Below are 57,671 nucleotides of genomic sequence, written 5' to 3' on the forward strand. Positions count from 1 at the left end.
GTTAGCTGTTATTTTTTTAATAGTAAAGACTTTTAATAAAAAATTAATTATGAAAAATATATATGTTAGCTTATTTTCTAGCTATAAGAATTCTACACCACTAGAAACAATAAGCCTCTATGACTTTTTTACAGATGATACTCTGAAAAAAAATGTTGAATACATTAGAACTTTGACCGATAAGGAAGACATTAAACACAACAAATCTAAATTACCTGCTATTACACCAAGTGGTATTTTTCAAACTAGAAAAATTTCTGGATTGATTGAGCATAGTGGATATATATGCATTGATATAGATGCCGGAGACAATCCTCATATTCATGACTTTAATGTAATCAGAGATGAATTGAGGAAAAGTATAAATATTTCTTATGCATCATTATCTGTTAGTGGTAAGGGCGTTTTTTGCATCATTCCAATAAAAGAAAAAGACAAACATGTAGAACATTTTGAAGCTTTAAGACTTGTTTTCGAAGCATATGGTATCACAATCGATAAAGGTTGTAAAGATATATCGAGACTAAGAGGTTATTCATACGACCCAAATGCTTACTTCAATGAAGATGCTGTAGTTTTTACTCAACAAGTCGATTTTCGAAAAAATAATTCTACTACAAAAACGGCAAAAAAAGAAACTTATGTTAGAAATATTAGTTCAAACCATATCGAAGGGCAAAGTAGAACTCGAGAAAAAGTTATAAAACTGATAACACAAATTAATTCTAAAAACATTGACATTACTGAAACTTATCATCAATGGTTTCAAATTGGTTGCGCGTTAGCAAATGAATTTGGTGAAGATGGAAGAGAAATGTTTCATTTAGTCTCACAAAATAATCCAGGTTATCATCATTCTGCTTCTGATAACTTATTTAGTAATTGCTTAGAAGGGAATTACTCTATATCTATTGGAACTTTCTTTTATTACGTAGAACAATATGGTTTTGAGTAAATAAAAATGAACTAAATTTAGAAGTCCGCATTGACACAGTTAATGCGGCTTTTTTATGCTTTCTTAGTAGTTGTGTGCAATCTGTGTGCAACAAGCATAAAAAAAGCACTTACAAATTTCTTCATAAGTGCTTGGTTTTCAACCAGTGGTCCCACCTGGGCTCGAACCAGGGACCACCTGATTATGAGTCAGGTGCTCTAACCAGCTGAGCTATAGGACCGGTTTGAGGATGCAATATTACTACTATTTTTCATTCACTCCAAATATTTTGGGAGATGATTTGCATTTAATTTCAAACAACAGCCTGTGTTTCCTAAAACACAATTGATTTTCAACTGCTTATTTCGAATCAGAAAAAGAAAAATTTTTATTTAATTTCCTGACAAAGTTCCACCAAAACACCATTTGTGTTCTTCGGATGTAAAAAAACCACTAATTTATTATCGGCACCTTTCTTCGGAACGTCGTTAATCAGTACGAAACCTTCGTTTTTCAAACGGGCAATTTCGGCATGAATGTCTTCGACATCAAAAGCAATATGATGGATTCCTTCTCCTTTTTTCTCCAGAAACTTTGCAATTGGGCTTTCGGGATTTGTTGCCACCAAAAGTTCGATCTTATTGGTTCCGGTTTGAAAGAATGAGGTTAAAACCCCTTCGCTTTCTACCGACTCCATTTTATAGGACGGAACGCCCAATAATTTTTCGAACAGCACATTGGCGTCCTCCATATTCTTCACCGCAATTCCGATATGCTCAATTTTATTTACCATAACCTCTAAATTTTAATTTCAATTATTGATTTACATACGTATTAAAGTAACCGCATTCGGCAATAACATCCTGATAATACTTCGTATCCGAATAGTCTTTATGCAGCGCTTTAAAACCACTCCAGGCAATAAAATTAATTTTATCGTCGTCAGCTTCCCACCAGTTTTTAAGATTGTTGTACTTATTATTGTAATATTCGTTTCGTTCGCATTTGGCCAGCATATAAATGCATTTCGCTTTTTGCTCTTTTGTTGTGGCTGCTTCCAATGCTTTTTGATAGTACATTCTAGGAAGATCACAATTGGTTATCATTCGCTTCATCGAATCCCTAAACGAATACGGACTTGAACCGTAACCTATAATTGTGATTTCATAAAAAGTTCTTCCGTTTCCGAAATGTGTAATATTATAAAAGGCATTACCCAGCAGCAGACTGTTCGTGTACACATCTTCTTTTTGAGCCAGTTTACCCTGCATTTCCTTTATGGTGGTCAGGAAATCCATAAAAGTATATTTTCTTTTTTGATACGCCGTGTGATCGCAGTCGTGACAGTCTTTTATATTTCCGTTAAACGGATTCCCCAGGAACTTGCTGTATTGAACCGAATCGGTTTGTTTCATGTACTCAATAGCTTCCGGTATTTTATTTTTAAAGGTTGCCTGAACCGCCTGAAAATTATTAATATCCTTCAATTTCAAACTATAAATTCCAGCTCCGATACTTTCAATTTCAGATTTATTGGATTTAGACAAGAAAGCTTTCATGTCTAATAAAACTTTTTCATTGTCATAGAATGAATTTCCATCGTTCCAATAACTGTAACGCGATTCGCCATAAATTTCAGCCATTACCGGATTCCCCTTTTCTCTGTAAAGCGTTGACAAATAACTTCTGCTCCAGGAAGAAGCATTCTGATAACGAAATTCCTGCCCTTTGTAATTCTTTGGAAGTTCAAAATACAGCCAGTTTAAATCGGCGAGGATTGTTTTTTCGTTTTTATCCGTAAGTTTATCTATTTTGCTCAAGTTATTTACAAAACGGAGCAAACGAAGCTGCATTCCTGCCAGTTCTGTTTTAGGAAGCGTTTTCCCCGCTTTATCAAAATTCTTATCTGCATTGGCATAATCTCCTTTTAAAGTCTGTAAATACCCCAGAGACAAATCCCATAAGTAAGGTCGGTCTGTATTTCCTGCTGCCGAAATTTTAGCAATTAAATCCAATGTTTTTTGATCAACCTTAACCTGATTTTCGGTTTTGTTTTCAGCCACACTAAGTTTTTTCATAGGCTGATTTTCTCCTCCATCCTTCTGAAACGAATTGTTTATCGCCTCCTCTTGTCTGTTCACTAATCGTGTTGCCAAATAATTCAGATGTTCGCTTTTAGGATCTAATTCATAAATCTTTTCAATAGACTGTTTTTCGTCTTTGTAGTAACCACGAACAGCCCAAAGCGCTGCTTTTTCCTTATTATTTTTAGCCATCGTCAACGCTTTATTCCAGTCGGTTTCATTTTTTGGACTAAAACAATAAGCCGTAACGGTTCTCAATTCCGGACATTTATCAAAAACCTGTGCGTACAAATAGTTTGAAGCTGCAAATTTATTTTGCTTGTGATTCACTCCTGCCACGTAGGAAAGTGCTCGGTAATACAGCACATTTTTAGGAACCGATTTTTCTGTTTTATTAAAAAAATCAACGGCTTTTTGTTTGTTGTTGCTGTAAAAACGAGCTTTCATGGTCAAAAACCAATATCTGTTTTTCATAAAAGGATCCGAAGTCGTATTGTACACATTCTCGATAGACTGAATCATTTTGGCATCGTTGAACGTTTTTGCCACCACCGGATCGTAACTCCAATAATCTCTGTTGATAGAAACGGTTTCTATTTTTTGCGCCAGATACAAAAACTCGACAAAGCTTTTTACTTTATCATCCTTAAGCGAAATCTTTTTCCCCCATTTCAAAGAGGTTTTATTTTCCTTTTTGCTTTTATAATACACATGAAGATCTTTGATTTCTTCCTTGTTTTTTATTGCACTTTTATTCTCCGAGTAATAATCCGGCTTTTCGTCTCCAATTAAAAAATAATTGACAGTAGTGGTATCTATTTTCCCTTTAAGATAGGTTCCCCAATCAGACTTAATATCTTTATTGAAACGGGAATTGTGCTCGGTATCAAAACCAATTCCGTAGAAAATCCCACCCGACAGGAAAAGCGGTCTATACGAATTGTCTGCAAAAGTTTCGGGAGTAAAATTAGAACTGTACGATCCAAAATAATCCCAATCGCCATCTGCACAGGCATAAATTACTCCGTATGCAAAAAGTAAAACCGCACTAGAAACAAGAAATAACTTGTTCAAAAATATTCTTTTCATAGTTTTTTAAATTGAATTCGTCTAAATCGTAAAATATAATTTCTTTTGGCTGCTGCGCGGTATTCTCACCCAGTTCTTCTGCCATTTGTTTTAAATCTTCTGCCGAAATTGTCTCCATTTTTAAGAGGTCATTTTCTTCGTAAAAAACGCCATTCTTATAATTGGATTTTTTTGCTTTAAAAAAGATCCCGCTCAGTTGTTGAAAATTCGGATCCCTTTTGAGTTCCGCTACATTCATTTTGGAACGCAAACCAATCACTTTTTGGTTTCGGATATGAATTCCCCACGAATATATAGGCAAGGCAAAATCGAGATGCATCGGATATTTTTTCAGACTTTTTAAATAGCGTTCTGCAATTTTCTGATCGTATATCGAATTTAAAGAATCAGGAGCAATTGACCCCATATTGTAGTACATCAAAACTCCGGAATCTACGTTCGGAATTTTAGTTTTCTTAAAATATTTCACCTGATGCAAGCGAATTGTTGCGGAAAGTTTTTTTCCGGAAAGCTTTTTAACGCTCTCCATAAATTTAAGATAGTTGTCTTTACTTTTAAGGGTCCAGTCGCAATCGATCTGAATTTCCTGAGATTTAATTTTGTTCTTCGTGCTGATTTCTTCAATCAAACGAACTGTTTTCTGTGCCAGATCCTCCACATCAAGAGAAGAAGACAACATCACTTTGTTTTGAATAAATACGACGGGTACAATTTCGAACTTAGTTACGGCATCCTGAAAACGAATCGGACTAAGCGGAATGGGTTCTTTGGTCTGGGGATGCTGGCCAATATCAAAATACCGAATATAAAGTTTAGTAACTTCATTGTCCTTCAAAGCAAGCTTCTCCGTTTCAGATAATTTCAAAATGGTTTTCCAGTAATAAAAAGCAACAACCGGCTTTTCATTCTTACTACAGGAAATCAGAAAAAGAATTAGGAAACCAATAAAAAATCTTTTGATCAAAACTTAGGAAAAATTACATTTTAAACCCAAAAGTAAGAAATTCTTCGCTGTTATGGTTTTGAATTTTAAAAAAAAGAGCAATTTGCAAAAGCTGTAAATCCTAATAAATGGCTAAAAAGTTTCAATTAAAGCAAATATAATTGTTATTTTGTGCAATCAAATTCAGAAACCGTTATGTTGAAAAACAACTTTAGATATATTGCATTTTTACTGGTCTTTTTTATGTTAAGCTGTGCCAAACGCGGCAGCATTACCGGCGGACTAAAAGACACACTGGCTCCGGTTTTAAAATACAGCTCGCCTAAAAATTTCAGTACTGATTTTAAAGGCAACGAAATTATTCTGGGTTTTGACGAGTATGTAAAACTTAAAAACCTCAACAAGCAGCTTATTGTTTCGCCGCCAATGAAACATGAGCCGTTGATTTTACCTACGACACCGAGTAAAGTGATCACGATTAAAATAAAAGACACTTTGCTGCCGAACACTACCTACAGTTTTAACTTTGGGCAAAGTATAGCAGACAACAACGAAGGAAACTCAATAAACCAGTTCAAATATGTTTTTTCAACAGGTTCCTCTATTGATTCACTTTCGATAAGCGGACAAATTAAAGATGCTTATGAGAAAAATGTAGATAATTTTGTTTCGGTAATGCTTTATGAGATAAACGATACCTACCAGGATTCTTTAATTTACAAGCAAAGTCCGCGCTACATTACCAATACGCTGGACAGTTTACGTACTTTCAAATTAGAAAATTTAAAGGCCGGAAAATACCTGTTGATGGCCCTGAAAGACAAAGGAAGCAACAACAGATACAACCCTAAAGATGATAAAATCGGTTTTATCAAACACTACATTACCGTTCCGAACGACACTGTTTTTGAATTGGAATTATTCAAAGAAGTTCTTCCGTTTAAAGCTGTAAAACCTGTACAAGCCTCAGGAAACAGACTATACCTTCCTTATGAAAGCAAGCAAAACTTTAAACTTTCGAAACCTAAAGTGGTCCTGAAACACGGGAACGACACCATGGAAACAATTGTTACCGCATTTCCTAAAAAGGATTCCCTGCAAATTTGGTACAAACCTCTAAAAGTTAAAGCAGATTCGTTGGCAGTAGAGATTAGTAAAGAAAAATACAACAAAAGATTTAGTGTAAAAATTAAAGACCAAAAGAAAGACACTTTAAACATAACCGCTGTTCAAAACGGGACCATCAATTTCCGTGATCGATTTACCTTAGAATCAACTACCCCGCTGGTAAAATTTGACAAATCAAAAATTCGACTGGTTAACAAAGATTCGACTGCTGTAGATTTTACTACAGAATACGATGAATTTGAGCAAAAACTCTATGTTGATTTCAAAAAAGAGCCTGTTGAAAAATACAGCATAACATTTTTCCCGGGTGCACTGACTGATTTTTACGAAAAAACCAATGACACTCTGGCTATTAAACTAAGCACAAAAGAACCTGCCGATTATGGAAACCTGGTTCTTAACCTAAAAAATGTAAAACGTTTTCCAATTATTGTTGAAGCGACTAACGCAAAAGGAGATGTTGTATACGCCAGTGATTATTCTGAAGGCAAGACTAAAATTGAATTCAATTTATTAGTCCCTGATAAATTTACGATTCGAATAATCTACGACGACAATAAGAACAAAATTTATGACTCAGGGGATTTCCTGAATAAAAAGTACGCCGAAGAAGTATTTTATTACCAAACCCCAGTAGATGTCCGCACCAATTGGGATGTCGATCAGGCTATTGATTTAAGTATCCCGTTCAATCCTGAAGTAGAGAAAAAACAAGCAGAAAAAAAGAAAAAAGACGAGGAGAAAAAAAGGAAAGCCTTTTAAATTTTAATAGCTGAGCGCAGCGCTATGGAAAACGATTTAATTGAAAAAGAAAGCTGGTTCAAAAGAAACTGGAAATGGTTTTTACCTTCCGTCTTCCTATGTCTATTTTTAATTGGAATTTTAGCTGCATCAACCTCTCAAGATAGCATTACTGATATCGCCAAAGCTTATTCAGATGAGCTGCTTTTTGAAAAAGCAATTGAAAAAGCGAACAAAAACCCAAGCATACTTGAAAATATTGGCACAATTGAACCTATCGATAAACTGGCTATTCTGGAAGGAAACGTTATGTATTCCAACAATCACAATACCGTTAATTTATCCGTGAGAGTCAACGGAGCCAAAAAAAAGGGTAAACTAAACATTTCTGCTTTCAAAAAAGGAACAGAATGGGTGTACCAAAAAATTTCTGTCCGCACCAAAAATCCTAAGAACGAAATTATCGTCTTAGAAGAACCTCAAAAATAAGCTTTCGAATTAGAATCAAAAATCAATTCTAAACACATCTTTATCGCTTAAAAAATCAAGTTTTTTTCGGGTTTCCAACATCGAATTTTTATCCAATTCCACCACAAAAGTATCTTCCGTTTCCTGTGGTTCCAGAATATAATTTCCTAAAAAATCCACCGCTTGCGAATGGCCAGTATGTTCAAAATTATTGGCGTCCAGCCCTACCCTGTTAACACCAATCACATAACTGAGGTTTTCGATCGCACGAGCTTTAAGCAAAGCATCCCAGGCGTTGGTTCTTACTTTTGGCCAGTTGGCCACATACAGCAGTAAATCGTAGTTTTCGACATTTCTGGCAAAAACAGGAAATCTCAAGTCATAACAAACCTGCAGGCAAATCTTCCAATTCAGATAATTCACAATTACTTTTTCATCTCCTCTGGTATAAAACTGATCTTCTCCTGCAAGCGAAAACAAATGGCGCTTGTTGTAATACTGAATTTCACCTGACGGAAAAACAAATACCATTCGATTGTAATACTTCTCGTTCTCCACAATAACAAGACTGCCCACAATAGCTGCATTTTTTTGTTTCGCCAAAGACTGTATCCAGGAGATAGTCTCCCCTTGCATCGTTTCGGCAACAGCTGCGGCATTCATCGTAAATCCCGTTGAAAACATTTCCGGCAACACGATCAGATTAACTTCAGCATCGATTAAATTGATTTTGGCCTCAAATTGCTTTCTATTCTCTAAAGCATTCTCCCAGTAAAGATTTGATTGTATAAGTGCGATTTTCATATGGTAAAAATACCTTTTTTTTAAAACAAAAAGCCTAAACAAGATTTGAGTTTTACAAACTCTCCTACAAAGAGCCACAAGCCTAGTAAATATCGGATTTTTCAGAATAAAAAAACATTATCTGAAAAAATTATGCAAAAATATTGCATAATTTATGCGAAAATATTGCTAACAATGAATATAATTTATATATATTTGACCGCTGATTAAAAAACACAACACCTTAAAAAACACTTAATTATGAAAAAACACCCAATTTTAAAGGGCGCACCACCAACAATGATTCTTACAAACAGTCATGAATCATTTGCAATAAAAAAGCAAAGCGCTAAAATACCACAGGTAGGCTCCTTGTTCTTTAAAGCATAATACTAAAGCTACAGTAAAGACCAAAACTGTAATAAAAGCAACAGGATTCTATTTGTAATAATTCGTCTTCAGGAAACGAATTAAGAAATTCTTTCACCTCACCAGTGAAACAAAAAAAACAATCAATAAACCTCAACTAACTAAAAACCCAAAGAATGAAACAAACTATTTTATTATTTATGTTCTTTTTTGCGATACAGGTCACCCAGGCGCAAGTAAAAACCATCAAAGGAACGGTGACCGATACTAATGGCATCTCGATACCGGGAGCATCCATAAGCATAAAAGAAGAAAAAAGAGGCACCACAACCGATTTTGATGGTAAATTCTCTATCGACGTACAGGAAGGAAAAACACTTACGATTTCTTTTTTAGGATTAGAACCACAAAATATCCTAATAGGCAATTCTAACAACCTCAACATAAAACTAAAAGAAGCTGCTGCAACAGCCCTTTCGGGAGTAGTCGTTACCGCATTAGGCATCAAAAGAGAAAGAAAAGAACTTGGTTATTCTTTTCAGGATGTAAAAGGAAAAGATCTGGCAGACAATCCTACCATAAGTGTAGCCCAATCTTTATATGGAAAAGTCGCAGGGGTTAACATTTCGCAAACTACAGGAGGCGTTGGAAGCAGTTCCCGTATTGTGATAAGAGGAAACCGATCGATTAGCGGAGACAACCAGCCATTATATGTAGTAGACGGCGTTACTTTAGGGAACACTGGACTTGCCTCAACAACCAGTCCCAAGTCAAGTAGATTTTCTGACGGCGCAGATAATGGAGACGGATTATCAAGTTTAAATACGGACGATATCGAAAATATTTCGGTTCTAAAAGGAGGAGCCGCGAGTGCTCTTTACGGAGAACGAGGCGCCAACGGGGTGATTGTTATTACCACCAAAAAAGGAAAAAGAAACTCCTTAAAAGCCGAATGGAACAGCACCACTACTTTTGATCAAATCAACAGAACCTACAACAATTTCCAAAGAGAATACGGATCTGGATCAAACGGGTTGCTTCCAAATCCTAATGACATTAAAAATGGGCAAAACGCAACCACCAATGCCTGGGGACCAAAATTCGGATCTGCTGGTAATACAACGGTAAGAATATTTGACGGGTCATACAAGCCTTATCAAAATGTAAATAACAACATTAAAGATTTTTTCAGAACCGGAATAACTGCTATTAACAGCCTTAGTTTATCCGGAGGAGGGAACAACACTTCCTTTAGATTAAACTACTCCAACCTTGACGCTACTGACATCGTTCCTAAAAGCGATTTAAAAAGAAATACTTTTACACTAGGTGTCAATTCTCAAATTGACAAACTTACACTAGACGCCAAATTTAGCTACATTGTTGAAGACACCAACAACAGACCAGCGCTGTCTGATGATGCAGGTAACCTAGGATTATCTATAGCGGCAATAGCCCCAAACATAGATCAGGCCTGGCTAAAAAACTATGAGGACGAAAACGGTGTTTATTATCCGTGGAATGCTGACCCTAATCGCTTAAATCCTTATTTTGTTTTAGACGAAAATAAAAACAGAACTCAGAAAAACAGAATATTGGGGAATTTTAGTGCCACTTATGCCATTACCAATTGGCTAAGCGCCACCGGAAGAGCCGGAATTGACCGTTTTACATTTGAAAGCTCCGACTTTGTAAATACAGGAACAACCTGGTCACAAAGACAATCAGGATATCTGGCAACCAACTCCACCACTTTTCAGGAGTACAACGCAGAAGCGATTTTAAATGCACAAAAATCATTTGGTGATTTCAATATAAACTTAGGAGCAGGTGCAAACCAACGAAATACCCAAAGAATCATAACCGGAGACGTGTTTACTAATATGATTACTAATGGAATCAACAAACAATCGAATTTTCTCTCCGGAATTCCAAGTCCGAAAACTAATGACGAAATACTCGTGCGTTCTGTATACGCTTACCTAAGAACCAACTATAAAAACTATCTGTTTTTAGATTTTACCGGACGTAACGACTGGAATTCTACTTTGGCTTCGGCTGTAAGCTCAACTACTAACAATAACTACTCCTACTTCTACCCGTCAGTATCCTCCAGTTTTATTTTTACAGACGGTCTTAACATTAAAAGCGACGTATTAACCTTCGGAAAAATAAGAGCATCCTGGGCAGGAACTGCAAAAGCACTCGAAGCACCTTACAACACAGCCCTTAATTACAACATACAGGCAAAACCTCTATTAGGAAATCCAATAGGCTCCATAGTAAACAATATTGTTCCGAACAATTCCCTAAAACCGGAATTCACTACCAGTTATGAAGCGGGGGTTGATTTAGGATTTTTCAAAAACCGTTTACAACTTGATTTATCTTACTATTACACCAAAACAAAAGACCAGTTAATTGTACTGAATACCTCGCAAACCTCAGGTTTCCTGGGAGCTAATACCAACGCAGGTACCGTTGAAAACAAAGGTTTTGAAGCCTTAGTAACAGCCGGAATTTTCAGAAATCCCGATGGATTCAATTGGGACATTACCTTAAACTTTGCAAAAAACGAAAACAAGCTACTGGAATTAACCGACAAAACCGACCTTCAGGTCATCTCGAATGCACGATGGGCCGGAGCACAAATTGTGGCCAAAGTGGGAGAAAGCTCTACTCAGATTTATGGAAAAAAATTCCAAAGAGCCCCTAACGGACAAATTCTGATAGACAATAAAGGAAATCCAATTTTAACACAAACTCTTGAAAACTTAGGAAGAACTGCACCGGACTGGATTGGAGGCATCATCAACGAATTCTCCTATAAGGGAATAAGTCTTAGAGCTAATCTTGATATGAAATTTGGAGGTAAAATGTATTCCATGTCCAATGCTCTTGCTGCCTCTACCGGACTATCCGATATAACTCTGGAAGGAAGAGATGAATACAATGCCTGGGTCGCTCAACAACTTGCAGCAGGAAAAACATTAACAGAGATAGGCAATTTAATTCCCGCAGCTGGACTTGTTGTAAAAGGAGTAACCGAAATCAAGGATGGTAGTGGCAATGTAACGGGATACCAAAATAATACCACCGCTGTAAGCCCTCAGGCCTACTGGAAAAATCTGTATGGAGATGACACCACTCCGGAGCCCTTTATTTATGATGCTTCTTATGTAAAATTGAGAGAAGCCTCTATCGGCTACGATTTCCCAAAAAAATGGCTAAAAGGAACCGGATTTGACCGATTTAAATTCTCAGTAATTGCAAGAAATCTTTGGACCATTTATTCTAAGGTTCCAAACATTGATCCGGAATCTACCTACACAAACGGAAACGGACAAGGTTTTGAATATGGCTCTCTTCCTTACCGAAGATCCTATGGCTTTAATTTACAATTATCATTCTAATTCCCTAACCTGATTCAAATGAAAAAATATACTCTACAATTGATAAAATACGTACTGGCAGTAATGCTTGTACTCATCACAACTAATTGTGCCAACGACGAGCTTTACAGAGAAACCAATACCAATCCGGAAACTTTTGTTACCATAGACCCATCAGCACAGCTAACCGGTGTTCAGGCGGCCCTATCAGGCGGATGGTTTGAACAATGGCGAGCCAATCTTATTTACGGAGAAGGATTTATCCAGCATCTTGGCGGATCATGGACAGTTGCTAATTACGGTTCCTTTTTTATTGCTTCCAGAGAATATCAGGAAGCGCTTTGGAATGCAAATTACGGAGGACCACTAGTACGCAATCTGATAGATGTTTTGGAAAGAACCAACGGAAAACCTGAGTTTAACAATTTAAACGGAATGGCAAAAGTATTAAAAGTTATGACATTTCAGCGATTAACTGATTTGTACGGAGATATTCCCTATTCTGAAGCTGGCTTAGGATATCACAAGGACATTTTATATCCGAAATACGACGCCCAGAAAGACATTTATACTGATTTTTTTAAAATATTAGATGAGGCCCAAAGTCAAATTCAATCCGGGTCTGCTCCCGTAAAAGGAGATCTTTTTTACGCCGGAGATCCTGGTAAATGGAAAAAATTAATTGGCTCCTTAAGATTACGCTGCGCCATGAGAATTTCAAAAGTAGACGCTGCTTTAGCAAAAGAACAAATTCTAAAAGCGGTTAACGAAGGAACATTTGCAAGCAATGCCGATAATTGCTACATGAAACATGACGCAACGCTACCGGAAACTATTGGCGCTTTAACCAACGGCAATGGCATGTCGCAAGCCATAAGAGCATCCGCTCCGGACCACCCAACCACCACCATGTTGAACATATTAGGAAATGACCCCAGAAAAAAAATATGGTTTCGACTAAACCCAAACGGGGTTTATGAAGGCATTAATCCGAACAATTACAGATGGGAACACACACCAACCAGCGATAACTTGTCGACAATCCAGCCGTATTTATTCGAAAATACTGCTCCCTATCTTCATCTGACTTATTCTGAAACCATGCTTCTGCTGTCCGAAGCTTCTTTTAGAGGTCTCTATACAGGAAACGCCAAAGATTATTACAAAAAAGGAATCGAAGCGGGAATTAGACAATGGTCTATATTTAAAGATGAGAGTATACTAGACAACAATGCCATTACCGCTTTTCTGGCAACAAAAGATCTAACTCCCGGAAAAGAACTGGAAGAAATTGCCACACAGCAATGGCTTACTTTATTTTTAAATGGAATAGAGGCCTACACCAATTACAGACGCGTCAATTTCCCTGTTCTGATCAAAATTACGCGTACGGCCTCGAGCACCAATGGGGTTATGCCTACCAGAATGACATATCCAATAGAAGAGTCCACCAGTAACAAAGAGAATTATTTAGCTGCCAGTGCTAAATACAACAACAACAGCTGGCTCGCTAAAGTTTGGTGGGATGTAGATTAAACTGCTAAACCCTATCCAACATAACTCCTTTCATGTTGATCCTAATACCATTCGTAATTTATATTGAATTATGAATGGTATTTTTTTAGGCCTTTCCGATCAAAAACAAGCAAAATCACCCATTCCTACCAATCTAAAAATACGAATTTTAAGATTAAAATGAATTCTTTCCAAAAAAACTCATTCTGCAAAATTTTCTCAGAACACCTTTAGAAACCTCATTTCTTTTGGATTATAAAAACACTTCAGAAAAAAATATTGCAAAAAAAATGCACTTTATGCAAAAAAAATGCAAACAAATAGAAATTATCTATATATTTGATCGCCAATAAAAACCAAAATAAAACATGAAAACCAAAGTATTATGAAAGCAAAGCTAATTTCATTAGTATTTATTGGGGGAGTAATCTTCTCAGCAAATGCAAAAGAGACTGCAATTAAAACGCATCTCTTTGAACAAAAAAGCAGTCAGATTGAAATTTCGGGCCAGGTCATTGGTCAGGACGATGGAATGCCAATTGCCGGAGCTACTATTTACGCCAAAGGCAATACGAAAACAGCTACTATAACCGATGAAACAGGAAAATTTAAACTAAATGTTCCGGAAAATGAAACTCACATCATCATTTCTTACATGGGTTACGGAACTTTAGAGTATAAACTAGATAAGGTGACAGATGTAGTAATAAGTTTAAAACCTGCCGAAAATGTACTCGAACAAGTTTTAGTAACTGCACTGGGAGTTAAAAAAAGTACAAAAGCAATTTCTTATGCTGTAACCGAACTTAAAGGAACTGAATTTACAAAAGCCAAAGAAACGAATATCACCAGTGCCCTGGCAGGAAAAATTGCCGGTGTAAACGTGAGTGGTACTGCAACAGGGCCAACCGGATCAACCAGAGTTGTAATTCGTGGAAATGGTTCCTTAAACGGAAACAATCAACCGATGTACGTTGTAAACGACCTGCCAATAGACAATACACAATTAAACTTACCGGGTACCGGAAATGCACCGGGATCACCAAGAATTAACGTAGACCGTGGTGATGGTACTTCTGTTATCAATCCCGATGACATCAAAAGCATCACGGTACTAAAAGGAGGAACCGCTGCCGCACTGTATGGTGCAAATGCTGCAAACGGTGTGATCTTAATTCAGACTAAAAGAGGATCAGCTCAAAAAGGAATTGGTGCAGAATACAACACTTCCTTTACTTTTGAAACTCCGGCTATTAAACCGGACTGGCAATATGAATACGGATCCGGAGATGCAGGACAAAAGCCATTAACTCAAGCAAAGGCTATAGAATACGGACGCTGGTCGTGGGGAGCTAAAATGGACGGGACAGACGTAATTCAGTTCGACGGTGTAAAAAGACCTTACTCTCCTCAAAAAGATAACATTAAAAACTTCTACCAAACCGGAACTACTTTTATCAACTCACTTGCTTTATCAGGAGGAACCGACAAAGCATCCGGACGTCTTTCTTTTATGAATATGGACAATCAGGGTATTGTACCTAATACTTCTTTTAATCGAAAAAGTGTCAACATAGCAAGTAATGTTAACGTAACAAACTGGTTAAAATTTGACGTTGTCGCACAATACAATATCGACAAAACAGAGAACAGAACTACAGTATCTGATGCAGAAGCAAATCCGAACTGGGCAACTTATATGATCGGCAATACAGTCGACATTAGAAATCTTTCTCCGGGTTATGATGCGAATGGCAGAGAGATAGCCTGGAATCCCGTTGCAGTGGCTACCAACCCTTACTTCGCCGTTAATAAAATTAAAAACAGCGATACTAAAAACCGCTTTATCGGTATGCTAAACGTAAAAGTGAACTTTACTCCTGAATTATTCCTTCAGGGAAGAATTGGACAAGACTATACGAATTACGATTTTTACGCCTACATTCCTAAAACAAGTTTAAACAATCCTGTTGGATACGGACAGGGATCAAAAGTTAAATTATCCAATTTAAACTCTGAAGCCATTCTGAACTACACTAAGAAAAACATCTACAAAGATTTTTCTTTGAATGCTTTGCTTGGAGTTAACTCCCGTACCAATGTAAGAGATGAAGTGAGAATAGACGGATCAAATTTTGTATTAGACGACTTCTACTCTTTAACCAACTTAGCCACCATAATCTATGCCTATCCTTATGGAAAAACCAAAACAAACTCTGTGTACGCTGCCGCAGATTTAGATTACAAAAATGTGGTTTTCCTAAACTTCACAGGCCGTCAGGACTGGTTTTCTACCCTTTCAAAAGACAACAATAAGATATTCTATCCGTCAGTAGGAACAAGCGTAATTCTTTCAGACATTGTAAAAATGCCGGAATGGATTTCATTTAGCAAAGTAAGAGCTTCCTGGGCACAAGTTGGTGGAGCTACTCCGGACCCATACGCCTTAAACCAATCCTACTCTATGATTCAGGGCGGACATAACGGTCAATACTTACAAAGTACAACAGGTTCAAGAGTTCCAAATTCGACACTAAGTCCCTTAACTTCAACAACTGTGGAGGTTGGAACAGACATGGGATTCTTCAACAATCGCTTAAATCTTGATTTTGCCTGGTACAACCGTGAAACCACAAATGACATTGTAGAAACTACCATCTCCAACGCCTCAGGAGCAAGAACCGCTTTACTGAATCTTGGAAAAATGAAAAACACTGGAGTTGAACTTTTACTGAGCGGAAAAATCATTAACAACGATAACTTTTCATGGGAAGCGAGCATCAACGGATCTTATAACAAGAACACCGTTGAATCACTTACAGGTCAATTGAATTCGCTTACTATGGCAACTTCAGTAAACGGATATGTTACAGTGAACAGCGACGTTGGTCGTCCTTACAGTACTATAAAAGGTTACAAACCTCTTAAAGATGCCAATGGCAACACAGTGTATAATGTAAGCGGCAATACCGCAACTGTCGCACAAGGTCCTCTTGAAGAGCTGGGACAGGGTGTTCATCCCTGGTCGGCAGGTATCAGTAATGAATTTAAATACAAATCAGTATCGTTCAGCTTTTTAATTGACGGTAAATTTGGTGGAGATTTATACTCCGGAACAGACTTGTACGGAACCCGTATGGGGTTGACCAAAATGACACTGGAAGGTCGTGAGAACGGATTGCCAATTTCAGGTGTTGATCCTAAAGGAAATCTTGTAAATATGGTTATTGCGCCGGCAGATCTAAGAACTTATTATGACGGTTTAAGAAACATATCTTCATATTTCGTTTACGATGCCAGTTTCATAAAACTAAGACAAGTGATTATTGGCTATCAACTGCCAATTGAAAAATTCGGTTTTTTATCCAAACTTCAGGGAGCCTCTGTTTCTTTTATTGCAAGAAACCTGTTCATTCTTTACAAGAAAACTCCAAATGTGGATCCTGAATCTGTGTTTAGTGCAGGAAATGCTCAGGGTATAGAACAATTTGGAGTACCTAGAACAAGAAGTTTCGGACTAAGTTTAAATGTTAAATTTTAAAGAACAAAACCATGAAAAAAAGAACCATTTTATATATGGCAGGTATACTTTTAGGAAGTATGACAGCCTGTACCAAAGATTTTGAAGAAATCAACACCAACCCCAATTCTGTTGAAGTACCAAATGCGACTTTTATTTTTAGCCAGTCACAGCTTGATGGTTTAAACAACAATTACTTCTTTACAAATGTGCTGCAATGCGGTGGTATGCTGCAACATTATGCGACCTATAAAGAAGCATCAGGTGTGGGAGACAAGTACTTAAACAACGAGTCTTACTATTCTGCTTACTTCAACAGAGGTTATCCAACTGCAGTCAATGAAATCCAAACGGTAATTAACACTTTAAAAGATAATCCGGTCGAGAGCAACAAACTCAATATCGCAAGAATCTGGAAAGCCTATATCTACCACCGTATGACCGATTTATATGGAGACATTCCTTATACCGAGGCATCAAAAGCTTATACTAACGAACATTTTCTTCCAAAATATGACAGTCAGGAATTCATCTACAAGGACTTACTAAAAGAACTTGATGAAGCGGCAGCAGCCTTAGATCCAGCCAAAGCAAGTTTTGGTAAAGCCGATTTTATTTATGAAGGCAATATCGCCAAATGGAAGAAGTTTTCTTACTCTTTAATACTTCGTCTTGGTTTACGACTTTCAAAAGTTGATCCTGCATTATCCAAAACCTGGGTAACAAAAGCCATTACCGGCGGAGTAATCGTAAACGCAGCTGACAATGCGCTTATTAAATACACTGATGGGCCAAATGATTTCAACAGGAATCCTGCCGGTATTGACTCCAGAAGTCTTGATTTTGCCAAGGACTCCTTCGGACAAAAAAACACAGAAGGCGGAAAACTGGCCAAAACTTTCATCGATGTACTAAAAACTACAGCTGACCCAAGACTTAGTGTTTATTCTGGTGTTTGGCAGGGAACGGTACAAAATACAGATCCTGCTGTACAAAAAGGTTTTCCTAACGGAACTAAAACTGCTCCGTCACCAGCGGAACAAGGCACTTATTCTGAACCAAACCAAAGTACTGTGTTCCGATACGATGCTCCGATGATGATCCTGAGCAATGCCGAGACTAATCTTTACCTGGCCGAAGCAGCCATAAGAGGATGGTACACCGCTGAAACCGATAAAGATCTATACGAAAAAGCGGTAAAAGCATCTTTCCTGAACATGGGAATTTACGGTGCGGCTTATGCCATTACCGACGCAACTCCTTACCTAACGTTGAATCCTTATAATGTGGCGGGAACTTTTGATCAAAAAATGAGTCAGATACACAGCCAGATCTGGATTGCATTGTTTGTAGACGAGCAGGAAATTTATGCCAACTGGAGAAGAACCGGATACCCGGCATTAGTGCCGATAAACTTTCCCGGAAATGTTACAAACGGAACCATTCCGAGACGTATCAAATACCCGGTAAGTGAATATTCGGTGAATTCAAGTAACTTAGCTGATGCGGTAAAACGTCAGGGAGCTGATGCTTTTACAACAAGAATCTGGTGGGATAAATAAAAACAATAACCGTTGATACAATTGATTTAAACACATAGAGCCATAGCTCCTGCAATCCTGAAAAGGAGTTCCACTTGCAGTAACACCTAGTCACTATGTGTTTGATAAAATGTATACGAATTACTCGCAACGGAGTTAATAATACAAATAGATAAATGAGCATTTTAATTCTTACGGCATGCATTGCGTTTTTAATCATCCAGATCGCCTGGCTTAAAATCAATCCGTTTATTGCCTTTATCATAACAGCTTTATTAGCGGGCCTTTTTTTAGGCCTGCCAATAAACACTTTATCGCAAACTGTACAAAAAGGTTTGGGCGAAATGTTAGGATCTATTACGCTGATTATTGTTTTCGGAACCTGTATTGGTAAACTTACCGTTTCATCAGGCGCCGCCAATGTCATTGCCAAAACGGTTATGGGATGGACGGGTAAAAAATACGTTCGCCTTGGCTTAATGATTACCGGATTTATTGTTGGGATACCTCTATTTTATAGTGTTGGTTTTGTTTTGTTAGTACCCTTAATCTTCTCAGTAGCCCATCAATTTAAACTGTCAAAAGTATATCTCGGTATTCCAATGCTGGCGTCGCTTTCAGTAGCACACGGTTTCTTACCCCCACATCCGTCACCCATGGCTTTAAGCAGTATTTTTAATGCTGATCTTGGACTCGTTTTAGTTTATGGAATTATCATTGCCATACCAACCATTTTTATTGCAGGTTTATTGTTTTCGAATTTACTCAAAAACATCAAAACCGAATCGGATCACGAGATCTTAAATGTTGAAGAAGTTGTAAACGAAGGCAAACTTCCGAGTTTTTCTCTGAGTTTGTTTTCTGCTTTATTTCCGGTTTTCGGATTAACAGTGACTTCGATAGCACCTATGATTTCTAAAAATGAAACTCTGGCTGATATCTGCAAAACAATTGGAGAACCTAGCATGATCATGCTGATCTCGTTACTGATCTGTACCTATACTTTAGGCATCAGAATGAACCGCAGCATCACCTCTGTAATGGAAGACTATGCCGTTGCGATAAAAGATGTTGCCTTAATCGTTTTAATTGTTGGAGGAGCCGGTGGTCTGAAAGAAGTCATGATTGTGAGCGGTGTTAATGAAACCATCGTTACAGCTTTAACACAAATAAACATTCATCCTTATCTATTGGCATGGATGATGGCAGCAATTATTCGTGTTTGCGTAGGTTCAGCAACAGCGGCCGGATTAATGACCGCCACGGTTCTATTGCCTTTATTGCAAACAGCCGGTCTTGATCCTAACCTATTAGTACTGTCTGTTGGAGCAGGAAGTTTAATGTGCTCTCACGTAAACGACCCAAGCTTCTGGATGTTCAAAGAATATTTTAACATCAGCCTGAAAGATACTTTCAAATCATGGACCGTTATGGAATCCTTAGTATCCGTTTTAGGAATCATTTTCATTTTTATTTTAAACTCTATAATACATTAATATCATGAATTTATTACCACAAGAAAAATTTGAAACCCTTGGATTGTCTCTTCCTCCGGCGCCTCAGCCTTTAGGAATATACAAACCCTATTTAGTTGATGGTAAATATTTATACCTTTCAGGTCACGGGCCAGTTAGAGACGACAAATCCTTAATCATTGGCCGAATTGGCGATGACATGGACATCGAAGAAGGAAAATTAGCAGCAAGGCAAGTCGGATTAACCATGCTTTCTACAATTGTAACCAATTTTGGAAGCCTGAACAAAGTAAAAAAAGTGATAAAAGTACTCGGAATGGTAAACTGCAATGGCGAGTTCTTAAGACATCCGTACGTTATAAACGGCTGCAGTGAATTATTTGCTGAAGTTTGGGGACCCGAAAACGGAATTGGAGTACGAAGCGCTGTAGGAATGGGCTCTTTACCGGACAATATTCCTGTTGAGGTTGAAGCCGTTTTCGAATTATATTAAAAAAAGTTATGCCACAGATTACAGGATTAAAAAGAATTATTTTTCCGTCCGTTGTGACGAACAAACGAAACAATTTATGAATTTCACCACTACGGCAGTAAATTAAAAATTCGTGAATTGCTTCGCCTGTTCGCTATCGCTCGAGTAGTGGGCTAAAAAAAAAAATAAACGTACCTTTAATAAATCCTTGAAATCCATATAATCTGTGGCAAAAAAACAAAAAACATGAATACAAATACCTCACAAACAAAAATCGCAACTTTCGGTGAATTATTACTCCGGATGAATGTTGCCAACGGAAATCGATTTACACAAGCCAACGAAATAAAAGTTTACGTGGGTGGTGCCGAGGCAAATGTTTGTGTTTTGCTTTCCCAACTTGGAATACCTACCGATTACATTACCCGATTACCTCAAAATGACTTAGCGCAATTGGCTGTAAACGAACTTCAGAAATATAAAGTAAACACCTCGAAATGTGTTTATGGCGGAGACCGTTTAGGTTTATATTTTGTCGAAGCCGGAAATCAAATCCGACAATCACAAGTGATTTACGACCGAAGCAATTCGTCCTTTGCAACCATACAAAAAGATCAGATTAACTGGGATTTGGCTTTGGCCGATGTAACCCATTTTCATTGGTCCGGAATAAGTCCGGGAGTTTCGCATGAAGCAACTCTGGTTTGTAAAGAAGCTATTCTCGCGGCACATCAAAAAGGCCTCCCTATTTCATCCGACTTTAACTACCGTTCCAAATTATGGCAATACGGAAAACATCCGTCAGAAGTCATGCCTGATCTGCTTCAATACAGTACCATTACAGTTGCCGATTTAGATGCGATTGAAATTTATTTCGGAATAAAAACCGACGCACAAGAATCGGATGCCGACCGTTTTCAAAAGACATTCGAATTGTTAAAAGCAAAAATGCCTTTTCTACAAACACTCGCTATGAGTTTCAGAAAGTCTGACGGGCCGGCACATTTATACAAAGGATTACTCATTCATGAAGGCAATTTCTATCAAACACCCGAACACAAAATACAGGTCGTAACAGACCAGATAGGCTCCGGAGATGCCTTCAACGCAGGATTATTATACGGACTGACCCATAAATTATCCGGTCAGGAATGTATCGAGTGGGCAACTGCTTGTGGTGTCATCAAACAAAGTATTCATGGAGATTTCGCGATAAGCACTCCTGACGAAGTAAATCATTTTATTAAAAATGGCTCAAGTAACAGAATTAACAGATAAAACAAAAACATGTACAGCATATTAAAAACGCAAGGTGTACTTCCGTTAGTGACACAAATCAACATTGAAACAGCCCAAATAGTCTTGCAATCGGCGGCTGATGCTGGCATAAAAATTATCGAGTTTGCTGCTCGTGCAACTGATGCTAAAGAAGTTTTTAGCCAAATGATCCATTTTAAAAAAGCAAATAATTTAGAGGTTAAGATAGCCGTTGGATCAATATTAAGCGTTCAGGATGCTGAAACCTTTCATCAGTTAGGAGCAGATTGTATCGTTTGTCCACATACCGATCCGGAAATTGGGAACTACTGTTTCAAAAACAATATTTACTGGATTCCCGGAGCCGCGACCTTAAACGAAATACTCCATGCCAATAAATTAGGTGCCGAAATTGTAAAACTTTTTCCGGCCGATAAAATTGGTGGTCCCGGATATGTAAAAGCCATCAGAGCCCCTTTTCCAAACTTAAAAATAATGCCGACCGGCGGAGTAACCTTAGAAGAAAGCAACCTGAAATCGTGGTTCAAATCGGGAGTGGTTTGCGTTGGAATTGGTTCTAATTTATTTACAAAAGAAATGATGCTCGATTTAAGTTATGAGCAGTCGCTTCAGGCTTTCCAGAATTTAATTGAAGTTGTCAAAAAAACAAGAAACTAAGTTATGCAAAACAATTGGTGGAAAATTAGCTCCGAAATCCGTGTAGACACCCCATTTTTGGTCGTTTACGAAGATCGTATTCAGACCAACATTGAACGTCTGATAGAATCTGTGAACGGCGATACTCAGAAATTAAGGCCACACATCAAAACCCATAAAATTGGAGAGATTCTGGACTTGTTTAAAACCTATAACATCAACAAAGTTAAATGCGCCACAATTGCCGAAGCAGAGCTTGCTGCCATACACGAAATTGCAGACGTACTTCTCGCCTATCAGCCTGTTGGCAATAAAAAAGAGCGATGGATTTCGTTACTTAAAAAATATCCTGCTACCGCTTTTTCAACCATTGTTGACAATTACGAATCGGCAAAAGCACTGGATATTGCGGCACATAAAAACAATCTAAAACTTACCCTTTACCTGGATCTGAACTCCGGGATGAACAGAACCGGAATTTCAATTTCTAAAAACTGGGAAGCGCTGATTGATGAAATTATCAAACTTAAAAATATACATTTTGCAGGTATTCACCTCTATGATGGTCATCTGAAAGGAGGAGTTGAACATCGAAATTCGGTCGCTTCAAATATCTTCTTTAGTATAAACGAAGAAATCGAAGCTCTACAGAAAAAACTGGGTTATGAATTAAAAATTGTAGCCGGAGGATCTAACACCTTTCCCTTTTATGCCACACAGAAAAATGTAGAATGCAGTCCGGGAACTTTTGTCTTCTGGGATTCCAACTATCAAATTAACTTACCGGAGCAAAATTTCGAACCGGCTTTGGTAATCGTTGGAACCATCATCTCAAAACCAACCGATACTACTTTTTGTATCGACATTGGGTACAAAGCAGTCGCTTCTGAAAACCCTATCGATAAAAGACTGGTAATTTTAAATGATGACAACCTAATCCCAATTTCACATTCTGAAGAGCATTTGGTCATCGAAAATCGTGGTGAAAACAACTATGCGATTGGGGATACCATTTACGCAAAGCCCTACCATGTTTGTCCCACTTGCGCATTGTACGACTCCGTTCAGGTAGTCAATAGCGAACAACAGATTTGTGATCAGTGGCTCATTACAGCCCGCAGTAGAAAAATTAACATCTAATCGCAGAAAAAAGAATAGAAAATAGAGCGAAGAGGAAAGAGAATAGAACCAAGAGAATAGAGAAAACAAAAAAGACCATAGACCTTGTAGAAAACCTCAGAACCTTAGAACCTCAGAACCTTAAAATACTATGTTTATAATAGACGCCCATTTAGACCTTAGCATGAATGCGATGGAATGGAACAGAGACCTACGAAACGATGTTCCCACTTTACGCCATTTAGAAAAAGGCATGACAGACAAACCCGATCGCGAACGTGCCACAGTTTCTTTTCCTGATTTGCGAAAAGGAAATATTGGAATTGTGGTCGCCACGCAAATTGCACGATTTGTAAAACCCGACAGCCTTATCCCCGGCTGGAACTCTCCAGAACAGGCATGGGCACAAACACAAGGGCAGCTCGCCTGGTACAAAGCCATGGAAGAAGCCGGAGAAATAACTCCCATTACAGACAAAAAATCATTACTGCAACAGATTGATTTATGGAATGACGGAACCCCAAATGATAAAAAGCCGATTGGCTATATTTTAAGTTTAGAAGGCGCCGATTCTATTATTGATATTTCTTACTTGGAAAAAGCATATCAATACGGATTACGCGCTATCGGACCGGCACATTATGGTCCCGGCCGATACGCAAACGGAACGGATGCCACCGGAAAAATGCAGCAAAACGGACTTGATTTACTAAAAGAAATGGAACGCTTGAACATTATTCTGGATGCCACTCATTTGTGTGATGATGCTTTCTGGCAGGCATTAGACCACTACAACGGACCTGTTTGGGCAAGTCATAACAATTGCCGAAGTCTGGTAGATCACAACCGTCAGTACAGCGACGAAATGATCAAGGCTTTGATTTCGCGTGGAGCAGTTATTGGAGGTGCTTTAGATGCCTGGATGCTGGTTCCGAATTGGGAAAGAGGCGTTTCGTCCCCACAGGGAACCAACTGCAATCTCGAAACGGTTTTCAAACACATGGATCACATCTGCCAATTGGCCGGAAATACCAATCATATAGGTGTAGGCTCTGATCTTGATGGTGCTTTTGGTACAGAGCAATCTCCGTACGATTTAAACACTATCGCCGATTTACAGAAACTAGTTCTGATCTTTAAAAATCATGGGTATACTGACGAAGATCTAAATAAAATCTTTCATCAAAACTGGATCAACTTTTTACTAAAAAACTGGGATTAAACAAAAACTAAACTGGGAACTGCCTTCTTATACGCCTGTAGTTTTTCGTGATCCGGATCAACCTCCGTCACCACATAATCAACCTCGGATAAGTTGGCAATTTTCATTTTTAGAACCGTATCCAGTTTTTCAGAAATCGTAAGAATGGCCGTTTTTTCAGAAGCCTGAATCATTGCTTTTTTTACCTGAACCGTTTCCCAGTCAGAATCCGAAAAGCCGCCTTCGATGTCTAAGGCATTGGTTCCTAATATTAACAAATCGACTTTAATATTAGCCAGTTGATTGTAGACATCACCGCTCACACACATTTGGCTGTACGACGAAATGCTTCCGCCAATCATGATAATTTTAACATTGGGTTTGTCCAGAAGCTCCACTGCTGATAAAACAGTAACGGTAAAAATAGTCAGATTTAAAGTATCAGGAATCAATCGGATAAACTCTCTGATGGTTGTTCCTCCACCAAGCAATAAAACCATACCATCACGAAGTAAACCTAAAGTTTTCTGTGCAATGGTTTGTTTTGCTTCACCTGCATAAGTTTGATTGGAAGAAGAATGGTGATAGGCTTTTGTCATCGCACCACCCTTTACTTTAATCAATAAGGACTCTGATTCAAGTTCATTAATATCCCGTCTCACAGTATCTTCTGAAACAAATAATTTAGCCGAAAGGGTTTCAAAACTTACACGGGTGTGCAGGTTAATCTCTTTTAAAATAAGATTTTTACGTTCTTCCTTGGTGTAATTAACCACTTCATTATCATTATTCATGCATGTTCAATTTTAGTAAAGCAAATGTAAACAATTAATGCAATATTATTGCGAAACAAATTAGAATACAGTGTAATAATAACGTTAATTCATCTATTATAAAGACTTTTAAATACAAATAGCATTTGCAAAAAAAACGCAAATCACCCAACAAACCTTACATTTGTTTAACAAACCAAAAAAGTAATCATGCGAAAAAATATTTTTATTCTTTTACTATTTTGTTATTCTTTTGGAAGCGCCCAGACTTCCTTAAATAATAATTCGATCATTCCGGCTCCCAATTTCTACAAAGCCACCGGAGACAGTATTCGTTTTAACGGGCAAATTAAAGTGCTTTTTGAGAAAAATAAATACAGCGCTAAAGAACAAAAAACGGCAAAGCTGTTGGAGTCTGCCATAAACGCAAACACAGCAAACAAAAAAAGCACAATCGATGTTGTATTCATAACACAAAATCCTGCTTCCTCTCTAAAAAAAGAAGGGTATAAAATTGCCATCACTCCTAAAAAAATAACCGTTACCGGAAGCGAAGAAGGATTGTTTTATGCGGTTCAGAGTTTACTGCAAATGCTTCCGAACAAACCCAAAAGTCAGGAAATAAAACTTCCTTGTGTCACCATAGAAGATGAACCGAGATACGATTACCGAGGTCTGCATTTAGACGTTTGCCGTCACTTTTTTAGTGTTGACGTTATAAAAGATTTTATCGCTCAGATGTCCAGTTATAAATTAAATAATTTTCATTGGCATTTAACTGACGATCAGGGCTGGAGAATTGAAATCAAAAAATACCCTAAGCTAACTGAAGTAGGCTCCAAAAGAGCGCAGACTCTCGTAGGAAACAAGTTCGAGAGATTCCCTTACTTTTTTGACGGAAATCCGTACGGAGGTTTTTATACTCAAGAAGAAATCAAGGACGTGGTAAAATTTGCTGAAGAACATTATGTCAATGTGATCCCCGAAATCGAAATGCCGGGACATGCCACTGCAGCTGTTACTGCTTATCCAAATTTATCCTGTTTTCCTGATCGTTCTTATAAAGTTATTGAATACTGGGGAGTGTTTGAAGATATCTTCTGTGCAGGAAAAGAAGAAACCTTTACTTTTCTGGAAGATGTTTTAACCGAAGTCATGGCGTTATTCCCTAGCAAATACATTCACATTGGTGGTGACGAATGCCCAAAAGCCAGATGGAAAGAATGTCCAAACTGTCAAAAAAAGATCAAAGAATTAGGATTGAAAAACGAACACGAATTACAAACTTATCTTACCACCAGAATCGAAAAATTCCTGAACAATAATGGAAGACAAATTCTTGGTTGGGACGAAATGCTCGAAGGCGGATTAACGCCAAACGCAGCAGTAATGTCCTGGCGTGGAGAATCGGGCGGAATTGCCGCAGCCAAACAAAAACATTTTGTCATCATGAATCCGGAGCACATTTTGTATCTGGATTACAACCAGGCGTATTCTCCAAATGAACCTTTAACAGTGGGAAGATTAGTCACGGTCGAAAAAATGTACAACTACAACCCGACTCCGGTGGACAGTTTAACGATTGACGAACAAAAATACATCATGGGTGTACAGTCTAATTTATGGTCAGAATATTTAACGAGTCCTGCCAAATTAAACTATCAGCTTTATCCCCGAATGTTTGCTTTGGCAGAAACTGCCTGGACAGCACCACAAAATAAAAATTACGATAATTTTGTTCTGAATCGCATGCCTCATCATTTAGAAAAACTGGAATTACAGAAAAGATTATACAAAGTACCAACACCGTTTGGAGCAAACGAAACCGCTTTAATCACTTCAAAATATACCCTGGATCTAAAACCAACCATCAAAAACGGACAAATTTTTTATACCATCGATGGCTATAACCCCGATGAAACCGCAAACCTATATGAAAAACCTGTCACGATACATGTTCCAAAAGGAGAATTCAGAATCGTAAAAACAGTTCAGATTAGCCCAAGCGGAAGAAAAAGCTCTATTAATAAAATTATACTCCGAAATCCTGATTTAAAACCTGCTTTAGCTGTAAAACCGACCAAACAAGGTTTAAAATACGAATACTTTATCGGAGCCTTATTTCAGCAGGTTCAGGACTTAGAATTAGCAAAACCTGTGAATTCGGGGATCTTTGAAGGCACTGTGAGCAGTGAAAAGTGGAAAACGAAAAAAGAGCGCTATATTGGCCTAAAATTCGACGGATATATTTACGTACCGGAAACTGCAAATTATACCTTTTCAACGCTCTCAGACGACGGGTCAAAGCTTTTTATCGACAATGAACTGATCGTAAATAACGACGGAATACATTGGCTCAACGAGGCCTACGGAGCCGTAAAACTTGAAAAAGGGTTTCACAAGTTCAACATCAGCTATTTTGATCAGGTAGGCGGAACCACTTTAAACTGTTTCATCCAGCCCGAAGGAAAAGAAAAACAGGAAATAAGCGCTTCGCAATTCTATTACGAATAAGGATATAAAAAATGCATCCGCCATTGGACGGATGCATTTTTGTATTATTTCGAACTATATTTGGAAACAGCCTTACTGATTCTCTCAAAATCATTATCCTTTAAATTATAGGTAGCAATACCATAAAAATAATAAGCCGGCAAACCTGTTTTAGCATTTACAACTTGTAGATATTTGTTTGCATTCATACTTACGTATCTCAAATAATAAATCTCCTCATTATTCAAAATCTTTTTCTCCAGATCCTCGTCTCTTATAAACTGAAATTTATATTTATAATCTTCTACCAACTCTTTAAGATCTTTTTCGTCTCTAAGTTTTTCTGTACCTTTCCAAGAATTAAATTCCATCATATAAGCTTCAGGAATATAAAGGGTGCTTTCTTTTAAATTTTTCACCTCTGGATTTACATAATCATCATAAAGTCCACAATGCCCTCCTTTACTTATCATCTCATTAATGTTCTGAAAATAATTCTTCAACATTCCAAGGTTAGTATTAGTAAAACTGCTTTCAGTATACATTCGGTTATAAATAATAGCTGCTTTTTCACTAGTTAGTGCTTTCATGGCGTCAAGCAGAAAAGCAGGCTTAACAGAAAGGGGAAATTTTGCGATGTAGCTTGTAGCCCCCTCATAAACACCATTCACTTTTATATCGTAATTTTTAGCATCAGGTTTTATCTTTTTAAACCCTTTATCAAATTTTTCTTTATCAAAAATTTTTAATCCTAAATTAGTATGAACAAATACACCTCCCTTTGAACTTACTTTTACATCTCCTTCCAGCTTTGCAAATGAATAAGTTCCATCCAGGTAATCTAACTCTTTAAAGTCTTTATACTCCACCACTTTAAAAGGGGTAACTGTCCAAACTTCTTTTAAAATTTTTTCATATGATTCTTTGCTATTTAACTGAGGCAAAACAAAAATCGTCGTTGTACTCTTAAATTTCTCCAATTCTCCATTCTCAAATTCTTCATCTGCCCCTCTATAAGATGGAGAAACAGCAACCTGCGCATAATTTTTAACACTGAAAGCCAGCATAATAAACAGTAAAATTCTTTTCATTTAATAATTTTGTTATAAGTATTATATATTAATATGATGTGAAAATAGTACAAAAAAAAAGCATCCGCCATATAGCGGATGCTTTTTTATATAACTAAAAAGATACGTTTTAAATTATCCTTTCAAACTTGCTGCTAAATACTCACGGTTCATACGTGCGATATTTTCAAGAGAGATTCCTTTAGGACATTCTACCTCGCAAGCTCCGGTATTTGTGCAGTTACCAAAACCTTCAGCATCCATTTGGTGAACCATATTTAAAACACGGTCAACTGCTTCAACTTTACCTTGCGGTAATAAAGCATATTGAGATACTTTTGCAGAAACGAACAACATTGCTGATGAGTTTTTACAAGTTGCAACACAAGCTCCACAACCAATACAAGCTGCAGCATCAAAAGATTTATCTGCATCGTCTTTGTTGATAGGAATTGTATTCGCATCAATTGTATTTCCTGAAGTATTTACAGAGATAAATCCTCCTGCATGTTGAATTCTGTCAAAAGAACTTCTATCAACTACTAAATCTTTAATTACCGGGAAAGCTTTTGCTCTAAATGGCTCGATAAAAATCGTATCACCATCTTTGAACATACGCATGTGCAACTGACAAGTAGTAACTCCTCTGTCTGGTCCATGTGCTTCTCCATTGATAAACAAAGAACACATTCCGCAAATTCCTTCGCGACAATCGTGGTCAAATGCTACCGGTTCGTCTCCTTTATTGATCAATTGTTCGTTAAGAACGTCAAGCATTTCAAGGAAAGACATATCCGGTTCAATTCCGTCAATAGGATATTCAACAATCCCTCCTTTATCTTGGGCGTTTTTCTGACGCCATATTTTTAATGTAAGTTTCATTTTCTATAAGTTTAAAAGTCTTAAAGTCTAAAGTCATAAAGTCAAAAATCGAAAGCTTAATACTTTAAGACTTTGGACTTAGGACTTTGGACTAAACCCTATTTATAACTACGTTGTACTAATTTGATGTTTTCGTAAACCAGAGGTTCTTTGTGTAATACTGCGTCACTTGGTTTTCCTTTGTATTCCCAAGCTGCAACGTACGCAAAGTTCTCATCATCACGAAGTGCTTCACCTTCTTCTGTTTGATACTCTTCACGGAAGTGACCTCCACAAGATTCGTTACGGTGTAAAGCATCTTTTGCGAACAACTCTCCCAATTCTAAGAAATCGGCAACACGAGTTGCTTTTTCTAATTCCTGGTTAAATTCGTTAGCACTTCCAGGTACTTTTACGTCTTTATAAAACTCCTCACGTAAAGCGGCAATTTCTTCGATAGCTTCGGCTAAACCTTTTGCATTACGAGCCATACCTACTTTATCCCACATGATTTTCCCTAATTTCTTATGGAAATAATCTACAGAATGAGTTCCTTTATTATTGATAAATCTCTCGATTTGATCTTTTACTCCTTTTTCTGCTTCTACGAATTCTGGTAAATCTGTAGAAATAGGTCCCATTTTAATATCCGGAGCCAAATAATCTCCGATAGTATAAGGTAATACAAAATAACCATCTGCTAAACCTTGCATTAAGGCAGAAGCTCCAAGTCTGTTTGCTCCGTGATCAGAGAAGTTAGATTCTCCGATTGAGAAACATCCCGGAATGGTAGTCATTAAGTTATAATCAACCCAGGTACCACCCATAGTGTAGTGAACCGCAGGGTAAATCATCATTGGCGTTACATAAGGATCTTCATCAACAATTTTCAAGTACATCTGGAATAAGTTTCCGTACTTACTTTTTACGATATCCGTTCCTAATTTAGTTACTAAAGCACTGTCATTTTCATTCAATCCTTTTACGTGAGCAGCCTCAGCACCGTAACGTTTAATAGCAGCGGCGAAATCTAAGTAAACCGCTTCTCCTGTTTTGTTCACACCAAAACCGGCATCACATCTTTCTTTTGCAGCACGAGACGCAACGTCACGAGGTACTAAGTTACCAAAAGCAGGATACCTTCTTTCTAAGAAATAATCTCTTTCGTCTTCAGATAAATCAGTTGCTTTTTTCTTTCCTTCACGAATTGCTTTCGCATCTTCTAATTTTGCAGGAACCCAAATACGACCGTCATTACGTAACGATTCAGACATCAAAGTCAATTTTGACTGGTGATCTCCTGAAACCGGAATACAAGTTGGGTGAATTTGTGTGTAACAAGGATTCGCGAAAAACGCTCCTTTTTTATGTATTTTCCAAGCTGCTGTTGCGTTACTTCCCATAGCATTTGTAGACAAGAAAAACACGTTTCCGTATCCTCCTGAACCTACTACTACCGCGTGAGCAGAGTGTCTTTCAATTTCTCCTGTGATAAGGTTACGAGCGATAATACCTCTCGCTTTTCCGTCAACAATTACAATGTCAAGCATTTCGTGACGGTTGTACATTTTTACTTTTCCACGACCAATCTGACGGTTCATTGCAGAATAAGCTCCTAACAATAATTGTTGTCCGGTTTGTCCTTGTGCGTAAAAAGTACGGGAAACCAAAGTTCCTCCAAAAGAACGGTTATCCAATAATCCACCATATTCACGAGCCAATGGTACCCCTTGAGCCACACACTGGTCGATAATATTAGCCGAAACTTCAGCCAAACGATGAACGTTTGCCTCACGTGCACGGTAGTCACCTCCTTTTACAGTATCATAAAATAATCTGTAAACAGAGTCACCGTCACCTTTATAATTTTTTGCAGCATTGATACCACCTTGCGCAGCAATAGAGTGTGCACGACGTGGTGAATCCTGAAAACAGAAAGCTTTTACGTTATATCCTAACTCAGCCAAAGTAGCCGCAGCAGAACCTCCAGCCAAACCTGTTCCAACTATAATAATATCTAAATTACGTTTGTTAGCAGGGTTTACTAAATTAATATGATCTTTATAATTTGTCCATTTGTCCGATATTGGACCATTTGGAATTTTTGAATCTAATGCCATTATAATTGATATTAATTATTGAAATGATGAAATAATGCGATGATAACGAAAAGTGCCGGTACTACAACCGCAAATCCATAACCAACTTTACTTAAGAATCGAGAATACTTATTGTGCATCCCAACGGATTGAAGAGATGAACTGAATCCGTGCCAAAGGTGAAATCCTAACAACACAAATGAGATACAGTAAATACCTGTGCGGATTGGATCATGAAACTTATGCACTAGCTCTCCATAATATCTTGTCGCGTCCGGTGCTGTACCTGCAATATATTTGTAAGTAACTTCAGGAAACCAAAAATCATAGAAATGCAATCCTAAGAAAGCCAAAATAACTAAGCCTGAGATAATCATGTTTCTCGAAGTCCAAGAAGCATTAGCAGCTCCGTTGTATTTTGCATAAGCAATTGGTCTTGCTGCGCTATTTTGAGCAGTCAATACAAATCCCATTACGAAATGGAAAATTACTCCGATTGCCAAAACAGGTTGCATTACATATTGAATCAGCGGATTGTATCCCATAAAGTGAGAAGCTTCGTTAAAAACATCTTCACTAATAATAGAAATAAAATTTAAGGAAACATGCAGCGCTAAAAACGTGATTAAGAATATTCCCGAAAGAGCCATAGCCACTTTCTTTAAGATGGAAGCATTCAATAGTGCAGATTGTGCCATAAGTGTTAAAGTAGTTTGTTTTAAAAAATTAGACAAAAATAAAGCAATTAGACATGAACTACAACCATTTCGTTGTTATTTATAATGATTTTAAAGAGCTTTCGGTGATATTATTGCAAATTATTTAAAAACAAGAAAATAGAAATTTTTCGCAAGTGATTTTAACGAATTCCTAGTTTTTATATAATTACCAAATTGTTATTTTTCACCCCTTTTTGCTCTGTTTTCCTCAAAAGTAAAGCGAGCCCTAATTTTATTGAATGAAAACAAGGGAATTTTAAGAGCATAATTTTACCTTTATCGGCTTCAAAAAAAATGACAATGAAAACAGGAATTGACGCTATTTCTTTTGATGTAGCCAACATACATTTACCTATAAAAACTTTGGCGACTGCCAGAAATATTGAACCCGAAAAATTAGAAAAAGGCCTTGGACTAATTAAAATGACTTTACCCGATGTTCATCAGGATCCGGTAGTTTTTGGCGCCAATGCTTTAACAAAACTTATTCTGGACCATAATATCAACCTAAACGAAATTAGCAGGATCTATGTTGGAACTGAAAGTGGTATCGACAGTTCTAAACCGATCAGTTCTTTTTTAATTAGTTTGATGGAGCAAAAATTTGGCGAAGATACTTTGGCGGAATGTGATGTAGTCGATTTTACTTTTGCCTGTATTGGTGGTGTTGACGCTTTGCAAAACTGTATTGACTTCGTAAAATTGAATCCAGCCAAAAAAGCAATTGTCGTAACAACCGATTTTGCCAAATACGATTTAAACTCTACCGGAGAATATACCCAGGGTGCCGGAGCAGTTGCAATGTTAGTGACTTCTAACCCCAGAATTATCGCTTTTGACGAAAACTGGGCAACCAGCACAAAAGGAGTTTTTGACTTCTTTAAACCGTACCGAACCCTCTCTAAAGAAGAAATCACCAAAAACACCAACAACGATCTTTGGTTTGATAATTTAGAAGCCGAAATAGAAATCCATAAAGACCAACCGGTTTTCGACGGCCAGTACTCCAACCAATGTTATATGGATCGTACCCGTAATGCTTATTTCTCCTTTAAAAAACTAAAAAATACTACAGAAACTTTATACAATTCCTGGAACAGCATCATCATGCACCTTCCCTATTCTTTTCAGGGACGACGTATGTTATCTGAAATTTACGCTTTAGACAGTGCCGAAAAAATCATTTCAGAAAACATTGAGTCTGCAGATTATCAGCTTAAAATTAAGGAAGTTGCAAAATCTGAAGAATATAGAAATTTTGTCACCGAGAAATTACAACCTGCTGAATTGGCTTCGTCTTTAATTGGTAATCTTTATACGGGTTCTATTTTCATGGGATTGTTATCGACTTTGGCTCATTTTTATGACACCAATAAAGAAATCGCCGGAACTCAATTTGGATTCTTAGCTTACGGAAGCGGATCAAAATCAAAAGTTTTTGAAGGTACAATCCAGCCGGAATGGAAAGCTGCACTGGAAAATGTGAAGCTTTTTGAAAATCTGGAAGAAAGTGTAGAAATTGATTTCAATATTTACGAAAGCCTTCACAAAAAAGAACAAAAACAAAGCGTCAGAACTCCAAAAAACGAATGGACTCTAGACCGAATCGAAAAAGAGATCCCAAATTTGATTGGGGCGAGATATTATAAGTGGATAGATTAAGTAAAATTCCAAACTTTTTAAATTCCAAATTCCAATAAAAAACCGAGGCAAACTGCTTCGGTTTTTTTTTAAACTTAACTTTTAGATTTAACCGCAAAGAGCGCTAAGATTTACGCAATGTTCGCTAAGTTTAGTACGGCTTATAAACACAAAGCTTTGCGAACATTGCGTTTTTAAGACATTAAATAGACAAAATCTTTGCGCACTTTGCGGTTAAATAACAAATCAGTCCTTCTTATGTTGTTCTGTATAGTTTTGATTTCCTTTAAGAGCTTCATCATGCACATTCATTCCGTGTGACATTCCCAGCATGAAAGCAGTTAGTATTACTATAAATTTTCTTTTTATCCAATGAAGTGGTCGCTTAGATTGCTCTAAACGTGTTTTATTAGGTTTATACATTTGGTAAATGATAAATGAATTAGACATTACATTTTATTTTATGCCCTGAAACGGCAAAAAAATTGGAAAATAAATTCCTTAAACAATGCCTAAACCTTCTCTGAAGTTGCCCGAAGTCATCATTTCATTTACAAAAACAGACTGCTTTATAAACGAACTTACTTTTTGAAAAAGAAATAGTTGAAGATTTAGAGCTCCTCTACTTTGAAGACTAAAAACATCTCTTAAATCGAGATACTTTAAAACAACCGAAAACTTCGTCCTTAGCCGTGAAGCAGATGGAATAAATTTATATAAACGAGAATTAGAAAAATCTAACTCAGCTCTCAGAATTACAAACGAAGATTGATAATAATCTGCCGATTTTGAGGGAGAAACTAAAACACCATCATTCACAATCACGACAAAAGCCAGAAAGAGCGAAAGCAGGTATTTTGTATAGTTTTTCAATTTTAATTTGATTTATTATAATTTCATTTTCATAATGGGCATAAACCTGTCTTTTATCGAAGTTTCGAATGCTCCGATTTTTACAAACCCCATTTTTAAGTAGAAACCTTCAGCATTTGGTTCTGAATCGAGTTGAATGGTTTGAATTTCAGCCTCTTTCATTCGGTTTAAAAAATCGAGAAACAGGTATTTACCAAAACCTTTCCCTATATATTCAGGCAATATAAATAAATTATCCATTTTTACATTCTTTTCATCTTCAAAAAGATAAGAATAATAACCAATTATTACCTTATCCTTTACCAATTTGAACACATCATGTTCTTTTATATAATCTGGAGAAATAGTAAGATTCACCTCCCAATTTTGAATTTGTTCTGCCGAATATCCCCAATAAGCTTTTGACTTTTTGGTTATTTGTGTTAGAATTTCGCTATCGGTTGTATTTGCTTTTTCTATCCTCATTTTTATACAAGATGAAAGCGAAGATATGAATTAAAACAGAAGTTCTAATCTACCAGAAGACTCTTTCCCAATTGTCTTATACTCCATTTGTTTCTGGATTTTCTTTTCTATAAAGAAGCAAACCTAATCCTAACAGAAAAACAATACAACTCAACAACATATAAACACCATTTTTTAAAACGAAAAATGAAAAACCAACTGTAGGCGCAGCAAGAACAACCATTAAAACAAAGATCAAATGAGTTCTTATAAAATTTAAAGAATGAATCGCCAAACCTATAAAAAGCAACGAAGGTCCAACAATAATAAACGGATATAAAACCAAAGGTGTATTACTAATATGGATGCTTAATACTTCTCCGGCGGTATCATTATCCCCAAAACTAGACATTATAAAATCAATCGTACAAAGACCAATGTGCGCAATAACTCCCAACGTTGTTATAAAAGAGGCTGCAGTATTCAACTTGTTTTTAGGAAAAACATTATTGAATGAGACTAAAAAACAAGCTCCGATAAGATTGAACCAATGTGCAAAATCGATTGGACTTTGAATGTCTGGCAAAACTTTAGAAAATAGTACATAACTACTCCCGAAAAAGAGCAGTCCAATGAGGCAAAAATGTTTCGTTTTCATAATTTATTGTAAAAATTGAGAAGACAAAACTAAAACGAAAAACCAGCTTAAACACCTATTTTACTGACTTAGGTACAAAACATAGCGTTTTAGGTACGAAATTTACAAGGCTAATAAATTTCCTTTAAAACTCTTAGAAACCGGAAGTTCAATTTGGGTTAGTACAATCGTATTTTGATCGCTCCAAGATTTAAAATGCAATGGATTTATTAAATGCGAACGATGAATTTGAAGCAAAAAATCAAAATCTTCCTGTACTTTTTTGAGTGAAGAACGAATCAATTTTGTCCGAAGCTGATTGTTTTCCAAATAAAAGATCTCGACATAATTTTGTGCATTCGAAATACAAACCAAATCTGCTTTTTTGATTTTTAAAACATCTAATTTGTTTTCTCCTTTAATAACCAAAAAATCCTCTTTTATCGGAATCAGTTTAAGCAAATAACGTCGTGCCAAAACAATTACAGGAGTTAAAATCAGGGCGACTTTGATAAAAATAATCGAGAAAAATGCTGTAAAAGTATATCCTCCGTTTAAAATTGGACTTTTATAATAGGTGTAAGCTCCAAAAAGATAAATCAAATAAAAGAAAACTATACTTGCGATTTCTAAACTAACGCTCCATTTGGATATCTTCTTGTAAATACTCTTTTGAACAAATCCAACAATTGAATAACATAAAAATGCCAAAACACTAAAGCCTAAACTAATTAAAAGCCATGATTTAAAATTTATTGTTCCGTCGTCAAATGGTCTGATGATGAAAGCAAAAACAAACAGCCAAACACTAAGTAGTGCGCCAACTATCAAATGATGTTTTATGGACGTATTTAATTGCTGCATTTTTTCTTTACGCAAATTATTAATTTACAATATTAAACTTTTACCCAACTTTCATCAAGTAAAAATTACTCCGAATCGAAAACTTTCCTTTGTAAGTATTTATTTAAAAATAATTCATATTTTTATCAAAGTGGTATCCGAAAAACTTATAGAGTAGGAAAATCAAAAAAACAAAAAACCATTTATGAAAAACTTCCAAAAATTAACCAAAGAAGAATTAAAATCCATTAATGCCGGTACCGGAAAATGTATCGCATATCCTTTATGCAACGGTGAACAAGTTACTCCTATCGGACAAAACTCATGTGGCTGGTATTTATATAAAACAGCATCAAACAGTACTTGCATGGAATACGGACTATCTTAACAACATACTCCTCAATTTATTAAAACTGCTATCAACAAAATAGCAGTTTTTTTATACTCAGTCTTTTTCATCGCCAAAATGCTTACTTATAAATCGTAAACTTATTGTGCGTTAAACCAAAACCAAGATTTTCGTAAATAAACACGTTTTCAACCCGTCTTTTATTGGTCGTAACTTCAATACTTTTCAAATTGTTCCGATCGGCATACTGCAAAATCTCATTTATTAGTTGCCTTCCAATGCCTTTCCCGCGATAATTTTGATGAATAAAAAACTCCTGAATTTCGCCCACCAAACCACAATGATGCAAAAGATTTTGGGTATGAAAACTAATAAAGCCTAAACCTTCAGTTTCGTTTTCGGCAATTAGATAAAGATTTTTCGGGTTTGAAATATTTTCTTCGAATATTTCCTTAAAAACTTCAAAATCTAAAACTTCATTTTCGAGTTCGTTTATCGCTTGGTAAACAAAATCTAAATCCTGTTTTTCTACTTTTCTGATTTTAATATTTAACTCCATAATCTAATAAATTACCAAACAACATTCGTTAATACATTGGAGAAAGCTTTCCACCATTATTAAAGACCTTTTTTAACTCTTCAGAATCTGCTAACCATTCAATCGTTATAAATCTTGAACAATCATTTTTTAATTCATTAGACCAATCTATTAAAATAGCGGTATTATCATTTTTAATTTCGTCTTTAGCAAATTGATATGTTTTTTTTAAAATAATTTGCTCCTTCTCCTCTCAGGTCAAAAGAAACATATTTTGTTTTTGAAAAAACCGCACATAATGAAAGTCGTTTTTCTCACTGGTATCAAGTTTCTTTATTTTGTCTTTTTTAGTAAAATTATCGACTTCAAAAATTCTTGGTACTGCGTTTTTTAGATCTGCATTTCTTTTTAAATACCCGCACACACTCATCGGATTAAATATTCTTTTTAATGATGATTCTTCGATTGGTGCTGCAAAAGTCAGTGCCTTTATTACTTTCACATTCTCATGATGTGCTTTTCCCGTAAAAATAGCAACCAACTGCTCCTTTAAATCATTAAAATGAGTTCCTCCTCCTAAATAAATAATAACCAATTCTCCTTCTCTTAACTCAAAAGGCGGTATAAAATAATGATCGGTTTTAATTCCTTTACTATCAATTATAAGTTCATTCATTTTATCAGAATAAATATTCATTCAAACCAAGACGCTCAAATTTAACCTTGTATTTCTGAACGTAATTGTTCCACTCCCCTTGATTTTTATGAACAGAAAAAGCATATTCAACTGTCTCCTTACTAAAATGATTCCCAAAAATATTCTCTAAATATTGAATTCCTGAATCAATCACTTCTTTTAAAACCATTCCTTTATCAATTCCGCTTTGTTTGCAGGCTTTGTCAAGCCAAAGACCTTTTCCAATTTTTACATATTCTATCAGAAGACTAGCTGTAATAAACTCAGAAGGAACATCATTAATATCCGGTTCGTGTTTTCCGTTTTTAAAAACCAATACGATCAATTCTTCTGAATAATATTCTTCCGGAATAAATCGCAGCATTGTACCGCTTTGGGCAGCTTTAAAACAAAGTTCTTTTGTGATCAGTTCATCAGGAATAACCTGAAGGGCAAAACCATCTTTAGTTACTAATTTTTCGCAGCGTTCAGCCGTTACTAAATCCTGATGAACAAACGGCAACGCATGGAACGTAATATTCAACGCCAGAGTACAGAGTTCTTCCGTTTTAAATTCTTTCGGAACCAATTTAAGATCTCTATAATTTCCTAAAACACGTTCCCGCCAGTATTCATAAGTTTTTACAGGAGGATTATTTTGTTGGAGCACTAATTCTCCTCTTGCCAAATCCCGTTCTAATTCTTCAAATGTTTCGATCAGCGGATTCTCCAATAATTTCCGAAGTTCTTTTGACATAATTTCCTCATCGGTTTCGTCGTCATATTCACATTCATTCTGGGGCTCCGTATCATCAACTCTGTCATTATAATAAAACAGCTTATTTTTTCTTTCTGAAAATGTTGTATTGTGATCTGTCACTATAAAAACGGGCGCTTCTATTAAACCTGAGCAATTAAAACTGCCATGATTGTAAAAAGTCATAACCACTTCTTTAGCCACTACATTTCCATTTATCTGAATATTGGCCCCGCCTAATAACAAACTTTGACAATTCACATTTCCGCTTATGAAAACATACGGTCCATAATCACCTTCGGCATTGATAATAGATCCGGTTGTAAAGAGATCACCATCGATCAATACACCTTCAATTCTTATTTCCTCAATCCTTTTTATTGGAAGATTCAACAAAATAGCCAGTCCTTTTTTCTCTTTATCTTCGTAAAGATCCAGACAAAAATTCCCTTCAAAGTTTACTTCGCCATTGGCAACTACAAAATAATCGCCGTCTTCCCAATCCTCAAAATAATCGAACTTTTCATCTTCTACTAAAAAGGGATAGTTCTTTTTTATTTCTGCTATGGTGATAAGGTTAAAATTGGGAGTCTGCATTGCTACTTTATAATTAATCGAAGTTGATTTTTTGAATACCAAGATTACACAATTCTGCAATCAAAATCAAAAATAGTCAGAAAAGTTGTATTTTTACTACCCGTGATAGTTCCCATATTTGTAACACACAAACTTGTATTTGTTTTCTACCTAAACCAAAAATGTAAAAGAATTTTAAATATCTTTGAATTATGAGCACAGCAAAACCAAAACATATCGGCCGAAACATAAGCCGAATACGAGAATTGAGAGATATGAAGCAGGAAGCTCTTGCACAGGCAATCGGTACAACCCAACAATCTATCTCTATTATTGAAGGAAGCGAAAGCGTTGACGACGAAAAATTAAAGAAGATCGCTGAAGCTTTAGGTGTACCTGCCGAAGTAATCAGAAATTTTTCTGATGAGGCAGTTTTTAATATTATGGGGAATACTTACGATAATGCCTCTTCTACCATCAATCATAACAATTGCACTTTTAATCCGTTAGATAAACTCCTTGAGGCTTTTGAAGAGAATAAAAAACTTTACGAAAGATTGGTTGAAGCTGAAAGAGAAAAAGTAGCTCTTTTGGAGAAACTGCTGAAATAGAAACTTATTTATAAATGAAAAAACCGAAGCTGATTGGCTTCGGTTTTTTATCAAATTGTAAAATCCATATTAATTTTCATCAGTTTCATACTTCACCTTTGGATAATAAACTTTATATCTGATCCCTAAAAAATGAGACCCTGGAAGGTTCTTAATTAAATTATATTGCGAAATCAAATTACACTTTTCTATATTATCATTTTTAAGAAGCAAATCTTTCTCTGGAGTCAACTCCCACTTCATCCCTAAACTTGACAAACTATTAATAAATAACAAAGCTTGCTCATATGTTGATAATTGAGCTCTTAATGTTTTACCATAAAACTTTCTCTCTTTATCTTCAATATCTAAACTATAATTTAAATATTTATAACTCTGAAAAAGATGACGAAAATAATGCCCCAATCTATGTTGATGACCTCCATAATATTTTGAATACTCAACTTCATAAATAAGATTCTTAGTTTCGCTTAAAAGATCATCAATATTTAAATGTTTCCTATAAAGATAAAACTCTTCATTAACTTCTTTAAATTTTTTATAAGGAAGATTTAATAGTCCCTCCCATTTACGCCATCTATCATCATTCTCTCTTTTAGGTTTAATTTTTATAAATCTAAGAATCCTATAAAAATAAAAATGGTTATATTTTTTTTTAAATCGTTCTCTTAGAAAAATCTCTCCTTCTTCTCCTATTCCATAATAAACAATATTATAAGCAATATCAATTATTATGAGTTCCAATAAATCTATTTTCTTATTATTATTATCTATTATTCCTTGAAGTTTTCGTTTATATTTCGGTAAAATATAATCATCTATATTTTTTGAATTTGAAAATTTTTTCACTTCTCTATAGCATTCTAAAAACTCTCTAAAAATAAGTCGAAAAACTTTTCGATGATGTGCAGTTGCCATTACACCTGAATCAAGCTTAGTGTAATTCATTTGATTTACATTTTCTCGATGCAGATTGACCATCTCAAAAAATGTTGATTCAAATCCTTCTATTTTATTTTGTTTCACCTGCTCTTTGAAAGTTAAAAAAATCAATAATGTTCCTGCTAATGCAAAAAAAGTACCTACGACCCCTCCTATATAATCCCCAAATTGACCTGTAGTTGTAAAATCTATATCAGCATTTATAATTCTAAAACCATCACTATAAGACTTAATAAACATTCCTATTAATATTAAAACACCTGCCAATACAAGCAACCATGCAAAATTTACAATTTTTTTATTCATTCTATTTTAATTATTTACAAATTCATGAGGATTTAACTTTCATTTTTAAACCTTAGTTACTTTGCTAAAGTAATAGTTTTTAACAGTACAATTTCAATGATATTTAATTTTCTAAATCATCTTTCTCGCGTAAAGAATAATAGGTGGTATCATTTTATAGAATGGAATAAAAGATATAATCGAAAACCCGACATGGAGGGACATTCCATTATTGAGGTTCTAAATTACTACAATTCGCAATATTTCATTGACGAAGCTTATGCCTGTCAATCATTGTCGAGCTACTTACGAAGATCTCTCCTCCGTCGAGATGACAAGATTGTGATTAAGACAAAATGTACAAAAGAAAAAATCTGCAGAATCTGCGAAATCTGCGTGAAACAAAACTGCCAATCTTTGCCGAGTTACGAGTGTGATTCTTCGTTCCTCAGAATGACAAACCTTATACCTATCAATCTTTGTCGAGCTACTTGCGAAGATCTCTCTTTTTGTTTTAGTGAGTCTTTATGCATTTCAAAGTTTTCGTAACAAAAAATTAACTAAAAATATTTTGTTACACATTTTGAAACAAAATTAAAATTTTAAAAAAAATGTTACAGCTTTTGAAACAAATTAGAATAAAATAAAAATTTGTTACAACTTCCTTTGCGCCCTTTACGATAATCCTTCAACTTCGCTCAGGAAGACAGAAACAAATAAAAACTTTGCGGCTTTGCGACTTTGCGAGAAAAGAAACCCAGCGTACTTCGCGTAAACCTTAGCGCCCTTTGCGGTTATCATATCCTTTCACTTCACCTCAGGAAAATACAAAAACAAATAATAAAACTTTAAGAAATCAATTTCATGCTGTTTGCTGAAAAAACGTAATTTTGAAATTCGAAGTTCAAAAACCGAATTATTATGAAATATCACCAAATAAACAGCGCTCTTTTTGTAAAAAACCGCAAAAAATTCACGGCAGAAATGAAACCTAATTCAGTTGCCGTTTTTAATTCCAATGACATTTACCCGGTTAGTGCCGACAGTACTTTACCGTTTGCTCAGCACAGAGATATTTTTTATCTGAGTGGTGTAGATCAGGAAGAAAGTATTCTACTTTTGTTTCCGGATGCACCTTACGAGCATCAAAAAGAAATTCTTTTCCTGAAAGAAACCAGCGAACACATTGCGATCTGGGAAGGTGAAAAACTGACTAAAGAACGTGCTTTTCAGGTTTCAGGAATCAGAACAGTGTATTGGTTACAGGATTTTCATAAGATTTTGAACGAAATGATGACTTATGCTGATACAATGTACATTAACACTAACGAACATTACCGTGCGACTGTTGAAACAGAAACCCGTGAAGCTCGTTTTGTAAAATGGTGGAAAGAACATTATCCGGCACACAATGTAGCCAAAAGCAACCCGATTTTACAACGCCTTCGTTCTGTAAAAGAAAGCGAAGAACTTGACTTGATTCAGCAAGCTTGTGACATTACTGAAAAAGGTTTCCGTAGATTATTATCATTTGTAAAACCAAATGTTACCGAATATGAAATCGAAGCGGAATTGATTCATGAATTTATCCGTAACCGTTCTAAAGGGTTTGCTTACACGCCAATTATTGCTTCGGGAAATAATGCCAATGTTTTGCATTACATCGAAAACAACCAGCAATGTAAAGAAGGAGATTTAATTTTATTGGATGTTGCTGCCGAATACGCCAACTACTCAAGCGATTTATCCCGTACAATTCCGGTTTCGGGAAGGTATAACGAAAGACAAAAAGCAGTTTACAATGCTGTTTTAAGAGTGAAAAACGAAGCTACAAAAATGTTGACTCCGGGAACGCTTTGGAAACAATACCATGTAGAAGTAGGAAAAGTGATGACCTCTGAATTATTAGGTTTAGGTTTGATCGACAAAGCCGATGTTCAGAACGAAAATCCGGAATGGCCGGCTTACAAAAAATATTTCATGCACGGAACGTCCCACCATATGGGGCTGGACACGCACGACTACGGATTGCTTCACGAACCAATGAAGGCCAATATGGTTTTTACCGTTGAGCCGGGAATTTACATTCCGGCAGAAGGCTTCGGAATTCGTCTGGAGGACAACGTAGTAATTCAGGAAAAAGGAGAGCCCTTTAACCTGATGCGTAACATTCCTATTGAAGCTGACGAGATTGAAAGCTTGATGAATGAATAAATAGAAAAAAGCCCTTAATAAATTTATTAAGGGCTTTTTCAATTTTATATATCAATTACTCTCCGATTTTTGCGATTTGCACATCCAACTGGAATTTACCGGCAGCTTCGCTTTCATCAATCAAATCAAAAAGCTCTAAAGCTCTTCTTGCGTTTTTCTCTTCTTCTCTCTGCTCAGCAACATACCACATCATAAAATCTTCTGTAGCATAGTCATTTTCAGCTCTACATTTTGCAATTACTTTATTCACTGCTTGTGTAACTGCAATTTCATTCTGCAAAGCAATTTCAAATACTTCTCTCAAAGAAGCAAACTCTTGTTGTACTTCCGGAACAGACGGCGTAACGGCAATCCCTCCCATATCTGTAATATATTTGAAAACTTTTAGAAAATGCTCTCTTTCTTCTTCGGCTTGTTTGTACAAATAAGATGCTGTATTAGCATAACCGTTTCTATCTAACCATGCAGCCATAGCTAAATATTTGTTAGAAGCGTCACTTTCTAATTTTGCTTGTAAGTTTAATATATTTTCTACACTTTCAACTAATGAAGTACGTGTTCTTAATAAATCTTTCATATCCTCTAATTTTTATATGTGTAAAATTACAAAAATTAAAGGAGGCTCCTCCAACTGCTAGAAAATTTGGATTTGATCTAAGTAAGAATCTAAATAAGCTCTACGTTTACAATGTTACAAAGCATAGAATGTAAAGTGAGGGTAAATTTAGTTCCGTTTAATAAATCTCTTAACTGCACTATTTCACAGATAGTAAGATTTCTGGAAAAATTTCTTTTAGTGGTTTCAATCAATTGTGCGTCTGACCGGTCAGATAAGTCATAAAGCATGTTAAGAATGTCAACGCTATTAACCTTTCTTTGAAAAATCAAAAAATCATGAATTTTGTAACTTGACACTGTATCAACAAAATTGATAATTATACTATTAGTCAAATCACATTGATAACTGTATCCTTTTTCGGTTTCAAATAATACTTTGGTGGTCAAATCACTAACTAACGCCATTCTGATAAAATATAATAACGTTGCAAAAATATAAAATTCAAAGCAATAAAAAACATAATTAAGACTAATTTAAAATAACAAAATCTTTTAATGTTCTTAAAAACAACGGTAACTCACTAAAGAGTGTAACATTCTACGGCATTATTAGTCTAATTTTAAAAACAAATAAATTAAGAAATTATGCAAGCACACGAAATAGATTATCAGATTTTTGGTGAAGAAATGCAATATGTTGAAATAGAACTGGACCCGCAGGAAATTGTAATTGCCGAAGCCGGCAGTTTCATGATGATGGAAAACAATATCCAGATGGAAACGATATTTGGAGATGGTTCTCAACAACAAGGCTCAGGTTTGTTTGGCAAACTTTTAAACGCAGGTAAAAGAGTTCTTACCGGCGAAAGTTTATTTATGACAGCATTTTTAAACCAAGGCAATAGCAAAAGCAAAGTTTCATTTGCGTCGCCATATCCCGGAAAAATTCTTCCGATTGATTTAACAGAATTTCAAGGCAAATTTATCTGTCAAAAAAGCTCGTTTTTATGCGCTGCTAAAGGTGTTTCTGTCGGAATAGAATTTTCTCAGAAACTTGGACGTGGTTTATTTGGCGGTGAAGGCTTTATTATGCAGAAAATCGAAGGAGACGGAATGGCATTTGTACATTCGGGCGGAACAATGGCTAAAAAAGTATTGGGGCCAGGCGAAGTTCTAAAAGTAGATACCGGATGCATCATTGGCTTTACCAAAGATGTAGATTATGATATTGAATTTATTGGCGGAATTAAGAATTCTATTTTTGGCGGCGAAGGATTATTTTATGCCACATTAAAAGGTCCCGGAACGGTTTACATACAATCGTTGCCTTTCTCGAGACTGGCTGACCGCATTATTGCATCTGCACCAAAATCTGGTGGAAACAGCCGCGACGAAGGCAGTCTTCTTGGCGGATTAGGAAATCTTTTAGATGGTGATAACCGATTTTAATTTGTAATGGCTTTCAGAAATGGAAGCCATTTTTAATTCGTTCACAAACCGTATTTTGCTATAAATAAATTTATTCCCGTTTTAAAGATTTCCCAATTAAATCAACACATCTCGATATTTTACTTCAGCTTTCTTAACTTTGTGCCTGACAACAAAAAAAGTTCATTTTGAAAACGCTTTTATACAAAAACACCAAAATATCATACTCAGATTCGGGAACTGGAAATGCAATTGTATTCCTTCACGGCTTTCTGGAAAACAAAAAAATGTGGAAAGACTATGTTGATTTTTTCTCCGAAAAACATCGCATCATTACGATCGATTTACTGGGACACGGCGAGTCGGATTCTTTGGGATACGTGCATACGATGGAAGACAATGCCAATGCCGTTCAGGAAGTTCTGAACCATTTAAAAATTGAAAAAGCTACTGTTGTCGGACATTCGATGGGCGGTTATGTTGGTCTGGCTTTCGCCGAATTGTTTCCAAAAAACATTCAGAAACTGGTTTTACTCAACTCTACTTCAAAGGAGGATAGTCCGGAGAGAAAACTTAACCGAACACGAGCTATCAAAGCAGTCAAACAAAATTACGTAACCTTTGTGAGTCTGGCTATTGGTAATTTGTTTAGTGAGAATAACCGAATCCGATTAACCGAAGAAATTGAAAAAGTAAAAACACAGGCACTCCAAACACCTTTACAGGGAATTATAGCTTCACTCGAAGGAATGAAAATCAGAAAAGACAGGGAAGCACTTTTACAACAAAACCTTTTTCCCGTTTTATTAATTTTAGGAAAAAAAGATCCTGTTCTGGATTACGAAGACTCCCGCACTCAGATAGATGATACTACAGCAGAACTCATTTCTTTCGAAGACGGACATATGAGTCATATTGAAAACAAAGAGGAATTAAAAACCGTTTTATCTCAATTTTTCTCTTAGATCACGGCCTTCAGCATAAAAAAAGACCGTTCCGAAAAATTATCGAAACAGCCTTTTCTTCTTTTTGTTGGGGGCAAAAATTTATACTTTTTAAAAAATTTCTTTTTAAAAATTTCGGCAAAGTTATTCCTTTTATGCACTAATCCTAAGCCCCTGAATCACTTTTATTTATAGTTTATGCTTTGATTGTTTAAAGAGTGAAATTTGTAGATAAATTCATCAAAAAGAAACATACTCCATAAAAATCATAACATTTTACTTCATAAAATTCATTTAAAAAAAGAGCCTTTTTGATATAATTTCAGAAATGAGATCGCTTTTTTCATCAGGAAACCATAAAAATTGATATTCTGAACAAAGACCATTAATCTATTTTCTCTTCAAAAGGAATTGTCGGGTCAAAAATCTCTTTTAACAGTAATACAATTTCCTCTAAATAATTACTCAAAATTTCTCTGGAAACTGTGGTAGTAATCTCTTTATCTTCTTTGAATGTGAAAGGTAAAAAACCTGATTTAAGATTTTTAAAAGAAATTATACCTGCTTCGATGGGAATTTCTTTCGCTTTGCTTTCAAACATAAAGGCATAAGCCAAAACCTGGATAATTTTATCATTTTTAAGCTCCTGAGTCAATCCATTCCATGATTTCAGGATAACATTTGTCTTTTCAACTTTTCCTGTCTTATAATCGATAATTCGGATTTTCCCGTTGCGTAATTCAATACGATCCACATTTCCTTTAATTAAAACAGGAAACGGCAAATCCGGATGATTTAATTCGCGTTCAAATGTTTCCTCCAAAGCTATAATCTGAACCGCATCTCCATTTTTAAGAGATTCTAATTCCATTTTCAAAAAATTAGAGACATTTCGTTTCGCTACTTCAAAAGCTAGAAGATTACGTCCTTTTTTTATCTCTCCTTCTTTATAAACCAATTTAAACTGATTTAGAACTTCAGCATCCAATAATTTAAAACAATTTTCGAGATCTGTTTCCGATATGAACTTACCTATAAAGGGCTCGTAAAGTGTTTTTAACGTTTCGTGAATAATAGTTCCGAGCGTATTCAGCGCGATATTCTCCTCAACCTCTTCCACTTCCCTAATTCGAAGTATTTTTTGAAAATAAAAGTCTATCGGATTTCGGATATAACTTGTCAAAGCAGAAGGAGAAAAACCTGCAAGTGCGATTTCTTTTAAACGATCCATCACAGCATCAGATTTGGGAACCACCATAGGCTGATAAGCTGTTGTGGGTAAAACGGGATTATAGATATCAAACGTTAAGTTGTGCTTCTTTTGTTTCTCTACCTCCAATTGCGTGATGAAACGACTGCGTTCTCCGGCATCCAATCCATCATTTTCTGTATTATAAATCAAATAGATATTTTGGGCTCTTTGCAGTAAATGGTAAAAGTGATAGGTATAAATGGCATCTTTCTCTTTAAAAGTAGGCAATCCCAATTCGTTTTTAACATCATAGGGAATAAATGAATTCTGAGATTTTCCAGCCGGGAACTTTCCTTCATTCATAGATGTTACAATTACGGTATCAAAATCAAGTACACGACTTTCCAGAACCCCCATAATTTGCAGTCCGCGTAAAGGCTCTCCTTCAAACGAAACTTCAGCAACATCAATAATCTGTTTATAGATCGCATGCAAAGTGTCTATGTTGTCAATGTGATTGTGTTTTGTGTAATAATTGATCAGCTTATTAATTACTTTAAAAACGGCATAAACAAAAGCTTTGGCAATTTTTTCCTCCTCATTGTCATTGCTGAAATTTTCTTTTATCATAACTAAAAGTGCCGAAACATTTTCAAGAACAGCAATCGACCCACTCTCCCATTTTTGAAAAAGCAGATCAAACAATGGCGATGGATTCAAATGGAGTTCTAAAACCCGATTATGCGTAATAAAAGTGTAATTATTCTCCTTGATAATCCGAACCAAATTACTGGCATTGGCATAAGGTTCAACCAACGGATGTGTAAGAACATCAAGTATATCTTTATAATAAAAAACATAACTTTCTCCTTTACGTGAAAGCGCATTGGTATGCATTCTAAACAATTTCGCGATTAATATCTGCGATGGGTTGTTCTTTCCCGAATACCCCATTGTAATGTTCAGACTTCCAACCGAAGAAGGCAGGGAATACAAAACCGGCATCAATAGATTCTCCTCACCCAGCACAATAGCCACTTTATCTAAAGCAGTAGTTGGGTTTTCTGTGATCATATTTTCGATAATACTACCCGCCAATTTTGCCTGACCAATTGTTTTAGGCGTCCCTATGATCTGAATGTTTTTAGACTGTGAAAAATCATCTACAATCCATTCAAACGGATTGGCTTTATAATGTTTCCAGCTTTCTTTAAAACGTCTCACAAAGAGTCCGGCATCATGATAAGGATCATTTAAGAAAGTCTGATCAACATCCCAATAAATTCTAGCCTGATCTAAAGCCAAAAGATGCTGTACAATTTTTTCTTCAGCTGCATTCAAAGCATTAAATCCTGCAAAAATGAAACTACGATTTGAAACGGTATTCGCAAAGTGATTGAGATTGTTTACAGCTTCACGATAAATCAATCCCTGATATCCAATCGATTTGTTCAGTAAGTGATTGTATAGCGAATCATAATACAGTGGAAGAAGTTTCCAGAAATCAATATAATTCTCTAAAAGTTTGGTTTTGTTCTCGACTTCAATCCCCCATTTTTTGATATCTTCAATATCACTCAAATAGGACAAGACGTGCGAAGGATCTAACAGATAGCGATCGATTTCATTAAAATCCTGTAGAAGCGTTTTTGCCCAATTGGCAAATAATTCAAAAGACTGCTGATGTTGTTTCTCTGTTACAGAAAGATACACTTCATAGAACTCAAACAAAAGCTCAATTGAATCAACGGATCGGATCGAGGCTACGTCCTGTACAAAATCTTCAATACTAATAATTTCAGGCGAAAGTATCGTTTTCTTCGTCTCATTTTTCAGGGCCTCAATTAAAAAAACTTTTGCTCTTTTATTGGGCAGAATAATAGTTGTCTCAGCAAGTTTATCTGAATAGTCCTGAATTATAACCGTTGCTATTTTCCCGAGAAAAGAAGTATTTATCATGTGATAAAAATAAAAAAAGCCATTCAATTAAGAATGGCTTTTAGTATTTATTTAAACAGTAAATTAGATTTTACCTTGGTATTTAGAACCAATGTGTTTAATTTCTGTTCTTCTGTTTTGTGCTTTACCTGCAGCAGTTTTGTTGCTTGCAACTGGTTGAGAAGATCCGAATCCTTTAGACTCTAAGTTCTCAGCATTTACACCTCTTTCGATTAATGCATTTTTCACAGCGTCAGCTCTTTCTTGAGAAAGTTTGTCGTTGATTTTTGCAGAACCTGTACTATCTGTGTGTCCTTCGATAGAGAATTTCGCGTTTGGATAGTTTTTAAGGATTTCTTTAATAGCATCTAATCTAGCTGGAGTTTCTTTGTCACCAGTTTTGAAAGTAGCTTTTCCTGAGTTAAAGTAAACCGCTCTAGCTTGAACTTTAAGATCTTCTAAAGCTTCAGTAGTTACTTCAGGACAACCTCTGTTAGAAGCAGGACCAGCAACTGTAGGACAATCGTCATCTTTATCAGCTACACCGTCTTTGTCAGCGTCTAAGAAAGGACAACCACCATTTTCTCTAGGACCAGCAACTGTAGGACATTTGTCATCTTTGTCAGCGATACCATCACCGTCAGTATCAGGACAACCTTTTAAAGCAGCTAAACCAGCAACATCTGGACAAGCATCATCTTTATCAGCAATTCCGTCTCCGTCAGTATCAGGACATCCGTTTAATGCAGCTAAACCAAATACATCTGGACAAGCGTCAGAAGCGTCAACGATTCCGTCTCCGTCAGTATCAGGACATCCGTTGAATTGTTTTAAACCAGCAACATCTGGACAAGCGTCATCTTTATCGTAGATTCCGTCTCCGTCAGTATCTTTACCTCCGAATTTGAAAACTAGACCTGCAGTGTGTTGGAAGTGAGATGGAGCATCTGGAGCACCAGCTTTATCTTGTCTGTCACCACTAACTGACCATTTGTATCTTGTAGCAAGCTCAAGACCAATAGCATCAGTAAACCAGAAAGTAAGACCAGCACCTGGGTTAACAGTTCCGTAGCTGCTATCTCCGAAGAAAGTATAACCTCCACCAACAGATAACGAAGGATCGATTACTTTAGATTTGATTAATTCCTGGAAGCTATATTTAATAGTAGCATCAATTCCGTAATACATCAAGTCACCAGGATTAGTTACTAAGTTACCTCTACTATCATGCCCTACACCAGGTGAGTTAAAAGTAACATATTTATCAATCTTGTTCACAGATCCTTGTAAACCAACAGAGAAACCGCTACCTACATATCTATTTACACCAATGTAAGATAGAGAAGGAAGAATATTCCAGTTGTCTTTTACAGCGAATGGCTGAGAAAAGTGTTGATCGAAGAAACCACTTCCTGATCCAGAACTTGTTCTAGTATCAACGGCATTAACTCCAAAAGAGATAGCCCATGGATTGTTGCTGTCTTGTGCGTGAGAACTTAAACCCATCACCATCATCACAGCAACTAAAAGTTTGTTAAGATGTTTCATACTTAATTTTTTTAATTACAATTTAGTTAATTACAAGCAAAAGTAACACCAAAATTTTTAAATACAAAATGAAATGTTAAAAAAAACCTACAAAAATTCGACCAAAGTGGGAATTATATAACTTTTAACATTTGTCCGACAACTGTAAAAGCGTCTATAGCCCTGTCTAAGTGCTCTTTTGTATGCGCAGCCGATAATTGCACTCTAATCCTCGCTTTTTCTTTAGGTACTACAGGGAAGAAGAATCCGATTACATAAATGCCTTGTTTCAACAATTCATTTGCCATAGTCTGCGACAATTTTGCATCATATAACATGACTGGAACGATTGCCGAATCTCCATCAATGATATCAAAACCGGCTTTTTTCATTCCTTCTTTAAAGTAATTTGTATTCCATTCTAATTTATCTCTTAAGGTCGTATCCTTTTCTAACAATTCAAACACCTTAATTGAAGCCCCAACGATAGCCGGCGCCAATGAGTTTGAGAATAAATACGGTCTTGAACGCTGACGCAACAATTCGATGATCTCTTTTTTTGCAGTCGTATAACCTCCCATTGCCCCACCTAAAGCTTTACCAAGGGTTCCGGTAATAATATCAACTCTTCCCATAACTCCTTTTGCTTCGAGAGTTCCTTTTCCGGTCGCTCCGATAAATCCTGCAGCATGACATTCATCCACCATCACCATAGCATCGTACTTATCTGCAAGGTCACAAATTTTATCAAGAGGTGCCACAAGGCCGTCCATTGAGAAAACTCCATCAGTAACAATTAATTTGAAACGCGCACCAGCTTCATTTGCCTTAATTAATTGCTGCTCCAAATCTTCCATATTACTGTTCTCATAACGGTAACGCGCTGCTTTACACAAACGAACTCCATCAATAATAGAAGCATGGTTCAGACTGTCTGAAATAATAGCATCATTTTCTCCTAACAAAGGTTCGAAAACACCACCATTGGCATCAAAAGCTGCTGCATAAAGAATAGTATCCTCTGTACCATAAAAATCTGCAATCTTCTTCTCTAAAGTTTTATGAATATCCTGCGTTCCGCAAATGAAACGTACTGACGACATCCCAAAACCATGTGAATCCATTGCGTCTTTTGCCGCTTGTACCACTTCAGGATGTGATGAAAGTCCTAAATAATTGTTGGCACAAAAATTCAAAACTTTTTCTCCTGTGGAAATCGTTATCTCAGCATCTTGTGCTGAAGTTATAATGCGTTCTTTCTTGAAAATTCCGTTTTCTTCAATTGTTTGCAACTCATTTTGCAAATGTTCTTTTATTTTACCGTACATTTCTATTTATTTAAAACGTTAAAAATTAACAACTTAAGACGAAAACACCTAGTCAAACCTTTAACATCTGATTAATTTTTTCACAAATTTACTACATCGATTTCTGATCCGATGTATACCAACGCTTTTTTTAACACTTTATACCCCAGATCCTCTATAGCTTCCTGATACTCCTGAATTTGCTTTGCATACTTCGAATTTATCACTCCTGTTTTATAATCTAACAAATAGGCTTCTTTATTTGAAGTCAGAACAATACGATCGGGTTTTAAAATCCGGCCTTCTTTCTGAACAATTGTCTGTTCGTTCAAAATAGTTGCATTCCCATCGAAACAAATACTTAATTCCGGATGATTCACAATTTCCTGAAGTGTCTTTGAAACCATCTCGACCTGATCATTTGTAATCAATCCGTTCTCAATTCCTTTTGTAATGGCCAGATCCACATCCGACCGATCCTTAACAAAAGCCAGAATTTCGTGAACTATATTACCATAAGCGATTGCTTCCTGCTGATGCGTTCCCCACATTAAAGCCTCTCGTTGTGCAATCTTAATGTTTTTCGGATCTAAAACTTCCGAAACAACAGGAATTGTCTTTACCAAATCAACTGATTTTACAGAACTCGAAAGCCTAATCTTACTGCCAAACTCATACTCTGATCTTTCGGTATCATAAATCCCTTTATGCATTAAATACCGAATAAAAAAAGAAGCCATATTATTAGGCAATTCACCATCTTTCCGTTCTTTCATTCCTTGCGATATCACATACAATTGCTCCTCAGCACGTGTCAAAGCCACATACAAAACATTTATATTATCCAGCAGTTCTTCTTGTTTCTTCAAATTAAAAACCGCTGAAGCACTCTCACCAAAACCTTCAACCGCGCTACTATTATCGATCAAAGCTTTCGGAACGTCTAAATTAACATCTTCAGTGTCGAGCCATAATTTATCCTTTGGTTTTCGATTGTAGTCTTCTTCTGCAAATGGCATAATAACGATCGGAAATTCTAATCCTTTTGATTTATGAATTGTCATAATACGAACCGCATTATTTCCTTCAGGAGACGGAATGCTAAATTTCTCTGCATTTTTATCCCAATAACTTAAAAAATCAGCTATACCTGCCTGATTTCTCATGTCTCGTTCTAAAACGATATCTAAAAAGAACTGAACATATGCATTTCCTTCATCAGGAAGAATAAATTTTGCAATTATAATTTCAACTGCCTCATACAAGGATTTTTTACGTACATCTTCAAAAGAAAGTGAAACATCAAAAGTTAAAAGCCATTTTTCAAAATCACCCTCCTTTTTTTGAGACATCCCTAAGGCAATAAAATCATGAATCGGCATCTTAACTTCTTTATTGGATCCCAAAAAATGAAGAAAATTGGCTTTCGACTCTAAATCAGCACTATTGTTTAAATATTTCAGCAAATAAACAATCAAACGCACCTCTGTTGCATTTTGAATCATCAGGGTCTCGGATGATAAAAGCGGGATCTTTTGCTCCGTTAAATAGTTTGCAATAGCAATTCCCTGATCTCTTTTTCGGGTTAAGATTACAATGTCCTTGTATTCAAAACCTTCCCGAACAACTTTTTGAATAGTATTTAAAGTCGCTAAAACATACAGATCCGATTTCTCGACCACTTCTTCTTCGTCTGCATAATCCGACTTCTCGATTACAGGAAGAAAAGAGATATTGACATACCCTCCCTTTTTTGAATTTATGTTCTGAAAACTATGATTTTCATACAGATCTTTGTAATCTTCATTGGTAAATTCGGCCGAAATTAATTTAAAAAAATCGTTATTGAATTCGATTACCTCACTATAACTGCGGTAATTTGTATCTAAATGCTTAACCTCTTTTTTGTGGTTAAAAAAAGTATTTTCTTCTTTTCCTAATTCTATAAACTGTTCTGCTTTTCCCCCTCTCCATCGGTAAATAGACTGTTTCGGATCTCCCACTATCATCAGCGTCCCTTTATTCCCAAAATCGTCTTCTCCGGAAAGCGAATTATGAATTAGTGGAATCAAATTCTGCCACTGCATCTCAGAGGTATCCTGAAATTCATCGATAAAAAAATGGCGGTACTTCTCTCCCAAACGCTCATAAATAAAAGGCGCGGGCTGATTCTGAATTTCACGGTGAATAATGGCGTTGAATTCAGAAATCGACAGTACATTTTGCTCTGATTGAATTTTAGCCAATTCATTACTAACCGTATTCAACAGCGAAAGTGGCGTAATATTTTTCAAAAAGGCTTTATAGAAATCTCTTTTTTCGAAATTCTTATAGATTTTTACCAGAACCTGAAGCAGTTCAGGAATTATATTTTCTATTAACGCACGGTCTTTTGCCGTTTTATTAATAGCAATATCATCGAATTCATGAAAAGTTTTATTTCGGGGATTAAATTTCCCATCGCGAATACTTTCTAAATGATTTGGAAAAGTTCCACGCGAAAATGACTTCAAATCGATTCCGTTTTTTTCGATTAAAGCAAGTGCCTCAATCGCAAAATTTTCATTTTCAGACTCGAGTTCTTTGCACAAAGCGAGCATTTTTTTCTTGATCTCAATAAACTCTTCGATAGATTTATCCTGAAAATGAGAGATTTCATTCCGATTATTTTCATTCAGAACCAGCCTACCCGTTTCTAAGATTTCCCTGGAAACATCCCAACTTTTATCGTCGTCGGTTTTTTCCATCGTGAAATCAACCAACAGCTTAGTCAATGTTTCGTCCTGACCGGCTTGTGCAATTATAGCGTCAACCGCCTCAACCAGTAAATTCTCTGTATCCAAAGTGACTTCAAAAGTCATTGGCAGATTAAGATCATGTGCAAAAGCACGAATTACTTTATGTGTAAATTTATCAATGGTAGAAATATCAAAAGCAGCATAATTATGAATTAAGTGCTTGATAATATTTTGAGATTTTGTTTTAATTTTAATAACCGAAAGTCCGGTATCCCGAGACAAATCCTCCATCAAATCGATTGCTTTTGCAGAAGGCTCTTCTTTTGCAAACTCAGACAAACTCCCAACAATACGGCTTTTCATTTCATGAACTGCTTTATTGGTGAATGTAATTGCCAGAATGTTGCGATAAGCATCGTTCCTTGAAGAAGAAAGAATAATTTTAAGATACTCTTTTACCAAAGTATAGGTCTTTCCGGAGCCTGCAGACGCATCATAGATAGAGAAAGACGGACTTTGCATAAGTTTGGTTTTTCGTAGGGTAAAAATAACACATTAATTTTAAACAGGCTCTAAATCCCAATAATGTAAAATTCCAAATTCCAATATCTGATGCATTTAACACATACAGCTATTGGAACTTGGAATTTGAATATTTTAAATTTTCTATAAAAATTATGCTGTTTTAGGAAATGCTCTTTTATTAAAAACCAGTAATATACCTACTCCTGTAGAAATTGCTACATCGGCAACATTAAAGATCGCATTAAAAAAAGAAACCTCTTCACCCCCCCATAAAGGAAACCAGGCAGGCAAAGTACCTCTCCAGATCGGAAAATAAAACATGTCTACAACCAAACCATGAAACCAAGTTCCATAAGGTTCAGGCGAGAAAAGTGTCGCCAAATTACCATGACTGGCATCAAAAATAACTCCGTAGAACACTGAATCGATTATGTTTCCGGCTGCTCCGGCAAAAATCAAAGCAATGGCAACAATTAAATAATTAGAATAACGCTTCTTAACCGAATCGGCTAACCAGTATCCAATTCCAAATACAGCAAAGATTCTGAAAACGGTCAAAATCAATTTACCATATTCTCCGGGAATTTTAGTTCCCCATGCCATTCCTTCATTTTCAATAAAATGAATTCTAAACCAGTCAAAAACTACCACTTCATCCCCTAGAGCAAAGTTTGTTTTTACATAGATTTTTGAAAGCTGATCAACAATTAAAACTAAGAATATAAGCAAATACGCTTTTCGTAATGACATTTTATTAAATTTTGATGCGCAAAAATAACAATTTAATCAAAAAAAACGCTCCCAATGGAGCGTTAATTGTTTTTGAGGACAAACGAGCAGGTATTACATCAATTCATCACCCATATGGAGAATCTATTTTCTAACATTTGACTGCGCTGACTTTTTAGGAGGATCAGCGAAGAATTCTGAAATCGACTTAAAGAGCCCTTTCCCTTCTTTTCCTGCTGCTGCATTTTTAGCCTCAGCTTTTTTGACCTGCGTCTTAAACTGAATACGAATCTTTTCAAATTCTTTCATTCTGTGCTCCACATCAGAGCTTACCTCTTTAAATTTCAACACTTTAGCCATTTTACAAGATTTTAATGTTAAATAAATAAAATTATTCATGATTTGGTATTACAATGATACATAATTTAATTTATATTTGTTAATAAAAATTAACACTTGTTTAGATTAAAAGATCATATTTACCCTTTATACGGTATTAAAACGAAAAGAATTTAACAACTTTCTTAAATCCTACAAATATGAATGAAATCACAACTACTCTAAACGATTTTCTGCTTCATACCAAATCTTCCGCAGCATTAATTATCAATGGAAAAGGAAAACTAATCACATCACTTCACTTAGACTATGCAGACAGTATTGCCGCAATGAGCTCTGCCATAGTATCGATGAGCG

At 36.1% G+C, this 57,671-nt stretch carries 47 protein-coding genes and 1 tRNA gene (1 of these 48 running past the window's edge); 22 read left to right on the forward strand and 26 right to left on the reverse strand.

Annotation, left to right across the window (positions count from 1 at the left end):
* Window positions 1-955 (forward strand): BT4734/BF3469 family protein (locus B0A80_RS11885; RefSeq protein ID WP_089077407.1); only part of this gene is annotated, 955 nt, incomplete at its 5' end.
* A gap of 146 nt (window positions 956-1,101) precedes the next feature.
* On the opposite strand, the gene B0A80_RS11890 is transcribed toward B0A80_RS11885, so the two are convergent.
* The 4 genes from B0A80_RS11890 to B0A80_RS11905 all read right to left on the reverse strand — a co-directional run bounded on the left by B0A80_RS11890 (window position 1,102) and on the right by B0A80_RS11905 (window position 5,071).
* A tRNA-Ile gene (locus tag B0A80_RS11890) sits at window positions 1,102-1,175 on the reverse strand.
* Window positions 1,176-1,322: 147 nt separating this feature from the next.
* Window positions 1,323-1,727, reverse strand: a complete 405-nt coding sequence (mce, locus tag B0A80_RS11895) for a methylmalonyl-CoA epimerase (protein WP_017497728.1) — start codon at window positions 1,725-1,727, stop codon at window positions 1,323-1,325.
* A gap of 22 nt (window positions 1,728-1,749) precedes the next feature.
* Window positions 1,750-4,107 (reverse strand): hypothetical protein, encoded by a 2,358-nt coding sequence (locus B0A80_RS11900; protein ID WP_089077408.1) that lies wholly within the window; start codon window positions 4,105-4,107, stop codon window positions 1,750-1,752.
* A complete protein-coding gene (locus B0A80_RS11905) occupies window positions 4,067-5,071 on the reverse strand; it encodes a hypothetical protein (protein WP_089077409.1) in 1,005 nt (334 codons plus the stop codon). Before B0A80_RS11905 ends, B0A80_RS11900 begins: the two co-directional genes overlap by 41 nt.
* 174 nt (window positions 5,072-5,245) lie before the next feature.
* On the opposite strand from B0A80_RS11905, the gene B0A80_RS11910 reads away from it, so the two are divergent.
* Together B0A80_RS11910 and B0A80_RS11915 are read left to right on the forward strand one after the other, a co-directional pair.
* Window positions 5,246-6,940 (forward strand): Ig-like domain-containing protein, encoded by a 1,695-nt coding sequence (locus B0A80_RS11910; RefSeq protein WP_089077410.1) that lies wholly within the window; start codon window positions 5,246-5,248, stop codon window positions 6,938-6,940.
* A gap of 24 nt (window positions 6,941-6,964) precedes the next feature.
* The gene (locus B0A80_RS11915) at window positions 6,965-7,408 is read left to right on the forward strand and encodes a cytochrome c oxidase assembly factor Coa1 family protein (protein WP_089077411.1); all 444 of its coding nucleotides are present in this window, start codon (window positions 6,965-6,967) and stop codon (window positions 7,406-7,408) included.
* Window positions 7,409-7,423: 15 nt separating this feature from the next.
* Here B0A80_RS11915 and B0A80_RS11920 read toward each other — a convergent pair whose 3' ends face one another.
* Window positions 7,424-8,191, reverse strand: coding sequence for a nitrilase family protein (locus B0A80_RS11920; protein WP_089077412.1), 768 nt, complete (start codon window positions 8,189-8,191; stop codon window positions 7,424-7,426).
* A 240-nt stretch (window positions 8,192-8,431) separates the two neighbouring features.
* Between B0A80_RS11920 and B0A80_RS21080 the strand changes: the two genes are divergently transcribed.
* The 11 genes from B0A80_RS21080 (at window position 8,432) to B0A80_RS11970 (ending at window position 24,709) form a co-directional block, all read left to right on the forward strand.
* The gene (locus tag B0A80_RS21080) at window positions 8,432-8,560 is read left to right on the forward strand and encodes a hypothetical protein (protein WP_262487639.1); all 129 of its coding nucleotides are present in this window, start codon (window positions 8,432-8,434) and stop codon (window positions 8,558-8,560) included.
* Window positions 8,561-8,715: 155 nt separating this feature from the next.
* Window positions 8,716-11,952 carry a SusC/RagA family TonB-linked outer membrane protein gene (locus B0A80_RS11925; protein ID WP_089077413.1) on the forward strand — a complete coding sequence of 1,079 codons (3,237 nt, stop codon included), beginning with the start codon at window positions 8,716-8,718 and terminating at the stop codon, window positions 11,950-11,952.
* Between the two features lie 18 nt (window positions 11,953-11,970).
* The gene (locus tag B0A80_RS11930) at window positions 11,971-13,467 is read left to right on the forward strand and encodes a SusD/RagB family nutrient-binding outer membrane lipoprotein (protein WP_089077414.1); all 1,497 of its coding nucleotides are present in this window, start codon (window positions 11,971-11,973) and stop codon (window positions 13,465-13,467) included.
* Window positions 13,468-13,831: 364 nt separating this feature from the next.
* Entirely contained in the window at window positions 13,832-16,987 is a 3,156-nt protein-coding gene (locus B0A80_RS11935) for a SusC/RagA family TonB-linked outer membrane protein (protein ID WP_089077415.1), read from the forward strand.
* 11 nt (window positions 16,988-16,998) lie between these two features.
* Window positions 16,999-18,528 carry a SusD/RagB family nutrient-binding outer membrane lipoprotein gene (locus B0A80_RS11940; RefSeq protein ID WP_070906447.1) on the forward strand — a complete coding sequence of 510 codons (1,530 nt, stop codon included), beginning with the start codon at window positions 16,999-17,001 and terminating at the stop codon, window positions 18,526-18,528.
* A 155-nt stretch (window positions 18,529-18,683) separates the two neighbouring features.
* On the forward strand, window positions 18,684-20,003 hold the full coding sequence (locus tag B0A80_RS11945) for a GntP family permease (protein ID WP_089077416.1): 1,320 nt from the start codon (window positions 18,684-18,686) through the stop codon (window positions 20,001-20,003).
* A 4-nt stretch (window positions 20,004-20,007) separates the two neighbouring features.
* Window positions 20,008-20,475, forward strand: coding sequence for a RidA family protein (locus B0A80_RS11950; protein WP_017497717.1), 468 nt, complete (start codon window positions 20,008-20,010; stop codon window positions 20,473-20,475).
* 225 nt (window positions 20,476-20,700) lie between these two features.
* Window positions 20,701-21,732, forward strand: coding sequence for a sugar kinase (locus B0A80_RS11955; protein ID WP_089077417.1), 1,032 nt, complete (start codon window positions 20,701-20,703; stop codon window positions 21,730-21,732).
* A 9-nt stretch (window positions 21,733-21,741) separates the two neighbouring features.
* Complete coding sequence (locus B0A80_RS11960) at window positions 21,742-22,389, forward strand: bifunctional 4-hydroxy-2-oxoglutarate aldolase/2-dehydro-3-deoxy-phosphogluconate aldolase (RefSeq protein ID WP_017497715.1); 648 nt, start codon at window positions 21,742-21,744, stop codon at window positions 22,387-22,389.
* A gap of 3 nt (window positions 22,390-22,392) precedes the next feature.
* Window positions 22,393-23,508 carry a D-TA family PLP-dependent enzyme gene (locus tag B0A80_RS11965; RefSeq protein WP_089077418.1) on the forward strand — a complete coding sequence of 372 codons (1,116 nt, stop codon included), beginning with the start codon at window positions 22,393-22,395 and terminating at the stop codon, window positions 23,506-23,508.
* Between the two features lie 130 nt (window positions 23,509-23,638).
* The gene (locus tag B0A80_RS11970) at window positions 23,639-24,709 is read left to right on the forward strand and encodes a dipeptidase (RefSeq protein ID WP_089077419.1); all 1,071 of its coding nucleotides are present in this window, start codon (window positions 23,639-23,641) and stop codon (window positions 24,707-24,709) included.
* Here B0A80_RS11970 and B0A80_RS11975 read toward each other — a convergent pair.
* Window positions 24,706-25,482: a DeoR/GlpR family DNA-binding transcription regulator gene (locus tag B0A80_RS11975; protein WP_017497712.1), complete on the reverse strand. Its 777-nt coding sequence runs from the start codon at window positions 25,480-25,482 to the stop codon at window positions 24,706-24,708. The two genes, B0A80_RS11970 and B0A80_RS11975, sit on opposite strands and share 4 nt — an antisense overlap.
* A 189-nt stretch (window positions 25,483-25,671) precedes the next feature.
* On the opposite strand from B0A80_RS11975, the gene B0A80_RS11980 reads away from it, so the two are divergent.
* Entirely contained in the window at window positions 25,672-27,975 is a 2,304-nt protein-coding gene (locus B0A80_RS11980) for a family 20 glycosylhydrolase (protein ID WP_089077420.1), read from the forward strand.
* A 44-nt stretch (window positions 27,976-28,019) separates the two neighbouring features.
* Here B0A80_RS11980 and B0A80_RS11985 read toward each other — a convergent pair whose 3' ends face one another.
* From B0A80_RS11985 to B0A80_RS12000, 4 genes are all read right to left on the reverse strand, one after another.
* Window positions 28,020-29,045 (reverse strand): hypothetical protein, encoded by a 1,026-nt coding sequence (locus B0A80_RS11985; protein WP_089077421.1) that lies wholly within the window; start codon window positions 29,043-29,045, stop codon window positions 28,020-28,022.
* 114 nt (window positions 29,046-29,159) lie between these two features.
* On the reverse strand, window positions 29,160-29,906 hold the full coding sequence (locus B0A80_RS11990) for a succinate dehydrogenase/fumarate reductase iron-sulfur subunit (protein WP_017497710.1): 747 nt from the start codon (window positions 29,904-29,906) through the stop codon (window positions 29,160-29,162).
* A gap of 98 nt (window positions 29,907-30,004) precedes the next feature.
* A complete protein-coding gene (locus B0A80_RS11995; protein ID WP_089077422.1) occupies window positions 30,005-32,005 on the reverse strand; it encodes a fumarate reductase/succinate dehydrogenase flavoprotein subunit in 2,001 nt (666 codons plus the stop codon).
* An 11-nt stretch (window positions 32,006-32,016) separates the two neighbouring features.
* Window positions 32,017-32,682 carry a succinate dehydrogenase cytochrome b subunit gene (locus B0A80_RS12000; protein ID WP_017497708.1) on the reverse strand — a complete coding sequence of 222 codons (666 nt, stop codon included), beginning with the start codon at window positions 32,680-32,682 and terminating at the stop codon, window positions 32,017-32,019.
* Window positions 32,683-33,003: 321 nt separating this feature from the next.
* Between B0A80_RS12000 and B0A80_RS12005 the strand changes: the two genes are divergently transcribed.
* Complete coding sequence (locus tag B0A80_RS12005) at window positions 33,004-34,365, forward strand: hydroxymethylglutaryl-CoA synthase family protein (protein ID WP_089077471.1); 1,362 nt, start codon at window positions 33,004-33,006, stop codon at window positions 34,363-34,365.
* Between the two features lie 480 nt (window positions 34,366-34,845).
* On the opposite strand, the gene B0A80_RS12015 is transcribed toward B0A80_RS12005, so the two are convergent.
* The 4 genes from B0A80_RS12015 to B0A80_RS12030 form a co-directional block, all read right to left on the reverse strand.
* Window positions 34,846-35,217, reverse strand: a complete 372-nt coding sequence (locus B0A80_RS12015; protein ID WP_089077424.1) for a hypothetical protein — start codon at window positions 35,215-35,217, stop codon at window positions 34,846-34,848.
* 15 nt (window positions 35,218-35,232) lie between these two features.
* Window positions 35,233-35,682, reverse strand: coding sequence for a GNAT family N-acetyltransferase (locus B0A80_RS12020; protein ID WP_089077425.1), 450 nt, complete (start codon window positions 35,680-35,682; stop codon window positions 35,233-35,235).
* 76 nt (window positions 35,683-35,758) lie between these two features.
* Complete coding sequence (locus B0A80_RS12025) at window positions 35,759-36,319, reverse strand: hypothetical protein (protein WP_089077426.1); 561 nt, start codon at window positions 36,317-36,319, stop codon at window positions 35,759-35,761.
* A 102-nt stretch (window positions 36,320-36,421) separates the two neighbouring features.
* Window positions 36,422-37,162: a LytTR family DNA-binding domain-containing protein gene (locus B0A80_RS12030; RefSeq protein WP_089077427.1), complete on the reverse strand. Its 741-nt coding sequence runs from the start codon at window positions 37,160-37,162 to the stop codon at window positions 36,422-36,424.
* A gap of 184 nt (window positions 37,163-37,346) precedes the next feature.
* Here B0A80_RS12030 and B0A80_RS12035 point away from each other — a divergent pair, with 184 nt between their 5' ends.
* Window positions 37,347-37,529 carry a bacteriocin-like protein gene (locus B0A80_RS12035; protein ID WP_017497699.1) on the forward strand — a complete coding sequence of 61 codons (183 nt, stop codon included), beginning with the start codon at window positions 37,347-37,349 and terminating at the stop codon, window positions 37,527-37,529.
* An 82-nt stretch (window positions 37,530-37,611) separates the two neighbouring features.
* Here the strand turns inward: B0A80_RS12035 and B0A80_RS12040 are convergent, their stop codons facing one another.
* The 3 genes from B0A80_RS12040 to B0A80_RS12050 all read right to left on the reverse strand — a co-directional run bounded on the left by B0A80_RS12040 (window position 37,612) and on the right by B0A80_RS12050 (window position 40,100).
* On the reverse strand, window positions 37,612-38,049 hold the full coding sequence (locus B0A80_RS12040; protein WP_089077428.1) for a GNAT family N-acetyltransferase: 438 nt from the start codon (window positions 38,047-38,049) through the stop codon (window positions 37,612-37,614).
* A gap of 232 nt (window positions 38,050-38,281) precedes the next feature.
* Window positions 38,282-38,704 (reverse strand): hypothetical protein, encoded by a 423-nt coding sequence (locus tag B0A80_RS12045; protein WP_124020571.1) that lies wholly within the window; start codon window positions 38,702-38,704, stop codon window positions 38,282-38,284.
* 4 nt (window positions 38,705-38,708) lie between these two features.
* Window positions 38,709-40,100: a polymer-forming cytoskeletal protein gene (locus tag B0A80_RS12050; protein WP_233430741.1), complete on the reverse strand. Its 1,392-nt coding sequence runs from the start codon at window positions 40,098-40,100 to the stop codon at window positions 38,709-38,711.
* A gap of 149 nt (window positions 40,101-40,249) precedes the next feature.
* Here B0A80_RS12050 and B0A80_RS12055 point away from each other — a divergent pair, with 149 nt between their 5' ends.
* Window positions 40,250-40,648, forward strand: a complete 399-nt coding sequence (locus tag B0A80_RS12055) for a helix-turn-helix domain-containing protein (RefSeq protein ID WP_089077430.1) — start codon at window positions 40,250-40,252, stop codon at window positions 40,646-40,648.
* 69 nt (window positions 40,649-40,717) lie between these two features.
* On the opposite strand, the gene B0A80_RS12060 is transcribed toward B0A80_RS12055, so the two are convergent.
* A complete protein-coding gene (locus B0A80_RS12060; protein ID WP_089077431.1) occupies window positions 40,718-41,896 on the reverse strand; it encodes a putative phage abortive infection protein in 1,179 nt (392 codons plus the stop codon).
* Between the two features lie 900 nt (window positions 41,897-42,796).
* On the opposite strand from B0A80_RS12060, the gene B0A80_RS12065 reads away from it, so the two are divergent.
* Window positions 42,797-44,089 (forward strand): aminopeptidase P family protein, encoded by a 1,293-nt coding sequence (locus B0A80_RS12065; protein WP_089077432.1) that lies wholly within the window; start codon window positions 42,797-42,799, stop codon window positions 44,087-44,089.
* A gap of 55 nt (window positions 44,090-44,144) precedes the next feature.
* On the opposite strand, the gene B0A80_RS12070 is transcribed toward B0A80_RS12065, so the two are convergent.
* Window positions 44,145-44,666 carry a ferritin gene (locus tag B0A80_RS12070; RefSeq protein WP_017497690.1) on the reverse strand — a complete coding sequence of 174 codons (522 nt, stop codon included), beginning with the start codon at window positions 44,664-44,666 and terminating at the stop codon, window positions 44,145-44,147.
* A gap of 89 nt (window positions 44,667-44,755) precedes the next feature.
* Entirely contained in the window at window positions 44,756-45,112 is a 357-nt protein-coding gene (locus tag B0A80_RS12075; protein WP_017497689.1) for a hypothetical protein, read from the reverse strand.
* 180 nt (window positions 45,113-45,292) lie between these two features.
* Between B0A80_RS12075 and B0A80_RS12080 the strand changes: the two genes are divergently transcribed.
* Both B0A80_RS12080 and B0A80_RS12085 read left to right on the forward strand, forming a co-directional pair.
* Window positions 45,293-46,096, forward strand: coding sequence for a TIGR00266 family protein (locus tag B0A80_RS12080; protein ID WP_017497688.1), 804 nt, complete (start codon window positions 45,293-45,295; stop codon window positions 46,094-46,096).
* 167 nt (window positions 46,097-46,263) lie between these two features.
* Window positions 46,264-47,040 carry an alpha/beta fold hydrolase gene (locus tag B0A80_RS12085; RefSeq protein WP_089077433.1) on the forward strand — a complete coding sequence of 259 codons (777 nt, stop codon included), beginning with the start codon at window positions 46,264-46,266 and terminating at the stop codon, window positions 47,038-47,040.
* 364 nt (window positions 47,041-47,404) lie between these two features.
* On the opposite strand, the gene B0A80_RS12090 is transcribed toward B0A80_RS12085, so the two are convergent.
* The 6 genes from B0A80_RS12090 to B0A80_RS12115 all read right to left on the reverse strand — a co-directional run bounded on the left by B0A80_RS12090 (window position 47,405) and on the right by B0A80_RS12115 (window position 57,335).
* Window positions 47,405-50,170: a PD-(D/E)XK nuclease family protein gene (locus B0A80_RS12090; protein WP_089077434.1), complete on the reverse strand. Its 2,766-nt coding sequence runs from the start codon at window positions 50,168-50,170 to the stop codon at window positions 47,405-47,407.
* A 63-nt stretch (window positions 50,171-50,233) separates the two neighbouring features.
* Window positions 50,234-51,697, reverse strand: a complete 1,464-nt coding sequence (locus B0A80_RS12095) for an OmpA family protein (RefSeq protein ID WP_089077435.1) — start codon at window positions 51,695-51,697, stop codon at window positions 50,234-50,236.
* Between the two features lie 113 nt (window positions 51,698-51,810).
* A complete protein-coding gene (kbl, locus tag B0A80_RS12100; protein ID WP_017497683.1) occupies window positions 51,811-53,004 on the reverse strand; it encodes a glycine C-acetyltransferase in 1,194 nt (397 codons plus the stop codon).
* Window positions 53,005-53,084: 80 nt separating this feature from the next.
* Window positions 53,085-56,243 carry a UvrD-helicase domain-containing protein gene (locus tag B0A80_RS12105; RefSeq protein WP_089077436.1) on the reverse strand — a complete coding sequence of 1,053 codons (3,159 nt, stop codon included), beginning with the start codon at window positions 56,241-56,243 and terminating at the stop codon, window positions 53,085-53,087.
* Window positions 56,244-56,396: 153 nt separating this feature from the next.
* Window positions 56,397-56,996: a lipoprotein signal peptidase gene (locus B0A80_RS12110; protein ID WP_070906420.1), complete on the reverse strand. Its 600-nt coding sequence runs from the start codon at window positions 56,994-56,996 to the stop codon at window positions 56,397-56,399.
* Between the two features lie 123 nt (window positions 56,997-57,119).
* On the reverse strand, window positions 57,120-57,335 hold the full coding sequence (locus B0A80_RS12115; protein WP_089077437.1) for a hypothetical protein: 216 nt from the start codon (window positions 57,333-57,335) through the stop codon (window positions 57,120-57,122).
* A gap of 179 nt (window positions 57,336-57,514) precedes the next feature.
* Here B0A80_RS12115 and B0A80_RS12120 point away from each other — a divergent pair, with 179 nt between their 5' ends.
* Window positions 57,515-57,671: the beginning of a roadblock/LC7 domain-containing protein gene (locus tag B0A80_RS12120; protein ID WP_017497679.1), read on the forward strand. Its footprint extends 200 nt past the window's final position; 157 of the gene's 357 nt are visible here — the first part of the coding sequence; the start codon lies at window positions 57,515-57,517; its stop codon lies off the right edge, out of view.

Source organism: Flavobacterium tructae (assembly GCF_002217475.1).
GTDB lineage: Bacteria > Bacteroidota > Bacteroidia > Flavobacteriales > Flavobacteriaceae > Flavobacterium > Flavobacterium tructae.

Excerpts from the sequence above, each read along its gene's own strand:
- B0A80_RS12060 (WP_089077431.1), bottom strand. The coding sequence starts at position 41,896 with ATGAATAAAAAAATTGTAAATTTTGCATGGTTGCTTGTATTGGCAGGT.
- B0A80_RS12115 (WP_089077437.1), bottom strand. The coding sequence starts at position 57,335 with ATGGCTAAAGTGTTGAAATTTAAAGAGGTAAGCTCTGATGTGGAGCAC.
- kbl (WP_017497683.1), bottom strand. The coding sequence starts at position 53,004 with ATGTACGGTAAAATAAAAGAACATTTGCAAAATGAGTTGCAAACAATT.
- B0A80_RS12080 (WP_017497688.1), top strand. The coding sequence starts at position 45,293 with ATGCAAGCACACGAAATAGATTATCAGATTTTTGGTGAAGAAATGCAA.
- B0A80_RS12075 (WP_017497689.1), bottom strand. The coding sequence starts at position 45,112 with ATGGCGTTAGTTAGTGATTTGACCACCAAAGTATTATTTGAAACCGAA.
- B0A80_RS11935 (WP_089077415.1), top strand. The coding sequence starts at position 13,832 with ATGAAAGCAAAGCTAATTTCATTAGTATTTATTGGGGGAGTAATCTTC.
- B0A80_RS12025 (WP_089077426.1), bottom strand. The coding sequence starts at position 36,319 with ATGAAAACGAAACATTTTTGCCTCATTGGACTGCTCTTTTTCGGGAGT.
- B0A80_RS11995 (WP_089077422.1), bottom strand. The coding sequence starts at position 32,005 with ATGGCATTAGATTCAAAAATTCCAAATGGTCCAATATCGGACAAATGG.
- B0A80_RS12045 (WP_124020571.1), bottom strand. The coding sequence starts at position 38,704 with ATGAATGAACTTATAATTGATAGTAAAGGAATTAAAACCGATCATTAT.
- B0A80_RS11925 (WP_089077413.1), top strand. The coding sequence starts at position 8,716 with ATGAAACAAACTATTTTATTATTTATGTTCTTTTTTGCGATACAGGTC.
- B0A80_RS11940 (WP_070906447.1), top strand. The coding sequence starts at position 16,999 with ATGAAAAAAAGAACCATTTTATATATGGCAGGTATACTTTTAGGAAGT.
- B0A80_RS12070 (WP_017497690.1), bottom strand. The coding sequence starts at position 44,666 with ATGAAAGATTTATTAAGAACACGTACTTCATTAGTTGAAAGTGTAGAA.
- B0A80_RS12035 (WP_017497699.1), top strand. The coding sequence starts at position 37,347 with ATGAAAAACTTCCAAAAATTAACCAAAGAAGAATTAAAATCCATTAAT.
- B0A80_RS11910 (WP_089077410.1), top strand. The coding sequence starts at position 5,246 with ATGTTGAAAAACAACTTTAGATATATTGCATTTTTACTGGTCTTTTTT.
- mce (WP_017497728.1), bottom strand. The coding sequence starts at position 1,727 with ATGGTAAATAAAATTGAGCATATCGGAATTGCGGTGAAGAATATGGAG.
- B0A80_RS11920 (WP_089077412.1), bottom strand. The coding sequence starts at position 8,191 with ATGAAAATCGCACTTATACAATCAAATCTTTACTGGGAGAATGCTTTA.
- B0A80_RS12090 (WP_089077434.1), bottom strand. The coding sequence starts at position 50,170 with ATGATAAATACTTCTTTTCTCGGGAAAATAGCAACGGTTATAATTCAG.
- B0A80_RS11970 (WP_089077419.1), top strand. The coding sequence starts at position 23,639 with ATGTTTATAATAGACGCCCATTTAGACCTTAGCATGAATGCGATGGAA.
- B0A80_RS11950 (WP_017497717.1), top strand. The coding sequence starts at position 20,008 with ATGAATTTATTACCACAAGAAAAATTTGAAACCCTTGGATTGTCTCTT.
- B0A80_RS12005 (WP_089077471.1), top strand. The coding sequence starts at position 33,004 with ATGAAAACAGGAATTGACGCTATTTCTTTTGATGTAGCCAACATACAT.
- B0A80_RS11975 (WP_017497712.1), bottom strand. The coding sequence starts at position 25,482 with ATGAATAATGATAATGAAGTGGTTAATTACACCAAGGAAGAACGTAAA.
- B0A80_RS11980 (WP_089077420.1), top strand. The coding sequence starts at position 25,672 with ATGCGAAAAAATATTTTTATTCTTTTACTATTTTGTTATTCTTTTGGA.
- B0A80_RS12095 (WP_089077435.1), bottom strand. The coding sequence starts at position 51,697 with ATGAAACATCTTAACAAACTTTTAGTTGCTGTGATGATGGTGATGGGT.
- B0A80_RS11915 (WP_089077411.1), top strand. The coding sequence starts at position 6,965 with ATGGAAAACGATTTAATTGAAAAAGAAAGCTGGTTCAAAAGAAACTGG.
- B0A80_RS12030 (WP_089077427.1), bottom strand. The coding sequence starts at position 37,162 with ATGCAGCAATTAAATACGTCCATAAAACATCATTTGATAGTTGGCGCA.
- B0A80_RS12065 (WP_089077432.1), top strand. The coding sequence starts at position 42,797 with ATGAAATATCACCAAATAAACAGCGCTCTTTTTGTAAAAAACCGCAAA.
- B0A80_RS11965 (WP_089077418.1), top strand. The coding sequence starts at position 22,393 with ATGCAAAACAATTGGTGGAAAATTAGCTCCGAAATCCGTGTAGACACC.
- B0A80_RS12000 (WP_017497708.1), bottom strand. The coding sequence starts at position 32,682 with ATGGCACAATCTGCACTATTGAATGCTTCCATCTTAAAGAAAGTGGCT.
- B0A80_RS12020 (WP_089077425.1), bottom strand. The coding sequence starts at position 35,682 with ATGAGGATAGAAAAAGCAAATACAACCGATAGCGAAATTCTAACACAA.
- B0A80_RS12105 (WP_089077436.1), bottom strand. The coding sequence starts at position 56,243 with ATGCAAAGTCCGTCTTTCTCTATCTATGATGCGTCTGCAGGCTCCGGA.
- B0A80_RS12040 (WP_089077428.1), bottom strand. The coding sequence starts at position 38,049 with ATGGAGTTAAATATTAAAATCAGAAAAGTAGAAAAACAGGATTTAGAT.
- B0A80_RS11900 (WP_089077408.1), bottom strand. The coding sequence starts at position 4,107 with ATGAAAAGAATATTTTTGAACAAGTTATTTCTTGTTTCTAGTGCGGTT.
- B0A80_RS11955 (WP_089077417.1), top strand. The coding sequence starts at position 20,701 with ATGAATACAAATACCTCACAAACAAAAATCGCAACTTTCGGTGAATTA.
- B0A80_RS11945 (WP_089077416.1), top strand. The coding sequence starts at position 18,684 with ATGAGCATTTTAATTCTTACGGCATGCATTGCGTTTTTAATCATCCAG.
- B0A80_RS11990 (WP_017497710.1), bottom strand. The coding sequence starts at position 29,906 with ATGAAACTTACATTAAAAATATGGCGTCAGAAAAACGCCCAAGATAAA.
- B0A80_RS11930 (WP_089077414.1), top strand. The coding sequence starts at position 11,971 with ATGAAAAAATATACTCTACAATTGATAAAATACGTACTGGCAGTAATG.
- B0A80_RS21080 (WP_262487639.1), top strand. The coding sequence starts at position 8,432 with ATGAAAAAACACCCAATTTTAAAGGGCGCACCACCAACAATGATTCTT.
- B0A80_RS11985 (WP_089077421.1), bottom strand. The coding sequence starts at position 29,045 with ATGAAAAGAATTTTACTGTTTATTATGCTGGCTTTCAGTGTTAAAAAT.
- B0A80_RS11960 (WP_017497715.1), top strand. The coding sequence starts at position 21,742 with ATGTACAGCATATTAAAAACGCAAGGTGTACTTCCGTTAGTGACACAA.
- B0A80_RS12110 (WP_070906420.1), bottom strand. The coding sequence starts at position 56,996 with ATGTCATTACGAAAAGCGTATTTGCTTATATTCTTAGTTTTAATTGTT.
- B0A80_RS12055 (WP_089077430.1), top strand. The coding sequence starts at position 40,250 with ATGAGCACAGCAAAACCAAAACATATCGGCCGAAACATAAGCCGAATA.